Raw genomic sequence first — 57671 nt, forward strand, 5'->3', positions numbered from 1 at the left:
ATCCGCTTGTGGCTGATGGCATCCTCGGTCCTGCAACGGACAGGGCGATCCGCGCCTTCCAATTGGCGAACGGACTCAATGTGGATGGGTATGCAGGAGAAGCGACACAGAAACGGATCACTGAACTACTCAATGAATTGAACAAGCCAAAACCACAGGAGGTGGCGCATGTGGCGAAACCAAAAGATGAAGGAATCAGGGAAGATCTCCAAGCAGACGTTGAAGGCGCGATTCGGATGGGTGTCACCAATGGTGTCCGCCCGAATGACTACACGAAACGTCAGGAAACAGCCGCAATGATCTATCGCGCCACTGACGGTCGTAAGTATTCTGACGAGGTGCGCGATGACTTTGTGGCTGACATGGAGTATGCAAAAAACCAAGGCATCTCAACCGGAGTTCGTCCGAATGCCCCGATGACTAGAGCAGAGGGGATTGTCATAGCCGCCAGATCCCATCACAAACTTTCAAAAGAAATTCAAGAATTGCGATTGGAAATTGAAGATTTAAAACGAAAAGCTGATAAGTATTAAGACAAGCGGCCTTCCCATTATCGGGTTGGCTGCTTTTTTATTGGAATACTTTTCTTGGGAATTACAGTATGGTAAACTGTTCAGAGCAGAACTTCAAATATGTGGACGTTCTGCCAACAGCCGGCTGACAAGGCCCCGTCAAGAGCCTGACATCTCCGGCTATAGTTATGCGATAGCAAATGCGGTCATCCTACTATAGGTTGACCGTCTTTTTTCTATTTCTACGATGTACATATTTTTTCTAGGACATATGCTCTACCATTTACAAAAAACTAATAGACACCCCCAAATATATCCATTATCATATAATCGAATCAGTTTACAAGGGGGAGAAGTATTGAACAAGTTTTTCAAGATGATGCTGGCCGTCGTTCTGCTTGTGGCTCTCGTACCACTTCAGAGCGTATCAGCCGCAACAAAATTCAAAGATGTCACGGGCTACCAGGATGAAATCAACTTCCTGACAAACAAGGAGATCATCAATGGTTATCCGGATGGAACGTTTAAGCCAACCAAGAACCTTAATCGCTTGAACGCTGTCCAAATGATCCTACGCGAGAAGGGGGTCACAGACTTTAACGCGCCGGATCCTGGTTTTACCGACATGAAGCCAGGCTCATACGGCTACAAGGAAGTCGCAAAAGCGGTCCAACTGGGCTTTATCTCCGGTAAGACCGCAAAGAACGGTTCCAAGTACTTCGAGCCAAACGGCACATTGACCCGTGCCCAGATGGCCAAGATCCTCGTTGAAGGTTATGGACAGAAGGAGACAGACCAAAAGTACAGCTTCACAGATGTCTCTGACAAGCACTGGGCGAAGGACTACGTTGAAACGCTTGCTTCAAACAACATCACGACAGGTTATCCAAACGGAACATTCGATCCTCAAGGCTTCCTTTCCCGCCAGCACTTCGCAGTTTTCATGGCCCGTCTGCTGGATGATCGCTTCAAGCCGGTAGTTCTTCCGCAGGCCCAGGTTCACTTCATCGACGTTGGCCAGGGAGACTCCATTCTCCTTCAAGCTGCAAACGGCAAGACTATGCTCGTCGATGGAGGAACAAAGTCCGCTGGAAACAAGGTAGTCCAGTTCCTACAATCTAAAGGTGTGAAGAAGCTCGACTATGTCGTAGCGACTCACCCAGACGCTGATCACATTGGCGGATTGATTCCGGTCCTTCAAAACTTCCCTGTTGGCACATTCATCGACAGTGGGAAAGCACATACTACACAGACATACATCGAACTGCTTGAACTCATCGATGCCAAGGACATTCCATTTGTGGTTCCTACAATTGGTCAAAACTTCGCCGTGGATCAATTTAACGTCAAAGTTCTGTATGCTGATGAAACTGCCTCTGATAATAACGATGCTTCAATCGTTCTGCGAGCCGAGTATGGCAATGTCAGCTTCCTGCTCGCCGGAGATGCTGATAAGAACATTGAAAGCCAGCTGATCAGCCGTGGTGGAGTAAAGTCTACAGTTTTGAAAGCCGGCCACCATGGTTCTAACACCAGCACTTCCGCAGCGTTCGCTAAAGCGGTAAGCCCACAAGCAACTGTTCTTTCTTATGGAAAAGACAACTCGTATGGCCATCCACATGCAGAAGTCGTCGACGCACTGCGCGCTAACGGTTCGAAGATTTATTCGACTGCTGTGTCCGGCAACATTACGTTCACAACGAATGGCAATAGCTTCAATGTAAACACAGCAGCGTGGACTGGTGGAGGCACACCGAAACCAGCTCCAGCTCCGGCTCCTAAGCCGACACCGGCGCCAGCACCTGCACCTAAGCCGACGCCTGCACCGGCTCCGCAGCCTACACCTGATCCAGGCAGCGGAACATACGTTATTCCTGGGGCGCCAACTACGTTCCAGAACTGTACTGCAATGCGTGAATACTACCCGAACGGCGTGAAGAGCAGCCACCCGGCGTATGCATCCAAACACGACCGCGATAAAGACGGATGGGCGTGTGAGTAATGACCAAATACACCATTGATCGGTTCGATGATGGGTTTGCGGTACTGCTGAAAGTCGACGAGGAAGAGACGCAGTTGCTCGTTCCCAAAGCTGAGCTGAAAGGCAAAGCTAAAGAAGGGGACAGGGTTCAAGTCGAAACATTTGAGAGCGGAAAGAGGATGTTTGAAGTCCTCGAGCAGGAGACGCTCACCCAAAAGCAGAAGGCAGAAGCCTTGCTGGAGAAGCTGAAGAACAAGAATAAGAAATGAGGAAAGCGGCCGCCCGTGTGGGTTGGCCGCTTGTTTGTGGGACCTAAACTAGCGCAGTAATAATATCAATGTCAAAGTTTGTGTTCCTGAAATCCCTATCATGTGTAACAACCTTTAGATTGTAGCGGTTTGCAAGAAATGCATAGTACTCATCATTAAAATCTTTCGTGGAATTATTTACAAAAAAGTCATCCTCATTAAATTCATTAAACGCGTCATGAATTTGTTTGCTGTTATTGACTATTTTTTGTTCTGTGATACTTCCAATGTGAGTTAACACAGGTGCATAACTACTGTTGTTCCTAAAATCTCTTTTGTAGTCAGACAGTTTGTCTGTCTTCTTAACCAAATTAAACTCTAGTCTACTGTATGAATTGATAAATTCTGAGATCAGAAGTGTATTAACAACTATTTCATTTCCGGATTCTCTAATTTCTTGGTAAAAATCACTATAAGCTTGTACTACACTAGAATTGTAGTTTCCGATACTACAATACATATACATCCATATATTAGTATCAAAAAAGAAGGTGTCATCAGGAAGGATTTTATATGAATTTAGTTCATGAATTGTTGCCATCTTCAAACACCTCATCGAAAACTGCGGAATTGTTATAATTTAAGTTAACACGTTCTATTACTTGTTTAACTAAATAATGATCTATGGCATCTAAATTGAGATATTTTAACTTTGACTCAACTTCGGTTTTATCAAATCTATCGTACAAATGCCCAATCCCCACATTTAAAAAAGCTGTGGTAAGATCTGTTATACCTTCGAAATCAATAGAAATTTCCGAATGGCTTCCGAAGAACTTAATAATTTCATCTCTTAGCAATTCTCCCTTTTGTGAAGAAATTGCAACTGTGGAGCCAATGGCATCCTGAACAAGAATTTTCAAGTTTGGATCTCTCCTTAATTAAAAATTGCTACCAAAGTTCGAAACTATATTTACTATTGTGCCTTGAAAATTATGCATTGAACTTCGTTTAAAGGGTTCTCCAAAGTCTTGTTCCCAAAATCCATTGCCAGAAACAATTTGCAATGAACCGCTTTGTTTTAAATGGCCTTTCAATAAATGCAAACCAATGCCGCCATCATTAGCTTGTTTTGTGGTGTTTCCAAATCCAGTTGCCCACTCAATTGCGTCTTGATCAATTACATGGCCAATCTTATTTCTTACATTATGCCCAATGGTGACTCCGATATCCACAATGGTAAACCCTACTTTCTCATTCTTGTGGAAGTACTGTCCGCAAGTGTATACGAAGTCGCTTTGAGCATGTTGGCCCGCGTTAATGAATGTTTCCTGCAAGCAAGTCTTAAAAACCTTCTTTTGAGAAGCACTCAAGGGAAGTTGGATTTTAGGGATTACCTCAGAATCGAGGTATTCCGTGAACTCTTCAGATTCATCTATGTGAAACCTTCTAAATGGAATTGTGCTGTTGTAATAATCATTTATGCTGCCAAGATTATAGTGCTCATAAAAACCATTCTTCATAAAAATGGCTTTAATTTCATCGTTTACACCCACAAGTGAGACATTACAATTATTCTCGTGTAGTACTTCAATTATAGAACCCAATATAGCTGTTAAATTTGCCTCAAACCAAAAGGTCGAAGAAAAATCAAAGTTGACGTCTGTGTTTTTGCATTCGTTACTTACATGGCAAGCTTTAGTGAAAAAGTTTAATCCACTATAATCATTTTTCACTCTATTAGGAACAGAGATATCTACAGCCAACTTTTTTCCCCTTTTCATTCTATATTCATCGGCTATCTGATTTTATGTACATTTAAAAATGTCGTAAATCATCATTCCTTACCTCGAGGTCAATTATATCAATATCTTGCATCCATCTACCATTTTATGCGTAAGTGATTTAAGAAAATGGTGAGTGACTTCTTAAAGCTTCCATTCTTAGGAGTAAAGGAATTTATTTTAAATAGAAGTTCCAATCCATTGGCTCATTTCCAAGCTCCCACTCTGGATTAACATACACAGTCCGTCTTTCCGAATCGCTCGTGATAACTCCCTTCAAATACAGTGGGCCACCTTCAACGCGCTTTGCCTTCCGGATGGTATCAGCTGCTGTCGTCGGATCCTCAGTTGCTTCTCCATAATTATGCAAGCGCCCATTTTGATCAAGGGTTAATACTTGAAATGTCAGGTTCATGTCGAATCCTCCTTCACCTGATTGTAGCGCATACATAAAACCGCCGCACCGAAGTACGACGGTCGTCATCTGCCCACTGATTTTTTAACGTCCCTCAAGAGCTCCCCCACAATGTCCCCCAAATGGTCGGTGCAGAACAAGTTCTTTTGGAAGGCCGGCCGGCAGTCCAATCATTAAAACCCTTGGTATCTCAACGTCTCACTAAACACAAAACCTCACTTCAAATTCCGGCATTACTATATACCATATTGCGACAGGGGGAGAAATCTGTATTGACATCGTTCCCGTTTCCGATAAAATGAGGATTATTATCATATTGAAACCGAGTGAGGATGGGGCCGGAGTAGCGCCGTCCGCCGAGCAATCAGAGAGGCAGCGGATGGTGGAAGCTGCCCGGCGGACGATCCGTGAATTACAGCCCCGGAGCAAGGCGCCGGCATGCGTTAACATGCATAAGCGGGGAAGCGGATTGCGCTTCCCAAGCCGGGTGGTACCGCGTTGATGGAATCAGCGCCCCTGCAGGATCCATGGATCCGCAGGGGCTTTTATTATTTTCTGGAGGGATGAACAATGACGAATGAACTGATCGATGACCTGAAATGGAGAGGCCTCCTCTACCAGACGACCGACGAAGAGGCGCTGGCCGAACTGCTGAACAAAGAAAGCATCTCCCTCTACTGCGGAGTCGACCCGACTGCAGACAGCCTGCATATCGGGCATATCGTTCCTTTTCTGACGCTGCGCCGGTTCCAGAAACATGGACACAGGCCGATCGTGCTGGTCGGCGGAGCGACTGGCATGATCGGGGACCCGTCGTTTAAGGCAGATGAGCGGCAATTGCTGTCTGAGGAGCAGTTGGCCCACAACGTGGCGGGTATCCGCAGTCAGCTCGAACAGATTTTCGACTTCAGTGACGAGAATGCCGCGGTCATGGTGAACAACAAAGACTGGTTCGGCAAAATGACGGCAATCGATTTCCTGCGCGATTACGGGAAGCTCCTGAGCGTGAACTACATGCTGGCAAAAGAGAACGTAGCAACGCGTCTTGAGACCGGCATCTCGTTCACCGAGTTTTCCTACATGCTTATCCAAGGCTCGGACTTTAACCATCTGTACGACCATTACAACTGCCGCGTGCAGGTCGGCGGATCCGATCAGTGGGGCAATATCACCACTGGCCTTGAGATCATCCGCAAAACCCATGATGAGCATGCAAAAGCTTTCGGGCTGACCATCCCGCTCGTTACGAAAGCCGACGGAACAAAATTCGGCAAGACAGCCGGCGGCAGTGTCTGGCTCGATCCCGAGAAAACTTCACCATATGAGTTCTACCAGTTCTGGATCAATACGGCCGATGCGGATGTCATCAAGTACCTGAAGATCTTCACGTTCCTCGCCAAAGAGGAGATTGCGGAACTGGAAAAGGCGGTTGAAGAAGAACCGCATCTACGCAAAGCCCAAAAGACATTGGCGGAAGAAATGACGCGCCTGATCCATGGAGACGAGGCGCTGGCGCAGGCAGAGCGCATTACCGCGGCGCTGTTCAGCGGCGATCTGAAGGCCTTGTCCGTGTCCGAGATGAAGGATGCATTCAAGGACGTGCCAAGCTTCGAGATGGCGAAGGAAGACCGGAACATAGTCGACCTGCTCGTCGGGGCCGGCATTTCCTCCTCGAAGCGCCAGGCACGTGAAGACGTGACCAATGGTGCCATCTCCATCAACGGTGAGCGGATCAAGGAGCTCGACTACACGATTGGATCAGCTGACCGTCTGGACGACGCGTTCACCATCATCCGGCGCGGCAAGAAGAAATATACGATGATCAAATTCAACTGACCGGAAAAAATGATGATTTGGTTCCGGCATACAGGGAGGGAATGGCGATGCTAAAAGACCGGCTGTACTATCAGGATCCATATCGGACCAGCTTTAAAGTAAATGTTGTCCGTGAGGGGGAGGAAGACGGGAGGCCGTACGCCGTTCTCGAGAATACCGTGTTTTATCCGACGGGGGGCGGCCAGCCGCATGACACCGGCAGGCTGAACGGCATCCGCGTGACGGATGTAGAAGAGATTGACGGCGAAATCCGGCATTATGTGGAGGAGCCGCTGAATGCACTCGTTGCCTCCGGTAAGATCGACTGGATGCGCCGTCATGACCATATGCAGCAGCATACCGGACAGCATATCCTGACGGCTGCATTCGTCGAGACGGCAGGCTGCCCGACAGTCAGCTTCCACCTGGGCAAAGAGGTCAGTTCGATCGACCTGGACACTGAGCTGGTGATTGATGAACAGCTGGATGCTGCCGAGCAGCGGGCGAATGAGATCATTATGCAAAACCGGGCGATCGAGACCCGCTGGGTGACGAGAGAGGAGCTGGACCGCTATCGCCTCAGAAAAGAAGTGGCGGTGGAAGGGGAGATCCGTCTCGTCATTATCCCGGACTTTGACTACAACGGCTGCGGCGGTACCCATCCATACTCCACCGGCGAGGTCGGCCAGCTGAAAATTCTGGGTATGGAGCGGATGAAGAAAAAAACACGAATCCACTTTGTCTGCGGTAACCGTGTCTTGGAACAGCTCGGGAAAAAGAACAGCTTCCTCAAAGAAGCGATCGGACTCCTGAGTGTGCCCGAAGAAGAAACGGCATCGGCGATCAGGCGGCTTCTGGATACCAACCGCTCTTTGGAGAAGCAACTTGCAGAAGCAGCCGACCGGCTGCTGGAAGTTGAGGCACAATCTTTGGCAGCCGGGGGACGGCTGATAAAGGCTTCCTTCAGGGACCGCCCCATCGCGGAGCTCCAGAAACTCGCAAGGGCCGCCGCCGCTCTCAGAGAGGACGCCATTGTTCTGCTCACGGTAAGGAACGGCGAAAAGCTCCAGTTTGTCGGTGCACGCGGCAACGCTGCAGACGCATCCATGAAGCGGGTGGCCGCCGCGGCCCTTGAGGCGACAGGAGGCAAAGGCGGCGGAAGTGAAGCATTTGTTCAGGGCGGCGGCGACATTTCTCTTGGAGAAGACGAACTGCTCGCCATCATGGCAGAATCTATCGGAGAATAAGCAAGGCCCCTTCGGATCCGGCAGATCCGAGGGGGCCGTTTCTGTTTTATGAGGTCACCGGGTTGACCCAATCGGGAAGTTCGAGGTCACTGTACAACTCCGGGTGCAGCATCCCGCCGAGTTTCAGCGCGCCTTCCAGCAGACGCGGAGACGGCCGGCAGTAAAGCCATTCCTCCATGACGTCAATCTGTCCATTCCGCATCGCGCGGAGTTCCGGCCATCCGGGACGCTTGAGGAGCAGCTCTGGCCTGATTTTCTCGGTCCGGACGCCGACCCATGCAAGCAGGATCCGGTCCGGGTCACGGGAGGCGACATCTTCCCAGTCCGTCTGGATGCTGGCAAGCTCAACATCTTCGTATAAATTGCGCCCGCCTGCGATTTGGCTGATTTCGGTGAGCCAGTTTACGCTTCCCGGTGTGAACACCGGTTTCGGCCACCATTCCCAATATAAAGACGGCCTGTCCGAAACGCGGTCCGAACGCCTCTTAAGCTCACTGATGAAGTCCATATATTCCCGGGCGGTGTGCCGGCCCCGATCTTCGATTCCGCATGCCCGGCCGACAGTGACAAGGTCTTCAGCGATATCCTGCAGGCTCTGCGGATTCGTGACGAGATGGGGAATGCCCCGTTTCTCCAGCTCCTCCACATTCCGCTCCATCCCCGGGACGCTTAGCGAAGCAAGGACCAGGTCCGGCCCGAGTGCTTCCAGCCGGTCCATGTCGATCGACAAATCCGGGCCAAGCTTTGGCAGATCCGAAACGGATGCCGGCCAGTCGGAAAAGTCATCCACTCCAACAAGCTGTACGTCTAAGCCAAGGTAGGCGAGCAGTTCCGTGTTGCTCGGGCAAATGGAAACAAGTTTCAATGCTATCCCTCCGTTCAGATAAACCGATTGTAACAGACAATTGGAATCAGCCATCAGACGAGTCGCTACCAATGGGGTGCTGAATTCCCACCAAGCCCCTGTTGAGTCGCAACCATTAGGTTCTGAATCCCTACCAAGCGGCGCCGAATCACTACTAACAGCCTCAGCATCGACGCCGACGGCAATCCCCGTATGAACACAAAAAAGCTGCAGACAAGGAGGAGAACCTCACTTTGTCTGCAGCCTGTAAAAGCTGATTAGCGGTTGTAGAATTCAACGATCAGCGCTTCGTTGATCTCTGCTGCCAGTTCGCTGCGCTCAGGAAGGCGGACGAATGTGCCTTTCTTCGCTTCTGCATCGAATGTCACGTAGTCAGGAACGAAGTTTGTCGCTTCGATCGCTTCTGTAACAGCCGACAGGTTCTGGGAACGCTCGCGAAGCGAGATTTCCTGACCAGGCGCTACGCGGTACGACGGGATGTCGACGCGCTTGCCGTCAACGAGGACGTGGCCGTGGTTGACGAGCTGACGTGCCTGGCGGCGTGTGCGGGCAAGGCCCATGCGGTACACGACGTTGTCGAGGCGCGTTTCAAGCAGGATCATGAAGTTTTCGCCGTGCTTACCAGGCATTTTGCCTGCACGGAGGAAGAGTGTGTGGAATTGGCGTTCGTTGACTCCGTACATGTGACGGAGTTTCTGCTTCTCTTGAAGCTGCATGCCGTATTCCGAAAGTTTTTTACGCTGGTTCGGGCCGTGCGGGCCTGGAGCGTAAGGACGTTTTTCGATTTCTTTGCCCGTACCGCTCAGGGAAATACCGAGGCGGCGGGAGATTTTCCAAGATGGACCTGTGTAGCGAGCCATGGATGACTCCTCCTCTTAAGTTGGTTTTATTTTGAGTAAAATAAAAACCAGATGTGTTCAAACACGGAGCCATTTCATCATCTTGCACCTTCGCCCAGCAGCCAAGGGTTACGCGATGCACCGTTTATCCGGACACTGTCCGGCGTAAAGGGATAAAATGGGCAGCCTTGCTCACACAACTGCTGCGTTTATTTTACACAACGAATATCATACCGCGTGCGTGCGCGGAAGTCAAGAAAGTAGGGAAGTTCCCTTTTTGATGCAAGCAAGATATAATAGTAGAAAATGATAGCGCTTTCAAAATGGGAGGGGCAAAAATGAACAAGAAGGTACACCGGGATACACTCATCATCCACGAAGGCCATGATCCCCGTGATCATCAGGACAGCCTGGCCGTCCCGCTTTACCAGACATCGACTTACGTATTTCCTGACGCGGAGTCGGGAGCGGCCCGCTTTGCAGGCGAGCAGACGGGCAACATCTACTCCAGGTTGACCAACCCGACAGTGAAGGTGTTGGAAGAACGGATCACCGCATTGGAGAAAGGGGCTGGCGCGCTTGCATTCGGATCGGGCATGGCTGCGGTCAGTGCCATCCTTGTCCATGCGACGAAGGCGGGCGACCATGTGCTTTGCACAAGGGGCATTTACGGCTGCACATTCGGTCTGCTGAACATCCTCGAGGACAAGTACGGCATCACGCATGACCTGATCCCGATGAGAAACGAGGATGAGATCGAGAAACATGTCCGTCCGGAAACAAGTGTCATCTATGTGGAAACACCCGTCAATCCGACAATGGAAGTGGCGGATATTCGCGCTGCAGTCAACGTCGCCCGCAGACATGGTCTTAAAGTGATCGTAGATAACACCTTCTGCTCGCCTTATATCCAAAATCCGATTGAACTCGGCGCAGATTTCGTACTCCATAGTGCGACCAAATATATCAATGGTCACGGTGATGTGATTGCAGGCCTCCTGATCGGCGCAGACAGGGAAGAGATCGAGCAGATCAGAATGACGGTGCAAAAAGACTACGGCGGAATCATTTCCCCGTTTGATGCCTGGCTGATGATCAGGGGCCTGAAGACACTGGCCGTGAGGATGGATCGCCATACTTCCAATGCCGAAGCGGTCCTTGCCTACCTGAAGACCGTGCCGGCCGTCCGGGAGGTCCATTATCCGCTGGATGCGGACAATCCGGATGTGGTAATCGCCAAGAGGCAGATGAATGCCGGAGGAGGCATTTTCTCATTCACGCTTGATGGAGGCCTGGAAGAAGCCCAAGCCTTTCTTGACGAGCTCAAGCTCATCAAGCTGGCGGTGAGTCTGGGGGATGCGGAATCGCTTATCCAGCACCCGGCTACGATGACCCATTCTCCAATTCCGGAGGAAGAACGGTTAGCTATGGGCATTACAGACTCGATGATCCGCTTTTCGGCAGGGCTGGAGCATCCGGACGACATCATCGCCGATTTGGAAGCGGCCTTCGCCGCCCTGAAAAAGAAAACGGCAGCGGCCACAACCGAATAATCCCCAACAAAAAAGGACAGCACGGCAATAAGGCCGGCTGTCCTTTTTTTGTCCGGAAACCGGACATTATTTGAGATGCTTCTCGAGTACGCTGACGAACTTTTCCAGTCCCCGTGCGTCCTCTTCCGTGAAGCGGGCCAGTTCAGGTGAATCGATATCCAGCACGCCAAAGACACGGCCGTCGACGATAATCGGAACGACAACCTCGGATTGTGAGGCCGCGTCACACGCGATATGGCCGGGGAATGCATGCACATCCTCGACCAGTTGAGTCTGCCTGTCTCGGGCTGCGGTGCCGCATACGCCTTTTCCAAGCGCGATGCGCACACATGCCGGAAGTCCCTGGAACGGCCCGAGCACAAGCTCATCCTCACCTTCCATCACGTAGAAGCCGACCCAGTTGGTCCGGTCAAGGAACTGATTCAGCAAAGCGGAGGCATTGGCGAGATTTGCGGTGACATTCTGCTCGCCTTCGAGCAGCGCGTCCAGCTGCCTGCTGAGAAGATCATATTTTTCCTGGAGGGTGCCTTCATAATGCTCTTGGGTGAACATATTCGATCTCTCCTTTCAGGGACGGATCCCTGCGTGTTTGATGAATGATGGCGAATCTTGCAAATTCCTGCGAAAAAACAACGGCATAAAATCGTGAAACATGATACTATTAAGGATAATACAGCGTTTACAGTGATTTTGGAACAGGGGGACTATGATGAAGTACGTCATCATTGGGATTATTATTCTCATTGCTCTGATCATCGTCGCCTTCATTATGAGGCGAAAGCATACAGCCGTCATCAACAAGCTTGAAGTGGAGAAGCTTCAGATTCAGCATAAGCCGATTCTTGAACAACTGACAAAAGTAAAGCAGCTGAATATGAACGGCGAGACGGAGGAGAAGTTCGAGCGCTGGCGCGGCAGCTGGACAGAAGTCATGGATGATCACATGCCGGCTATCGATGAACTCCTTTTCGATGCAGAAGAAGCCATCGACCGCCTCCGCTTCCGAAAAGCGACAGAGATCGAAAAAGAGATTGAATCGAAAATCGCTTATGCTGACGGTGAGATGAACCGGATCCTGGAAGAGCTGGATGAACTCATCGGCAGTGAGGAATTGAACCGCGTAGAGATGGAAGATCTGAAAAAACGCCACAAGGCCGCGCGCAAGAGCCTTCTTGCGCACCAGCATTCATTCGGCAATGCCGCCGGACGGCTGGAAAAGCGTCTTGAGTCCATCAGGCCGAGATTTGAAGAGTATGATGAACTGACTGCATCCGGCAATTATCTGAAGGCGCGTGAAACGGTTCTCGGACTATCCGACGAAGCCAAAGAGACGTTTGCACTGATCGAGGACGTTCCTGTACTGCTCTCGGAAATCCAGACAAAGATTCCGCAATCCATCCGGGAACTTCGCGCAGGCCTCCGGGAGATGGAGGATGGCGGATATTTCATTGCCCATCTGAAGATGGAAGAACGTCTGTCTGAAATCGAACGGGAGCTTGACGACCTGAAACTCTCCCTCGAGTCCCTTGAGGTTGCAGAAGTCAAGGAGCGGACGATCCTCCTTGAAGAGGAGATCAACGGGTTCTACGACAAGCTCGAGAAGGAAGTCTACGCCCGCCACTACGTTGAGGAAAATCACGCCCATATTGCGGCGGACCTCGGCGAACTCAGCGCCTTTACGAGGAGCACTGCTGACGAAGCGCGCTTTGTCCAGCAAAATTACCGGCTAAGCGAACAGGAAGCGGCCATTCCGGAAGCTGCGCTTGAGCAGGTGGCCGGAATGGAAAAGCGGTTTAATCTGCTGACCGGCCGGATCAATGCCGGCCAGTCTGCGTCGTCTGTTCTTGAGGAGGAACTGAAGGCCATCGATGAAGAGTCGAAACAGCTTCTGGATGAGCAGGCCCGTTTCTCCGACAGGCTGAAGGAACTTCGCGTCAACGAAACCGACGCGCGTGCCCGTCTGTCCGAGCTTGGAAGAATCCTTCAGGAAACGGACCGCAAGCTCTACAAAGCAAATACTCCTGGAATACCGGAGGACATGGATGTGCGGCTGGAAGAAGCCGAAGAGCAACTGTTCATCGTCAGCAGAAACTTGCAGGAGATGCCGCTTAATATGGCGCTTGTGAATGAAAGCCTTGCAAAAGCGGAAGGCTACATTGACGAGGTGTCCAAGAAAGCGGATGAGATGCTGGAGAACGTCGACCTGATCGAACGCCTCATCCAATATGGGAACCGATACCGTTCCAATCCTGCAATCAACGAACAGCTGGCCGAAGCCGAAGAAGCTTTTCACCAGTGCCGTTACGGTAAAGCGTTGGAAGATGCGGCATCCGCAGTTGAAGCTGCAGAACCAGGCGCACTCAAAAAAATCGAAGTACTTGTCAAACAGGAAGTCTGACGTACATAATAAGTCAGGGAATCAGCCACCTCACAGTCTTGTGACGGTGGCTTTCGTTTGGAAAGGAAGTTTACATCATGATTTATTTTGACAACAGTGCCACGACGATGCCTGATGACCGGGTATTGGATACATTCATAAAATCCTCAAAAGCTTTTTTCGCGAACCCGTCTTCGCTGCACCGGCTCGGGATCGAGGCGGATCGCCTGTTGGCGCGTGCATCGGAGCAGGTGGCTGAGCTCGCCGGCATGTCCGGCGGAACTGTGGTGTTCACGTCAGGAGGCACTGAAGCGGATAACCTGGCCCTTTTTGGCCTGGCGCGAGGCAACCGGGCCCATGGGAAGAAGATTCTTGTCTCTGCCATCGAGCATCCCGCCATCCTCCGGTCGATTCCTCAGCTGGAAAAAGAGGGATTTGAAGTGGGGACCATCCGGGTCGGCAGAGACGGGGTCATTGATCTGGCCGATCTGGCCGATCAGCTAACGTCTGAAACATCGGTCGTCTCCATCATGCATGTCAATAATGAAACAGGCGCAATCCAGCCGCTTGAGGAAGCCGGCAGCCTGATCCGCGCAAAATCACGCGCGGTCTTTCATTCGGATACGGTGCAGAGCTTTGGAAAAGTCGCCATCCCGGTTTCGGAAAATGGGCCGGACGCCATATCAGTTTCCGCGCATAAGATCCACGGCATCGAAGGTTCAGGCGCACTTATCCTGAAAAAACGGCATGGCTTGGAGGCGATCCTGTTCGGAGGCAACCAACAGGAAGGACTTCGGAGCGGTACCGTTCCGGTTGCCCATGCGGCGGCGCTCGCCAAGGCGATGCGGCTGGCCGCGGAAGAGATTGGCCGCGCACCTTATGGAGAGTGGAGAAACGGACTGGTCAGCTATTTCGGGGGCTTTGACAAAGTAATGGTTCTGGGTGCGGAAGAAAATGCCCCGCACATCCTGTCTGTGGCGATCAGGGGCATCAAAGGAGAAATCGCCGTCAATGCCCTTCAGGAACAGGATATCTATGTATCGACATCCAGCGCATGTTCTTCCAGGAGCCGGAAGGAAAGCCATGTGCTTCAGGCCATGGGGGTTCCTGATGACTATCGCCACGGCGTTATCCGGATCAGCTTCGGCCGGATGAATTCGGAAAAGGATATCACAAGATTCAAGGAAGTATTTACGACATTCATGGAAACGATAGAAAGGGTTTGATCCGAAAATGATGTACCACGAAATCATGATCCGTTATGGTGAGCTCTCATTAAAAGGGAAAAACCGGAATGTGTTCATAAGAAAACTGAGAGATAATATCCGACGCATCACAAAAGACCTTCCATCGGTCAAGGTAAAGTCGGAACATGACCGGATGTATCTGATCGCCGATGAAGGCCGGGAAATCCAGGAGGCTCTGGAGCGCCTGCAGGACGTTTTCGGTATCCAGTCATTCAGCCCGGCGGTCCGCTGCAGGGCTGACCTTGAGACCATCAAGGAGACGGCGGAACGTATCCTTTCCGGAATGGATACGGAAGGGAAGACGTTCAAGGTCGAGGTGAGGCGCGCAGACAAGACATTCCCGCTAAAAACTATTGAGCTCCAACAAGAAATGGGCGCTCATCTGCTTCCGCTCTTCCCGAATCTGATCGTCAAAATGAAAAACCCGGAAATCCGGCTGCTGATTGATATCCGGGAAGACGGTGCCTACCTCTCCACAAAAACTATCCAGGGAGCAGGAGGGCTTCCTGCAGGATCCAACGGACACGCACTGCTCATGCTCTCGGGCGGGATTGACAGCCCCGTGGCCGGCTACCTGATGATGAAGAGGGGACTCAAGCTGGATGTGATCCATTTCCACAGCCCTCCGTTCACGAGTGAGCAATCCAAGGAGAAAGTCGTGGAACTTGCGGAACGGCTGAGCGCGTTCGGCACCAGGATCCGGATGCACACCATCCACTTCACAGAAATCCAACAGGCAGTCCAGGATGCGGTTCCATCTGCACTGACTATGACCACCACCAGGCGAATGATGATGAAAATCGCTGACCGGGTCCGTGAAGAAATCGGTGCCAAGGCGATTGTCACAGGCGAAAGCCTGGGGCAGGTTGCCAGCCAGACCCTTTCCAGCCTGAGCGCCATCAATGAAGTGACAGCAACACCGGTGCTCCGTCCGCTCATCGCGATGGACAAACTGGATATCATCAGCATCGCTGAAAAAATCGGGACGTACGAAACGTCGATCCGGCCGTTTGAAGATTGCTGCACGATTTTCACCCCATCCAATCCGGCAACCAAACCGAGAACCGATAAAGTCATTTATTATGAAGGCAATGCGGATTTCGGACCGATGATTGAAAAAGCGGTCGCGGAGCGGGAAGTCATCGTTTTGCCGCTTAAAAAAGACGATGATCCGTTTTCGGAGCTGCTGTAACCTGCCATAAATTCCCGTTGTTTTTCGCTGTATGATTGTCCGTCTCCGGCACATTCTATGTGCACAAGGAGGTGATACATCATGGCAAACAACAACAGCAACAATTCCAACCAGCTTCTCGTACCTGGTGTCCGCCAAGCGCTTGACCAGATGAAGTACGAAATCGCTCAGGAATTCGGAGTTCAGCTGGGTGCCGACGCAACATCGCGTGCCAACGGTTCCGTTGGCGGAGAAATCACCAAGCGTTTGGTTTCGATGGCACAGCAGCAAATGAAGGGCCAACAATAATGTAAGCGAAGGCCGCCCGTCAAAGACGGGCGGTTTTTGAATTGTGCAGTTATTCCCCTGCTTTTATCAAGTGTGCGGTATCCCGGCCGATACATACTAAATTCCGAATACAATTTCTATTTTGAAACGCTCAAATGTTAGGCGTATAATCGGATATGAACATGGAAAAGGGGTGACTGGGCATGAAAAGAGAAGACCTGCTTGCTCCGGAGCGGTACAACCTGGCTTCGGAATTTGAAAAATACGCCGATGATCCGGCGCACAAGGCGCTGATCTGGACAGACGGCCAGGAAACACGGGAGCTGACTTACCGGGAATTGATGGCCCGTGCAAACCGCTGCGCGAATGTGCTTGTCTCACATGGGCTCGGAAAAGGCGATGTTGTCATCGTCATGATGCCCCGGCTGATCGAAGCTTATGTGGCCTATGTGGCTGCCCTAAAAGCCGGCATCGTTGTCATTCCGAGTTCTGAAATGCTTCGTGCGACAGATATCGATTACCGGCTCGTGCATAGCGATGCCAAGGCGATTATCGCCTATGCCCCATTCGCCGATCAGTTTAAGGAAGCCCGGCATATGGACGGCGTTGAGCTGTTCATCGTCGGCGAGTCGGAACAGGGTATCCAGCTTCTCGACGAAATGGAAAAGGCATCCGACCAATTCGCCGCCGCAGAGACGTCAAGCAGTGATATGGCGTTCCTGTCTTATACATCAGGCACTACAGGCAAGCCGAAGGGCGTTGTCCATACCCATGGCTGGGGCTACGCTCACCTGCGGACCACCGCTGCCAACTGGCTCGGCATCGAAGACGGAGACACTGTCTGGGCGACTGCAAGCCCCGGCTGGCAGAAGTGGATATGGTCGCCGTTCCTTGCTGTGCTCGGCAGCGGATCAACAGGATTTGTCTACAATGGGCGCTTTGAGCCGAAAAAATACCTGGAACTCATCGGACAGTACGGGGTCAATGTCCTTTGCTGCACACCGACCGAGTATCGGCTGATGGCAAAAACGGACCAATTGGGCGACTATGATCTCTCTTCGCTCCATAGCGCCGTATCAGCCGGGGAGCCTCTCAATATTGAAGTGATTGAAACCTTCCGCCGAGAGTTCTCGCTCGAAGTCCGTGACGGATACGGGCAGACCGAGAATACTTTATTGGTCGGTACGATGAAAGGCATGGAAGCGCGCCCGGGTTCGATGGGCAAGCCAACACCGGGTAACCGTGTGGAAATCATCGATGATGAAGGAAAGCCATGCGCCGCCGGTGAGGCGGGAGACATTGCGGTACATGTCGATACGCCGGCGCTGTTCAAGGAGTACCTGAATGATCCGGAGCGGACAAGCCGTCAGTTCCGTGGGGATTATTATGTAACGGGCGACCGGGCCAAGAGGGATGAGGACGGCTATTTCTGGTTTGAGGGACGTGCCGATGACATCATCATCTCGTCGGGTTATACAATCGGTCCGTTTGAAGTGGAAGATGCGCTGACCAAGCATCCTTCAGTCAAGGAATGTGCCGTTGTGGCAAGTCCTGATCCGGACCGGGGAAGCATCGTCAAAGCATTCATCGTTCTCAGGAATCCGGAAGAAGCTTCCGAGGAACTCGTAAAAAACCTGCAGGAGCACGTGAAAACAGTCACGGCACCGTACAAGTATCCGCGTGCGGTCGAGTTCCTTGATGAGTTGCCGAAGACCGCTTCAGGCAAGATCATGAGAGTCGAACTGCGTAAGCAGGAAGCCATGAGCTGACTCTCGTCCTCACTATCCTCTCCGTCCGGCGCAATCGGATGGGCATAGGTCAAACCTTCCCCGGGTTGCATCGGGGAGGTTTTTTAGTTTGGTGCGTACGCAGCGCAAGAAAGGAGGGACCGTCCTTGGAAAACAAGGAGAAAGCAGGCATCATCTGGGCGGCCTCCGCTTACCTTATATGGGGAGTGCTGCCGATTTATTGGAAAGCCCTCGGTCATGTGCCGAGCGGGGAAGTTCTTGCCCAGCGGATATTCTGGGCGTCCATCACCACGGGGGTTGTAGTCCTGCTATTGGGACAGGGTAAGCAGCTGGCCATAGATCTGAAAGCTCTCTGGAAAAACAAGCGGGCATTCTGGAGCCTATTCGGGGCTTCCGTCATCATTTCGGGCAATTGGTTCCTGTTTATCTGGGCGGTCAATAACGGCCATATTGTCCAGACCAGTCTGGGATATTACATCAATCCGCTTTTGTCGATCCTGCTCGGGATCGTCTTCCTGAAGGAGCGTCTTTCTGCGCCGGAGAAGGCTGCCGTCGGACTTGCTCTGATCGGAGTCCTGATCATCACATTGTCATACGGCACATTCCCGTGGCTGGCATTCGGCCTTGCGGGGACATTCGCCATCTACGGTTTTGCGAAAAAGACGATTCATCTTGATTCCCTGAGGGGACTGACGATCGAGACGGCATTTATCGCGCCGGCAGCGATCATCTATCTGATCTGGGCGGAGACATCCGGCAGGCTCGTGTTTTTCGAGGCAGACACAAGTACTGTCGTGCTCATCGTATTATCCGGAGCGGCGACGGCTATCCCGCTTGTCCTTTTCGCAAAAGGGGCACAGAGCATGCCGCTGTATCTGCTCGGCTTCCTTCAGTATATCGCGCCTACGATGATGCTGTTTCTGGGAGTCGTGGTCTATGGTGAGGCATTCGGGGCAATTGAACTGATCGCCTTTTCCTTCATCTGGGCCGGGCTGGTCCTGGTGACGGTATCTAAGTTCCGGATGATGAAAAAGATGAGGCCAGCCCAAGAAAAATGAAACGCACCGGGGTTATTGCCCGTATAGAGAGTTGGAAAGGGAGGTAGAAATCACATGAACATGAAACGATGGATCGCTCTCGGTGGGGCCGTGCTTCTGTTCGTCTTCGCGGCTGGCATCAATACTGTATCCTCCATCATGTCGATGAACTGGCAGACGATGATGGAGGACAGTCTTGCGCCTGCCGGCGGACAAATGGAGCAGGTCGTCGAAGAAGGGGACGCGAGGAACCGAATCGCATTGCTCCGGGTAGACGGAATTATCCAGGACACTGGCGCAGCCTCTCCGTTGTTTGCGGCAACAGGATACAACCATCAGGCATTCATGGAGCAGCTTGAGATGATCCGGGAGGACAATTCCGTCAAAGGTGTGGTCCTGTATGTGAACTCTCCGGGCGGCGGTGTTGTGGAATCGTCGGATATCCATGACAAGCTTGTCGAAATCAAGGAAGAAAAGGACATTCCTGTCTATGTGAGCATGGGCGGCATGGCTGCATCGGGCGGCTACTACATTTCTGCACCGGCAGACAAGATCTTCGTACATAAGGAGACACTGACCGGTTCGATCGGCGTCATCATGGAAAGCGTCAACTATGGCGGATTCGCGGAAGAGCACGGCATCGACTTTGTCACGATCAAATCGGGCGAGTACAAGGACATCATGAGCCCGACAAGAGACATGACGGAAGAAGAGCGGAACATGCTTCAGACGATGCTGAACGACTCGTATGAGCGATTTGTCGATGTCATCGAGGCCGGCCGCGGAATGAGCGAAGCTGAAGTAAAGAAATGGGCGGACGGACGGATCATGAACGGCGGGCAGGCAGTCGAGGCCAAACTGGCTGATGAAACCGGTCGGCTGGAAGATGCAATTGCCGGGCTCCGGGAAGACCATGGCCTGGATAAAGCCCAAGTTTTCGAATACGGCATGGATGCGGGCTTCGGCTCACTGTTCGGGGTAAAGATGCAGTCGCTCTTCCAGGGTGATCTGGAAAGCCGCATCATCGGACAGGTGCTGTCCGACTATAACTCGCCGCGCATGATGTACCTGTACGGTGAAAAGTGAGGAGGGATTCAAATGACAGAACCAATTCAAGGAACCGGTCATCTGTCCGGATCCTTTCCTGAACCGGAGGAATTCCGGCATGCCTATGCAGGGTTCTGGATCCGCTTCTGGGCGTATCTGATCGACCTGATCGTCCTCGGATCATTCAGCATGCTGGCAGTGCGTCCGCTGTTCAGGCTGGCAGGTCTGGAAATTGCACCTGAAGCCTGGTATGCGCCGTACAATCTGCTGACTGCCGCTGTCTTTTTCCTTTATTTCATCCTCATGACGAAATACTTCGGCCAGACAGTCGGCAAGATGGTTACCGGCATTCGGGTTATCCGCAGGGATGGCGGGCCGCTGGACTGGAAGACGATCCTGTTCCGCGAATGGATCGGCAGGTATTTCTCCAAGACATTGGCGGTTCTCTACCTCGTGGTCGGCTTCACCCCGAAAAAGGAAGCGTTGCACGACTATATCGCAGATACACTCGTCATCCATGAAGAACGTTACCGGAAGGCTGAGCGGCCACGCGGTTATGCGAACCGTTTGCAAGACGGTCACGCACTCTAGTACACTGAGTGAAAAGGAGGCGTTGCAATATGGCTCAAGTTACATTCAAACAACAACCGGTTACACTCCTCGGCACAGAAATCAATGTGGGTGACGAGGCACCGGACTTTACAGTTCTCCAAAATGATCTGACTCCCTTCACGCTAAAAGACACGGAAGGGAAGATCCGTCTCATCAGCGTCATTCCGTCGATCGATACGGGCGTCTGCTCGACACAGACAAAACGCTTCAACGAAGCGGTCACCGATCTCGGCGATGACGTGACGGTTCTGACGATTTCCGCAGACCTGCCATTCGCGCAGGCGCGCTGGAAAGCATCGGAAGGCCTGGACAATGCCCATACACTTTCCGACCACCGCGACCTGTCGTTCGGCACGGCGTACGGCACTGTCATGAAGGAGCTGCGCCTCCTGGCACGGAGCGTCTTCGTAATCGACAAGGACGGTAAAGTGGCCTATGTCGAATATGTTCCGGAAGGCACAGACCACCCGGACTACGACAAAGCCATCGACGCAGTCAAGAAACTGGCGGAATAAACAAAACGAAACCCACTCCGGCGAGTGGGTTTCTCATTTGCGGAGGATGACCATGGAAACCAATACAGAACAGATCTTCAACTTTCTCGACGGGCACGCCGAGAGGATATCAAAAAAAGAGGGGACGCTTTATCTGGAAGCCGTGCTTGAGACAGTAAGGGCATGGGCTGACGGGAAAATTTCCCCCGAAGCGGACCAGGCAGAAAAGGAAGAAGTGCGAAAGGGCCTACAGCTTGCCATGCTGAAGGGCATGAAAGAAAGTGCCCAGCCGAACCATCAGATGACCCCGGATTCCATCGGTCTCATTGCCGGTTACCTCGCAGACCGGCTTTCAGGCGGCAAGCCGTATATCACCCTGTTCGACCCGGCAATCGGCACAGGCAACTTGCTGTATACTGTCATGAACTTCATGGACGGACGTACTGCGGCGAGCGGATCTGAGATCGATGATCTGCTGATTCAGCTCGCGGCTGCTTCTGCCGACCTGCTGGCGCAGCCGGTGACCCTGTATCACCAGGATTCACTTCGTCCGCTCATGGTCGACCCGGCAGATCTTGTTATCACGGACTTGCCGGTCGGTTATTACCCCGACGATGAAAACGCGATGAATTACAATCTTAGGGCGGAGGAAGGCCATTCCTACGCTCACCATCTGTTTATCGAGCAGTCGATGCGTCACCTAAAAAAAGGCGGTCACGGGATCTTTGTCGTGCCCGCGAACTTGTTTGAATCGGAATTTGCGACTCAGCTCCACACATTCCTTAAAGACGAGGCGGAGATCCTCGGTGTCATTGCGCTGCCGGAAGGTCTCTTCAAGAACCGCGCAAATGCCAAGACCCTGCTGCTTCTAAGAAAACCGGACGGCCGGACGGGACCGAAACCGGAAGTATTGCTGGCGCAGGCGCCAGATCTGAAAAATGCCAATGCAGTCACTGCCTTTTTCGGAAAAGTGGATGCTTGGGCTGAAGAAAACGGTTATCAAAAGAAATAACAAAAGGGATGTGCAGCGCGTATGCTGCACATCCCTTTTTGGGTTATTCGGCAACCGGCCCTTCACCGGGCAGTTCCTCTGTCCGGACTACGAGCACGTCACACTTGGCACTGCGGACAATCGTCTCCGAAATTGAGCCGATCAGGAAGCGTTCGACGGCATTTAGGCCAGTTGCACCGCAAATAATCAGATCAGCGTGTACCTTTTTGGAGATGTCACGAGGAATCATCGTCTTAGGGGAACCATATTCAACAACGATGTTGACATCTTTTACACCGGCTGCTTCAGCTTCCTTCTTGTAGTCGGTGAGGAGTTCATCAGCAAATTTCTGGGCACGATCTGCAATGGAGCGGTCATATGCCTCGACCGCGGCAAACGAACGCGTGTCGATGATGTTCACGAGGTTAAGTGTGGCGTTGTTCCGCTTTGCAATGCCGACCGACTTCTTGAAAGCCCATTCGGCTTCCTTCGAACCATCTACTGCAACAAGCAGATTTTTGTAATTTAATGTCATATCGTTCCCTCCCTACTTTTTACTATAGTACTTTTTCGGGGTAAGCATTGGCGAATCCTGCATAGCCTTGGAGGGAACAGTGGCAAAATTGTGGCGGTTCAAATAAAAAGCGCTTCCGCCCCAAAAAAAGAGTGGTATGATGGAACTGCAGAAACAGGGGACAAGCGGTCCTTCTGCCCAACAACCAAGGATAGACATACGGGAGGGTTTAGGAAATGCGTATCGGTATACCAAAAGAAATCAAAAACAATGAAAACCGCGTGGCGATGACACCTGCAGGAGTGGTAACGCTGAAATTGGCGGGCCACGAAGTCCTGATTGAAACGGGAGCGGGAGAAGGTTCCGGCTTCACAGATACAGACTATCGCGACGCGGGGGCGGCCATCGTCGAATCAGCGCGTGAAGCCTGGGATGCGGAAATGGTGATGAAAGTTAAAGAGCCGGTCGCATCCGAATACCAATACTTCCGTGAAGGGCTCATCCTTTTCACTTATCTCCACCTGGCGCCGGAAGAAGAGCTCACTGCGGCGCTGCTCGAAAACAAAGTCGTCGGCATCGCCTATGAGACTGTTCAGCTGCCGAACCGCTCACTGCCTCTTCTCTCGCCAATGAGTGAAGTGGCTGGCCGCATGGCGACACAGATCGGTGCCCAGTTCCTCGAACGCATCCACGGCGGTAAGGGGATTCTCCTGTCCGGTGTACCGGGCGTGCAGCGCGGAAAGGTTGCCGTCATCGGCGGCGGCATGGCGGGCGCGAACGCTGCCCGCGTTGCGGTCGGAATGGGAGCGGAAGTTACCGTTATCGACTTGAGCCCCGAGCGTCTCCGTCAGCTTGATGACCAGTTCGGCAACGACATTCAAACACTTATGTCGAATCCGTTCAATATCGCAGAAGCGGTGAAGGACGCGGACCTCGTTGTCGGAGCGGTCCTGATCCCGGGCGCGAAAGCTCCGAAGCTCGTTACGGAAGATATGGTCAAGTCGATGCAGCCGGGTTCCGTGCTTGTCGACATCGCAATCGACCAGGGCGGGATTTTCGAGACAAGCGACCGTGTGACGACACACGACGATCCAACTTATGAAAAACATGGCGTTGTCCATTATGCAGTTGCCAACATGCCCGGCGCGGTGCCGCGGACGTCTACAATGGCACTTACGAACGTCACCGTTCCATACGCGCTCCAAATAGCCAACAAAGGCTGGAAGCAGGCAGCGCTTGACAATGAAGCGCTCCGCAAAGGATTCAATACGCTAGAAGGCCATGTAACTTACAAAGCTGTTGCAGAAGACCAGGGCCGTGAATACGTCCCGGTCGATTCGCTGCTTCAATAATAGGAATGCAAAACCGCCGAAGGAATTTTCCTTCGGCGGTTTTGCTGTATTCGTATTGCAGGCTGCCGACGTGATCAGCCGATGATCTGGAGTTCTTTCGGGAATTGCGTCAGAACTTCTACACCGTCGGCCGTGACAACAACGTCATCCTCGATCCTGACGCCGGTGATCTCCGGATGATAGATGCCCGGTTCGATTGTAAAGACCGTGCCTTCCTCCAGTTCCATCTCGTTGGAACCATGAAGGGAAGGGAATTCATGAACTGAGATTCCGAGACCGTGCCCGAGACGGTGGGTGAAGTACTCGCCGTAACCCGCTTCTGTGATCACATCACGTGCAATCTTGTCGAGGTCCATGGCGCGGATGCCCGGTTGGACTGCTTCCACGGCAGCCTGCTCGGCACGCCGGACAGTTTCATAGATTTCCCGCATTTCGGCCGTCGGTTCTCCGAATGCCACCGTCCTGGTGATGTCTGAGCAGTAACCTTCCCAGACCACTCCGAGGTCGAACAGGATAAAGTCCCCTTTTTGGATTTTCCGGCTGCCTGGCTTGCCGTGCGGGGAAGCCGTTTTTTTACCGCTCAGCACCATCGTGTCAAAGGACATATGAGATACGCCTTTTTTCTTCATTTCGAATTCGATGGCCGTCAAAATTTCCAATTCCGTCTTGCCCTCCGCGATTTCACGGCAGCCGACTTCAACCGCGTAATCGGCCAGGCGTGCGGCCTCGCGGAGTTTTTCGAGTTCGGCTTCATCCTTGATGTTCCGCATTGCATTCAGCTTGCTGTCGAGCCCTGTGAATGCAGCTTCCGGATAAAGCTCTCTCAGGCGTTCGTAACGTTCGACATTCATATGGGACTTCTCGATCGCGATGAGGGAGGGAGCGATGCCCCGTTCTTTGACGGAACGGGCGACAATCTCCCATGCGTCATCAGTATCTTCATGGCCCACTGCATCGCCTGTCCAACCGGCCGCCTGGACGTCCGGCAGTTCCATCTTCGGCGCGATGACGAAAGGCTCGGCATCACGGAATACCGCGACTGCCAGAAGCCGTTCATGAGGGTTGCTCTTGAAGCCCGAAAGATAAAATACATTGTCCGGGGTTGTGATCAACGCAGTGTCAATACCGTTTTCGTCCATGTAACTTCTGATTTCCTTCAACTTTTCCAAAGCGAACACCAGCCTTTCTGCTTGAATCCATCATAGCAAAAAGAAGGATTCGCCGCACACCCTGTCGAAACATGCCGGGAGCGAACAGTGAAAGGGGAATGCGTTCATGAAAGTATCCTACCACGGTCATTCCGTCGTTAAGATCAAGACGGAAAGCCATACAATCCTGATTGATCCATTTATTACAGGCAATGAGTTAACCGACCTGAAGGCCGACGAGGAAAATCCGGATGCCATCCTTCTGACGCATGGGCACGGGGACCACGTGGGTGACACGATTGATATCGCCAAGCGTTCCGGTGCTCTTGTCGTCGCGCCAAACGAGCTGGCTGTCTGGCTTGGCTGGCAAGGAGTAAATGTTCACCCGATGCATATCGGCGGCGCGAACCAATTTGACTTCGGAAAAGTGAAGTTTACCCAGGCCTTCCACGGTTCTTCCTTCATCAAGGAGGACAGCCAGGAAATCATCTATACCGGTATGCCTGCGGGGATCCTGTTCACGGCGGAAGGTAAGACGGTCCACCACCTCGGTGACACGGGCCTCTTCTCTGATTTGGAGCTGATCGGAAAGCGTCACCCGGCGGACATCGCCTTTGTCCCGATCGGGGATAATTTCACGATGGGACCGGAGGATGCCGCTTATGCGGTCGGTCTCATCAAGCCGAAACTCGCCGTGCCGATCCATTTCGACACCTTCCCGCCGATCAGGCAGGATCCTGAATCATTCAAGGAGCTAGTGGACGGTACCGAAGTCCGGATCATGAATGCAGGCGACTCAATCGAACTTTGAGCCAATCAATTGAAGCGCAGGACTTTTGAGGATTTTTCGATCACGGACCTTGTCCCAATGTCCCGTCCGAGATTTCAGCGGCCAAAGCGGAACCCCGTTCTTCAGGGGTTCTTTTTACTTTTCAGCCACCGCCACTATGGTAAGATGGAATCATCAGAAGTTGGGAAAAGGTGACGACGTGGCGACAAAACATGAGAAAATTCTGCAATACATCGAGAGCCTGCCGGTCGGCGACAAGATTTCCGTCCGCCAGGTCGCCAAAGAGATGTCTGTCTCAGAAGGGACAGCCTACCGCGCCATAAAGGAAGCGGAGAACCGGAAACTCGTTAATACGATCGAACGGGTCGGGACGATCCGGATCGAACAGAAAAAGAAGGAAAACATCGAACGGCTGACTTTCGCCGAAGTGGTGAATATCGTTGATGGACAGGTGCTTGGCGGCCGCAACGGCCTTCATAAGACACTGACGAAATTCGTTATCGGTGCGATGCAGATGGAAGACATGATGCGCTACACCGATCCGGGCAGTTTGCTGATTGTCGGGAACCGCCTGAAAGTACACGGCAATGCGATCCGTGCAGGTGCGGCAGTGCTGATCACCGGAGGGTTTGATGCATCGGATGAAGTGAAAAAGCTTGCCGATGAGATGGAACTGCCGATCATTTCAACCAGTTACGACACGTTCACCGTGGCGACGATGATCAATCGTGCGATCTACGACCAACTGATCGAAAAGGACATCCTGCTCATAGAGGATATTATTGTGCCGATCAGCCAGACGGCGACATTGGATGCTGACGACCTGGTGTCCGATTTTCATGCGCGCAATAAAACAACATCGCACGGCGCTTTCCCGGTGACAAGCGGCAACGGCCGGCTTGTCGGGATTGTTACGGCGAAGGATGTGATCGGGATGGACGGCGAAGTCCCGATTGAGCGTGTCATGACCCCGAAGCCGATTTCTGCGGGGATGAAGATGAGTGTCGCATCGGCCGCCCACCGTATGATTTGGGAAGGAATCGACCTGATGCCGGTCGTCTCGACAGGGGACAGGCTAGTAGGGGTAATCAGCCGCCAGGATGTCCTGAAGGCGCTCCAGGTCGCACAGCGTCAGCCCCATCAGGGCGATACCTTCGAGGATCTTGTGCGCTCGCAGATGGAGGAAGACCAAGAAGCTGAGTCGACTCTTCTCTTTACTGTGACACCACGGATGACAAACCCGCTTGGGTCACTGTCACACGGTGCACTGACGATCATGCTTTCCGAGGCGGCCGATCAATTCCTGAAAAAGCGGAAGCGCGGAGAAAGCGTCATTGAAAGTATGTCGGTCTATTTCATGAAACATGTCCAACTCGGCTCTACAGTCCGGATCAGACCGGAACTGCTTGATATGAGCCGGCACTTTGCCAAGATGGAGTTTACTGTGCATAGCGGTGACGTGATCGTCGGCAAGGCGATGATGATGCTCCAAGTATTTGAACGATAAAAAAAGTGATGCACAGATGTGCATCACTTTTCATTCAGACGTCTTTCCTCTTCAAGGAAGCCGGCATAGTGCTTTCTCGCCTTGAAGTTATGGACAAAGACATAAAGCCCGAGCAGGACGAATACTGCGGAGACCAGGTAAACGGCCAATCCGCCGAACAGGAACAGCTGGCTCACGCCGAACAGCATGATAAACGCCCCAAGTGCGGCTGAAGCGCTGCTCCGATGGTACTGCCGCTCCGCCTGAAGAGTCGTGCGGAACTGTTTCGTCTTGAAATACAAGTAGGCAACCGCCGCGAAAATAATGAGTGCGGTTAAAATCAGATTAAGCATCGAATCCCTCCGGTCAAGCAAAACTGTTCTCATTGTATCTCGATTTTTGCCGGATTGCGAAGGGAAAAGACCGGTGGATGGGGGGAACAAGCTTGAAACGACAAATCATTGACACAATTGAACGCTACGATAGGGTCATCATCCATCGGCATGTACGGCCGGATCCCGATGCTTACGGATCCCAGCTCGGGCTGAAAACGCTGATTCGTGACAATTATCCGGGCAAAGAGGTTTTGGCGGCCGGAGACCATGATTTCTCGCTGGACTACCTCGGCAGTCCGGATGAAGTGACAGAGGCCGACTATGAAGGCGCTCTGGTCATTGTGACCGATACGGCGAATACCGCAAGGATCGATGGCGGCCATTATGGCAAAGGGGCCGAGCTCATCAAGATAGACCACCATCCAGATGATGATCGGTACGGCACCTTGCGTTGGGTGGAGCCCGAGACAAGTGCAACAAGCGAGCTGATTTACAGGCTGTTCAAGGAAGGGGAACAATCGCACGGCTGGAAGATGAGTGAGGAAGCCGCCCGCCTGCTTTACGCGGGCATCATCGGTGATACCGGCCGCTTCCTGCATCCATCGTCCGGACCGGAGACATTCCTTGCAGCGGCTGAGCTTGTGTCACACGGCTTTGACCGGCCATCTCTCCACAATGCCATGTACGAGATGGATGCGCCGCTTCTGAGGCTGAACGGTTATATCCTTCAGAATCTCGAAGTGGACAACGGTGTGGGTGTGGTCAAGATCACGTCAGAGACGATGGACGAGTTTGGCGTCACTGCTTCGGACACGGCAAAACTGGTGGGAGTGCCAGGCGGTGTCAAGGGGCTGATCGCCTGGGTCTTCCTCGTCGAAGAGGAAGACCAGATCCGGCTGCGGTTCCGGTCCAAGGGTCCTGTCGTCAACGATCTGGCACGGCGGTTCGGAGGAGGCGGCCATGCGCTCGCTGCCGGCGCATCAGCGAAGGATTGGGCGGAAGCCGAGCTTGCCGCAGAAGCCCTGAGGGAACTTTTCAGATCATAACAAGGGAGGGATCGGGATGGACATCGCATATGCACAGATCATGACATCGGATGATCCGCTGCAGAGCATCATCCGGACCGTTATGCTCCCGGCAGCGCTGAAGGAGCGGAGAGCTGGTGCGGCGGCAATCGTCAATACGAAGCTGTACGGCGTCCTGCCATTTGCCCGGGCGGTGAAAGCCGCGGGCATCCGGCCCGTCATCGGACTCAGTGTACAGATCGAGACGGAAGCCGGCGTTCTGCCGGCTTTTATTTATGCGAAAGATGACGGGGGATACCAGAATCTCCTAAAGATGAGCAGTGCCCTTTCGGTCAGGGAACGGGAGACGCTGCCGTTGGCCTGGATGAGGGCTTACGGCCGTGGGTGTCTGGTCGTCTTTGACCCTGGCGCAATGGCTGAAGGCGATCCGCAAAGCGCCATGCAGCAGGCCCTGGAATCAGGCGGCCCGGATCGCGTATGGGTCGGAATTTCCAGGCCTGCTAACAGGCAGAATCCCGATGAGGACCTTTGGACGGAATTTGCGGATTCATCCGGGCTTGCAGTTTGTGCGGTGGCAGTCGCCCGCTACCTGCGGCCGGCCGATGCATTCGCCTACCGGGTCGCGCGGCTGATCGACGAGGGAGGAAAGCTGTCGGAAAACAGTCTTGCCGATCTGCCTGATGCCCAATTACCGATGCCGGATGAGCTCTTGGAACGGTTTGGCGATCATCCGGAATGGCTGGAAGCGACATATGCGCTTTTGATGTCCTGCAGTGATACGGTTCCGGAGGCGGAGCGCCTCATGCCCAAGTACCCGCTTGGAGAGGGGGAGACGGCGGACGGAAGGCTCCGCCGTGACTGTCTGGACGGGTTGCAGGAGCGCCTAGGATCCGTGCCGGACATTTATGGGAAACGGCTTGAGCATGAACTGAATGTCATTTTTTCGATGGGCTACTCGGACTATTTTCTGATCACGGCTGATTTCATCTCCCATGCAGTTTCCAAAGGTATTCTTACGGGTCCGGGACGCGGTTCCTCGGCAGGCTCCCTTGTCGCCTATGCACTCCGGATCACCGATGTCGACCCTATTGCCTATGGACTGATCTTTGAGCGATTCCTCAATCCGGAGAGGGTCAGCATGCCCGATATCGACGTGGATTTCGCGGACCACCGCCGCCACGAAGTCATTGAGTATGTCGCAGAAAAATACGGACGCGACCACGTGGCGCAGATTATCACGTTCGGGACTCTTTCCGCGCGTGCAGCTGCGAGGAGTACAGCGCGGGTATTCGGTTTTCCTGAAGCGGAGCAGCGGGAAATTTCCAAGATGATACCGGGGCGACCGGGCATGACACTGGAACAGGCGGCCGCTCCGGGATCTCCGTTGGCACGGTGGGCTGAAAGTGCAGAGCTCAGACAAAAGTGGCTGGAAGCCGCACTCGCGCTTGAAGGCATCCCGAGAAATGCATCAACCCATGCCGCAGGTGTTGTTCTTTCTCCTGTACCGCTGGTGGAGGCGGTTCCTCTGACGGGCGGATCTGAAGGTATCTATCTCACACAGTGGCCGATGAAGGAAGTGGAGGAGCGCGGACTTCTCAAGATGGACTTTCTCGGTCTCAGGAACCTCACGCTGCTCGACCGGATCCGCTCCATGATCCGTTATGACCGCAATCTCGAACTGGATTTTGGCAAGATCCCCTTGGATGACCCGGCGACGATCCAACTGTTCCAGTCGGGTGACATGACGGGCATTTTCCAATTTGAGTCCGCCGGAATGCGGGATACACTGAGAAAGCTGAAACCTGAACGTTTTAGTGACATATACGCTATCAATGCGCTCTACCGCCCCGGACCTATGGATAATATCCCGGTGTTCGAGCGCAGGATGCACGGTAAAGAGCGCGTCCCGTCCATCCACCCGGATATCGATCCTATTCTGGAGGAAACATATGGCATCATCGTCTACCAGGAACAGATCATGCAGATTGCCGTAAGGATGGCAGGATTTACAATGGGCGAAGCGGACATTCTCCGCCGTGCCGTCAGCAAGAAAAAGCGGGAGATTCTGGAGCGGGAACGGGAGCACTTTGTCCGGGGGGCGGAATCCCGCGGATACGACCGTCGCTCCGCCACGATGGTCTACGACTACATCGTCAGATTTGCAGATTACGGCTTTCCGAAAAGCCACGCGGTGGCCTATTCGCTGATCTCATTCCGCCTGGCCTACCTGAAAGCGCATGAGCCGGCATACTTCTACGCGGCCCTGCTTTCACAGGCGGCGGGGGACGCGGATCGGGTCTCAAAGCTCGTCGGCGAAATCCGGTCGAAAGGAATCCGCATCTTGCCTCCATCCGTCCTGAAAAGCGGATATGCGTGCCGGGTGGAAGACGGAGCGATCCGATATGGGCTCTCAGGCATCAAGGGCGTACCTGCACCGTTCATCAGGAAACTCTTGGACGCAAGAAAGCGGACGGGCCAATGGGAGGATCTGTTCGACATGGCGGTGGCCCTATCGGGTGCCCATTTCACCCGTGGTGCGGCCGAACCGCTCGCACGTTCCGGTGCGCTTGATGACTTCCATCCCGACCGGGCAGTCCTGCTTGCTTCGATTGCGGCCGCTGAAACCTATGCGAATCTCGTCAGGCCTTCAGAAGAGGATGACCTGTTCGGAGGAGACACTGCATCATTCGGACGGCAGAAGTACTCTGAAGCCGGGACGCTCCCGGAAGCACTGAAGCTCCAATACGAGCGAGATACACTCGGATTCTATGTATCGCAGCACCCTGCTGCCAGGCTGAAGTCGCAGAGCCCGGGACAATATGCAGATATTGCGGCCCTTGGAGGGGGCAGCGGCCGGGTGCGCGTCGCAGGGATCATCGATGACATCAAACGGATCCGTACGAAAAAAGGGGAGGCGATGGCGTTCTTCAGGCTCCAGGACGACACCGGAGAAGTTGAATGCACCGTGTTTCCAAAGGAGTACGCCACTTTTAACCGGCTGCTCAATGAAGAGGCAGGCATCCGGCTTTCCGGCCAGGCGGAAATGCGCAACGGCCGTTTGCAGGTGATTGTTAAAAATATCGAAGGCTGAGGCCACTTTGACTGTACAGGGTTCTGTACAGTTTTTTCTTTACTCGTTTTTCGGTTTCCGTTATGCTGTAGACGAGTGGTCAGACCACTTTGAATTAAATGGTAAACAAGGAGCGCGACAATGACCGAAACGAAACCGTCCCGCAAAATGTTTCTTGAAGTGGTGCAGGAATTACGCACCCTTATCAGGAATGAAAATATTCTGGCAGGAGATAAGCTGCCTTCCGAGCGGGTTCTGGCCGAGCGGCTCGGTACCGGGCGTTCTACGATCAGGGAAGCTCTGAGGAGTCTGGAGCTGCTCGGGCTGATCGAGTCGAGGCAGGGAGAAGGAACATTTCTGTCCGACTTCCGCAAACATCAGCTTGTCGAAGTGCTGGCCGCCTTCATCATGCAGGAGCCGAAATCTCTCGAAGATGTGAGGGCGACGATGCAGATTCATGAAAAAGAAGCGGTCCGCTCGGCTTCGGCAGATGAGGAGACCCGGAACCTGCCACTATGGACGGGGCTGATCGCAGCAGCGGAATCGGAGGCCCCTTATTTGAGGGAGGACATTGTACGTGAAGTGCTGATCGCATCCGGCAACCGGCTGTCCCTGAAAATCTGGCATCTGCTCTACCAATATGCAGGGAAGCCATATACGGGCGAGGCAGGGTCTGACGAACGGACCGAGATCGCATGTATGCTCAGGAAAATCAGGAGCGGCGAAACAGAAGAGGCGGTGGCGGCCTATGACCGCTGGACCGCAATTGTACACGCTCAAAGGGGGAATACCGATGGCAATCATCCGAGAGATGTTCAAAAAAAATAAAAAGCGATACATGACAGTCCCGTCTGACGCATCGAAGGATGTACCGGAAGGACTCATGACAAAGTGTCCGGAATGCAAGTCCATTGTTCTGACGAAGGATCTGATGAAATGTGATAAAGTCTGTCCGGACTGCGGACATCATTATAAAATGAAGGCATACGAGAGGGTGGAATGCCTGTTCGATGTAGAATCCTTTGTTCCGATGGACGAAGGGATGAAAACAGTCAATCCTCTCGGCTTCCCTTCATACGAAGAAAAGGTGAATGCCGATGCAGAGAAGACAGGCCTGAATGAAGCGGTGCTCACGGGCATCGGTGAAATCAACGGCCAACGGACTGCAGTCGCGATCATGGACTCCCATTTCCGCATGGGCTCCATGGGTTCTGTCGTCGGTGAGAAAATCACCCGCGCCATTGAAAAAGCGACGGACGAAGGCATTCCGTTTATCATCTTCACGGCAAGCGGAGGTGCCAGGATGCAGGAAGGCGTCCTTTCGCTGATGCAGATGGCGAAGACGAGTGTTGCACTTTCCCGCCATGCCGATCGGGGCCTTCTTTTCATCTCGGTCATGACCCATCCGACAACGGGCGGAGTATCTGCAAGTTTCGCGTCGGTCGGCGATATTAACTTAGCTGAACCCAAGGCGCTGATCGGGTTTGCTGGCCGGCGGGTCATCGAGCAGACGGTACGGGAAAAGCTTCCGGAAGACTTCCAGACGGCTGAATTTCTTCTGGAGCACGGACAGCTGGATGCCGTCGTCCACCGTTCGGAGATGAAGAAGACACTTTCCACATTGATCGGATTTCATACGAAGGAGGCACGCTGAAATGGTGAAGCCGCTGCCTTTTGAAGAGCCGGTTGTACGGCTTAGAGAGAAAATTGAAGAACTGAAGAATATTACGGATGATGCCCATGTAGATATGGGCGATGAAATCAAGAGCCTGGAAGATCGTCTGCAGAAGCTTGAATCGGATGTCTACGGGAATATGAGTGCATGGGATCGTGTCCAAGTTGCACGCCATCCCGAGCGTCCGACAACGCTGGATTATATCGATTATCTTTTTGAGGACTTCATTGAGCTGCATGGCGACCGTTCATATGGAGATGACGCCGCCATTGTCGGAGGTGTTGCATCGTTCGACGGGACGCCGGTGACCGTCATCGGCCATCAGCGCGGCAAAGATACAAAGGAAAATATTCGGCGAAACTTCGGAATGCCGCACCCTGAAGGCTACCGGAAAGCGCTCCGCCTCATGAAGCAGGCAGAAAAGTTCGGACGCCCCATCATCTGCTTCATCGACACGAAAGGCGCATATCCGGGCAAGGCAGCCGAAGAGCGCGGACAGAGCGAAGCAATCGCGAGAAATCTGGTTGAGATGGCGGGGCTCCGTATCCCGGTGATCAGCGTCGTGATCGGCGAAGGCGGAAGCGGAGGCGCGCTCGGCCTCGGCGTGGCCAACCATATCCACATGCTCGAGAACTCGACCTATTCCGTTATTTCTCCGGAAGGGGCAGCATCGATTCTTTGGAAAGACGCCGCCCTTGCACAACAGGCAGCAGAAGCGATGAAAATCACCGCAGCCGACCTGAAAGAAATGGGCATCATCGATGAGGTCATTCCAGAGGTCATGGGTGGCGCTCACCGAGACGCTGCGGGACAGGCAAATGCGATCGGGGAGGCACTCCGATCATCAATGGAACAGCTTTGCCCGATGGACAGGGACCAGGTGATCGAGGACAGATACCGTAAATTCCGCGATATCGGGGTATATGAAGAAGGCGAAAAATAAGATTTGATCGGGAGGTGCCCGAATGAACAAGATTGCAATTCTGACTAGCGGCGGTGACGCCCCCGGCATGAATGCCGCCATTCGTGCCGCAGTCCGCAAAGGGATCCATGAGGGACTTGAGGTATATGGAATCTATAACGGGTATCAGGGGCTGATTGAAGGAAAGATCGAGCAGCTGGATGCCGGCTCCGTCGGAGATATTATTCAGCGGGGCGGAACGATGCTGCATTCATCCCGATGCCCTGAATTCAAGACAGCGGAGGGCCAGGCGGAAGGACTCCGCCAGCTCCGTGAACGCGGAATCGAAGGGCTTATCGTCATCGGCGGGGACGGCTCATTCAGGGGTGCACAGGCACTCGCGGAATTGGGTTTTGCTTGTGTCGGTGTACCGGGTACGATCGACAATGACATCAGGGGCACGGACTATACGCTAGGTTTCGATACGGCGCTCAACACTGTGATCGATGCCATCGACAAAATCCGGGACACCGCCACTTCACATGAGCGGACGTTCATCGTCGAAGTGATGGGCCGCGATGCGGGAGACCTGGCGCTTTGGGCCGGTGTAGCCGGCGGTGCGGAATCTATTCTGATTCCTGAACGGCCCCATGACATCAAAGAGATCATATCCAGGCTCCGGCAAGGGACAGGCCGCGGCAAAAAGCACAGCATCCTGATTGTTGCAGAAGGTGTCATGACAGGCCATGCCCTCGCCGACCAACTCAAGGAAGCTGCGGATATCGAGACCCGAGTCTCGGTACTGGGCCATATTCAGCGCGGAGGAAGCCCGACCGGGCGCGACCGGGTACTTGCATCGAAGTTCGGTGCGAGGGCTGTCGAAGTGCTGATCGAGGGCAAGACGGGTGTCGCCGTTGGCATGCGAAACCACGCAGTGATAGACTATCCTTTAACGGAAGTATTCAGCAGAAGGGAAGGCATGGAAGACGGCCTGTATGAACTTTCGAAAGAACTATCGATCTAAAGGATTGGGGCGAGCGATGTGAGGAAGACAAAAATCGTATGTACAATCGGACCGGCAAGTGAATCGCCGGAGATGCTCGAGCAGCTGATCGGCGCAGGCATGAACGTGGCGCGCCTCAACTTCTCGCATGGTGATCATGAAGAACACTTGGCCAGGATTGAAAACATCCGCAAGGCGGCCAGGAAGATGAACCGTGTAGTCGGAATTCTCCTGGACACGAAGGGCCCTGAGATCCGTACCCACAAGATGGAAGGCGGAGCCATAGAGCTGGAGAACGGGCAGGAAATCGATATCATGATGACGGAAGTGGTCGGGAACACCAACCGTTTCTCGGTCACTTATGACAAACTGGCTGAAGATGTGCATGCCGGTTCCACCATTTTGCTTGACGACGGACTGATCGAGCTGGAAGTCAGGGAGTCAGATCCTGAAGCCGGCCGCATCCGGACGATCATCAGGAATGCCGGCACCCTGAAAGACAAAAAAGGGGTGAATGTCCCTGGCGTGTCGGTCCAGCTTCCCGGCATCACGGATAAAGATGCATCTGATATCCTGTTCGGGATCAGGAACGGGGTCGACTTTATCGCGGCTTCCTTTGTACGCAGGGTTTCCGATGTCATGGAAATCAGAAAGCTGCTGGAGGAAAACGACGCCGGCCATGTCCAGATCATCCCGAAGATCGAGAATAGGGAAGGGGTCGATAACCTCGACTCCATCCTCGAAGTCTCGGATGGACTGATGGTCGCGCGAGGCGATCTGGGAGTGGAGATTCCGGCGGAGGAAGTTCCGATTGTGCAGAAGCGCATGATCGAAAAGTGCAACCAGGCGGGCAAACCGGTTATCACCGCCACGCAAATGCTGGATTCGATGCAGCGCAACCCCCGCCCGACACGTGCGGAGGCGAGCGACGTGGCGAACGCCATTCTTGACGGCTCGGATGCGATCATGCTTTCCGGGGAAACTGCAGCGGGACAATATCCGGCAGAGTCCGTCCGGACGATGGACAGGATTGCAAAGACAGCGGAAGCTGCTGTTGATTACCGTTCGGTCATTTCAACACGTCGCCGCGAAAAACAGGGCAATATGACCGACTCGATCGGACAGGCCGCAGCCTATACGGCGGTCAACCTGAATGTCAAAGCCGTCATCGCACCAACCGAGAGCGGGCAGACAGCCAAGATGATCGCGAAATACCGTCCGGGCTGCCCGATCATTGCAGTGACGGCTTCAGACGAATGCTCACGCAGGCTCACGCTTGTCTGGGGTGTTTATCCGATTGTCGGCGAGCGTGTGAAATCCATTGATGCCATCCTGGAGACGTCTGTCGAGGAAAGCATCAAGCATAAATACGTCACTCATGGAGATGTCGTGATCATTACAGCCGGTGTGCCTGTCGGTGAAGCGGGCACGACCAACCTGATGAAGATACATGTTATCGGTGATCTTCTGGCGAAAGGCCAGGGTATCGGGAAGGCGGTCGCATTTGGCGAAGCCGTCGTTGTCCGGAATGCGGAAGAAGCGCTTGCCCGCGATACGAAAGGCAAGATTCTCGTGACATATGGAACAGACCGTGACATGATGCCGGCCATCGAACAGTGTGCAGGCATGGTCGTACAGGAAGGCGGACTGACCAGCCATGCTGCCGTCGTCGGCCTGAATGTGGGCATTCCGGTCATCATCGGCGTGAAAAACGCGATGACCGATATTGAAGACGGACAGGATCTTACAATCGATGCCGAAGCCGGCGTAGTCTACAACGGTCATGCTTCCGTGCTATAATCAGAACAAGAAAACTAGACGCCCTGGCCGGAATGGCAGGGCGTCTTTCGAAAGGATTTTGCATTTTGAAATGGCTGTTCCTTTTGTTTATCGCGGTTCCGACGGCCGAGCTGGCGGTCCTTCTTTACGCGGGAAGCCAGATCGGTGTATTTGAAACGATTCTATTGATACTGCTTACTGCGGCTGCCGGGAGTTTTCTTGCAAAGCGTGAAGGGCTGCGTGCATGGCAGGAGATCCGCAAAAAGGCAGAGGAAGGACTTCCGCCGGGAGATGCGGCATTGGATGGTTTGTTTATCCTGGCTGCAGGACTCATGCTTTTGTTTCCCGGTTTTATTTCCGATCTGATCGGTCTTGTGTTCCTTTTACCGGCAGCCAGAAAAGCATTGAAACCGCTTCTCTACCGCCAGATCAGGAAAAAGATGAAAAAAGGCAATGTGGTCATCATCCGCTAAAAGCCGGCATTTTTTTGATGCGGGCCGCCACAAACAGCAGGATCGGGCTCAATACGATCCCGGCCAGTCCGAAAAGCAGGATGGACGCTGCCGTGATGAAAAAGGTTTGGGACGGTCGCAGCTGGAACGTGGCTGCCCACATCCGTGATTCTGCGATCTGCCGGGTCAGCATCACAAAAACATAGAGTATGATCAGCGCTGTACCGAGAAGCGGGCTTCCGCTCAGCAGGTAGTAGGCAGCCATTGGGATCAGGAAGATGCCGACGCCAAGAAACGGCAAGCTGTCTGCGAGGGCGATGAGAAACGCCCTTCCGACCGGAGATCCGAAACCGAGTGCAGCAAGTCCGATGCTCAGTATGGCAAATGTCAGCAAGATCAGCCTGAGCTCCACGAAGAGGAATGTTCCAAAGAGGCTCCCGCCTTCACGGAACATTCCTTTCGCTTTTTTTCTGGCCTCTGCAGGAAGAGCGGCAAGGAACCAGTAGCGGTCCCTGGCTGATTCGTAAAGAGAGAAGTAGAAGGCGAGCAGGAAAAGGATAAAAGAGAATACACGGCTGAATGCGGTTTGTACCATGCCCGCAGACGAGTCGATGAGCCGGTCACCGGCTGCAGTCAAAGCTGTTTCTGCGTAAATGAGCCACTCAGAAGCGACCGGGTGCTCGAAGTGCATAGAAGAAAGGGCAGCACGGATTGCCGGCAAAGCGATGATGATCTGCTGAAGCGCGAACAGCAGGGCAAATGCTGCAGACACCAATATCAGGAGTTCTGCCACAATGGCGGCAACCGGAAGAGGGATTCGGAGACGCTCTTTCATAAAGGAAACTGCGGGAGCTGCAATGTAGCCTGCAAGTATGGCGAGCGACAGCTGCGGCAACAGAAAGCAGAGGGCTGCTCCGGCAGCGACCGGACCATATGTTTTGAGCCCGTTTTGGAATTTGATTCCGCTTTTCACCTTTTCACCCTCCTGTTCTCAGCCTCTTTTTTTGATGCTTTAGCCTTCTTTTTGCTGATTCTGGCCTGCAGTAAAAGAAAATCAGGCATATCCATTCACAAAAATGTTAGAAATGATTATAATGTTCTTGTAAGCGTTTAATCAGATAGTACAAGCTGAATATTGGCCAGACTCCGGTTTTTTTTATGTCCGGATGACGGCATTACAGGGAAAAAAGGAGAGATTGCTATGACTGCAACACGCGGACTAGAAGGGGTAGTAGCTACCCAGTCTTCCATCAGCTCCATCATCGACGATACACTTACATATGTCGGTTATGACATCGATGATCTGGCAAATCATGCAAGTTTCGAAGAAGTTGTTTATCTTCTTTGGCACAAACGCCTGCCAAAAGCGGACGAGCTATCCGAGCTAAAACAGCAACTTGCGGATAATATGGCTGTGCCTCAGGAAGTGCTCGACCACTTCAAGACTTATCCGATCAACAATGTGCACCCGATGACAGCACTTCGCACGGCGATTTCGCTCTTGGGATTGTATGATGAAAAAGCGGAAGACATGTCCGACGAGGCGAACTACCAGAAGGCCATCGAGCTGCAGGCCAAAGTCGCAACAATCGTCACTGCATTTTCACGCATCCGAAAAGGCGAGGAGCCGGTAGCTCCAAAGAAGGAACTCAGCTACGCTGCGAACTTCCTCTATATGCTGAACGGCAAGGAGCCTGAAGCGATCGAAGAAGAAGCATTCAACAAAGCTCTTGTCCTCCATGCAGACCACGAGCTGAATGCTTCCACATTCACCGCACGTGTATGTGTCGCGACGCTTTCCGACATCTATTCCGGCGTGACTGCAGCAATCGGCGCGCTTAAAGGACCTCTGCATGGCGGCGCGAACGAACAGGTTATGAAGATGCTCACCGAGATCGGATCCCCGGACAAGGTTGAATCTTATATCCAGGAAAAACTGGACAATAAAGAGAAGATCATGGGCTTTGGCCACCGTGTCTATCGCAAGGGCGACCCGCGTGCGAAGCACCTGCGTGAAATGTCCGAGAAGCTAACCGGCCTCACAGGGCAGGAAGACCTCTACAAGATGTCCACTCAAATTGAAGAACTCGTGACGGGCCAGAAGAACCTGCCTCCAAACGTCGACTTCTACTCGGCATCGGTCTACCACTCGCTCGGCATTGACCACGACCTGTTCACTCCGATTTTCGCAGTGTCCCGCATGTCGGGCTGGATCGCGCACATCCTCGAACAATATTCGAATAACCGCCTGATCCGTCCGCGTGCGGAGTATGTAGGTCCGGGAATGCAATCCTATGTTCCGGTAAACGAACGCTAATTGTATGTGAAATAGTGTACAATGATAGGGACGGCATCCGCCGTCCCCTACTTGTGAAGAAGATAGAATCAGGAGGAATGCTACAATGGCAAACGGTGAAAAAATCACAGTATCCAACGGTAAACTGAACGTACCTGATGCACCTGTCATCCCGTTCATCATCGGTGACGGCACAGGCCCTGACATCTGGAATGCAGCTTCCCGCGTCCTCGAGGCAGCGGTTGAGAAGGCATACGACGGCAAGAAGCAGATCGTCTGGAAAGAAGTGCTTGCAGGCGAGAAGGCTTTCAACGAAACAGGAAACTGGCTCCCTGAAGAAACGCTGAAAACGATCGACGAGTACCTCATCGCAATCAAAGGTCCTCTGACGACTCCAATCGGCGGCGGCTTCCGTTCCCTGAACGTCGCACTTCGCCAGGAACTCGACCTGTTCGCATGCGTGCGTCCAGTGCGCTACTTTGACGGCGTTCCTTCGCCGGTCAAGCACCCTGAACATACAGACATGGTCATCTTCCGTGAAAACACTGAAGACATCTATGCCGGCATCGAGTACAAGCAGGGTACAGATGAAGTAAACAAAGTTGTGGAATTCCTCCAAAACGAAATGGGCGTCAAGAACATCCGCTTCCCTGAAACATCCGGTATCGGCATCAAGCCGGTTTCCGAAGAAGGCACGAAGCGCCTCGTCCGCTCTGCGATCGAGTACGCACTCAAAGAAGGCCGCAAGTCTGTCACACTCGTACACAAGGGCAACATCATGAAGTTCACGGAAGGCGCGTTCAAGAACTGGGGCTACGAAGTGGCTGAGCAAGAGTTCGGCGACAAGGTCTTCACTTGGAACGAGTACGACAAGATCAAGGAAGAGCAAGACACGGATGCTGCGAACAAAGCACAATCCGATGCTGAAGCTGCCGGCAAACTGATCATCAAAGACGCTATTGCCGACATCTTCCTTCAGCAGATCCTGACACGCCCGAAAGAGTTCGACGTCGTTGCGACAATGAACCTGAACGGCGACTACATCTCCGACGCGCTTGCTGCGCAGGTCGGCGGCATCGGTATCGCACCTGGTGCGAACATCAACTACGAGACCGGCCATGCGATCTTCGAAGCGACACACGGTACAGCACCGAAATACGCGGGCCTCGACAAAGTCAACCCGTCTTCGGTTCTCCTGTCCGGCGTCATGATGCTCGAGCACCTCGGCTGGAACGAAGCGGCAAACCTCATCACAACTTCCATCGAGAAGACGATCGAATCGAAAGTCGTCACTTACGACTTCGCGCGTCTGATGGATGGTGCGACAGAAGTTAAAGCTTCCGAGTTTGCTGATGAACTGATCAAAAACCTTTGATCTGTTCAGGCATTTTCGGCTGAATAACGGGAAATGGTAAGAGAGGAGCCCCGGCTCCTCTCTTTTTTCATGCTGAAATTTCGCCGAAAGCAGACCTGTTTCAAAAGGAGGAAGATACAATGACCATCAGACGCAGAAAAATCTCAGTAATAGGATCAGGATTCACCGGAGCGACAACAGCATTTCTTCTTGCCCAGAAAGAGTTGGGGGATGTGGTTCTTGTCGACATCCCAGACATGGAAAACCCGACTAAGGGAAAGGCGCTCGATATGGCCGAAGCTGCTCCTGTCCTGGGTTTTGATGCCAGGATCACAGGAACTTCAGACTATGGCAAGACAAAAGGATCGGACTTGGTCATTATCACGGCGGGCATGGCAAGGAAGCCCGGGATGAGCCGGGACGATCTCGTCAAGACTAACCGGAAAATCATGAAGGCGGTTACCTCAGAAGTGATCGCGCATTCTCCCGACACCATCATCCTCGTGCTGACAAACCCGGTGGATGCAATGACCTATACGGTTTTCAAGGAGAGCGGTCTCCCGAAAGAACGTGTCATCGGCCAGTCTGGCGTGCTCGACACGGCACGTTTCCGGGCGTTTGTCGCAGAAGAATTGAATCTTTCGGTCAAGGATGTCACCGGATTCGTCCTGGGAGGACATGGTGACGACATGGTTCCGCTGGTCCGTTATTCTTACGCTGGAGGCATTCCTCTTGAAACGCTCCTGCCTGCTGAACGGATCGGAGAGATCGTCGAGCGGACCCGCAAAGGGGGAGCCGAGATTGTTAACCTGCTGGGGAACGGATCCGCATACTATGCTCCCGCAGCCTCTCTTGCCGAAATGGCGGAAGCGATCCTGAAAGACCAAAAGCGGGTACTTCCTTCGATTGCTTATCTGGAGGGCGAGTACGGAATGGAAGGGATCTACATGGGAGTGCCGACTGTGATCGGAGCGGCCGGCATCGAAAGAGTCGTCGAATTGGAACTGGCCGAAGATGAAAAAGAATTGCTCCAAAAATCAGCAGCATCAGTAAAAAACGTCATGAAGGCGATGGAATAATCGGAGGTGCAGGGCATGTGCCCGAAACTCCGGAATGCAGCGGCCTTCCAAAGGCTGCCGGAAACCAATCATTAATAATAGAGCCGTCGCTATTCCAATATGGATATAGCGGCGGCTCTTTTCGGCATATGAGACTTTTTCGAAGGTCTCTGCAAGCTCTTTTGCCGCCTGTGTACGACACCGTCAGAGTCCATGCTATAATAGGAATATTGAAAGTTAACAGAGAGGCGGATTATTTCTGTCAACCGCCGACTACACCGCCAAAGGGGAGATTCGATTGTTATTCAACCGGCGCCGTGTCCGGATCCGTCCGGCCGAAGAGCTGACCGAAGGGGAATCACTGAAAATCATCGAGAAGATGGAGGACAGGGACCTCCTCTTGTATCTCGGTCTTACCAATGACAGCAATCCGCTTTACATCCAGCATGATTTCACAGCGGCAGCAGGCTATGACAGGCCGGTCGTCCCGGCAACGATGCTGACAGGCATTGTCACTGCTGCCGTTTCCAGGCATCTTCCCGGTCCGGGATCACGAGTGCTGGAACAGCAGTTCAAGTTTCCGGAACCTGCCTGGCACGGGTCAACGGTGACTTTTGATCTCGTCCTCGCCGAAGTGGACCTTTTTTCCCGGACTGCACGGGTCCGTGTAGAGGCGGAAGACGAGAATCTGCGTAAAGTGATGGCCGGCGAGCTGCTGGCTGAGATCCCTTCGATGGCGGAAGAAAATACGGAAATTACAGCGCTCGATGCAGCTGATGGAGGCATGGTTGAACATGAAACGAATTCTCGTCGTAGATGATGAGCGTCCGATCCTGACGCTTTTGGAATATAACCTGAAACAGGCAGGCTATGAAGTGATCACTGCGGCAGACGGTGAAGAAGGTCTGCAAAAGGCGGAAGCGGAAAACCCGGATCTGATTGTACTGGACCTGATGTTGCCGAAGATGGATGGTATGGATGTGTGCCGTACATTGCGGCAGAGAGGTGTAGAGACTCCGATCATCATGCTCACCGCAAAATCGGATGAACTGGAAAAGATCCTGGGCCTGGAACTTGGCGCCGATGACTATATGACCAAGCCATTTAGCCCCAGGGAAGTTGTGGCGAGGATCAAGGCAGTCCTTCGCAGGTCTGAACAACGCGGACCTGCAGCGGACACAGATGGCGAAACTACAGAATCGATCTATGAATCGGGTCCGCTAAAAGTATTTCCTGAGCGATTTGAGGCCTACAAAGGTTCCACACCGCTTGAATTTACACCTAAGGAATTCGAGCTTCTTGTCCATCTGATGTCAAACCGGAATCGTGTCATGTCCAGGGACCAGTTGCTGAGTGCGGTCTGGAACTATGATTTCGCTGGAGATACGAGAATCGTCGACGTACATATCAGCCACCTGCGCGATAAGATCGAAGAAAACACCAGACGTCCCGTTTTCATCAAGACCATCCGGGGAACGGGTTATAAATTCGAGGGTCCACAGGAAGGATGAAATCGCTCCAGAGGCAGCTGTTCCTGGCATTCACCCTCATTATGGCCCTTACACTTGGCGGCTTGGCAATTGTACTCGGTCAGACATTCCCTATCCTGCAGCTCCAGGAAAGCAGTTCAGAATCTGAGTCGATTGTACGGCACTTGGATGAGATGGGAATTGCGATGGAAAACAGTGAGCGGGAAGAGCTCCGTCAGAGAATAGAGGGTGAAGATCCGGGAGTGGCACCGGTACAGTTTCTCCGGCTTATTGTCATCGTCTTCACAGTGGCATTCATCGTGACCGTCATTGTTTTCCATCGGCTTACTGACCGGTATATCCGTCCGATCGACCTGGTGACGGCTACTACAATGGAACTCGCAAAGGGGAATTATTCGGCCAGGGCCGGATGGACGGCACCCGGCACACAGCTTGGCATGGTTACCGCGGTAAATGCGCTCGCACGGAATCTTCAGGAGATGGAGTCGATGCGGGAGACGGAGGCGGAACGTCTGGAGACCCTGATCGCAAACATGGGGAGCGGGCTGCTTATGATCGGGAGAAATTCTGAAATTTCCATGGCCAATTCTTTTTTCCTCAACCAAATCGGCAAGGATGATGACCGCTTAATCGGCCTCCCCTACAAAGCGGCAGCGCTTCCGGAAGCCCTCGTCATCCTTATTGATACGGTATCCATCAGGGAAAAGCCGGTTACCGAACAGATTGATATCATTGCGGAAACGGGTATCCGCACGATGGCGGTGTATTCTGCACCTGTCATCGACAAGCATGGGGGATGGCTCGGCATTGTGGTCGTCATGCACGATATTTCGGAACTTATCCGGCTGGAGAAGATCCGAAAAGATTTCGTCGCCAACGTCTCCCATGAGTTGCGGACACCGGTCACCTCGATCAAAGGTTTTTCGGAGACGCTGATGGATGGAGCCATTCAAGATGAATCGGCAGCGATGCAGTTCCTGGAGATTATCCATGGCGAAAGCGGCCGTCTGGAAATGCTGATCGAAGATCTTTTGGACCTATCCAAGATTGAGAAAGAAGGATATGTACTCCGGCTGCAGCCCGTTAATGTGAATGAAGTCATCGAACGTTCAGTGAGATCCATTTCCGGCAGGCTGAAAAACCGGGAAATGACAGTTGAGGTCGATTATCCCCATGAACTTCTGATCAAAGCGGATCCGGAGCGGCTCGTACAGGTGCTTGTCAACCTACTGACCAATGCCGTCAGCTACTCGAAGCCCGGAACACTCATTAAGGTTACGGCGGCCGAGACAGCGAGTATGGTATCCATCTCCGTTACCGATCAGGGCATCGGCATTCCTGCTGAGGAGCTTCCCAGATTATTTGAACGTTTTTACAGGGTGGATAAGGCAAGGAGCCGGGATTCCGGGGGAACCGGGCTCGGACTCTCCATTGTAAAGCACCTGGTGGATCTGCATGGCGGGACGATTACGGTCGAAAGCGAGCCGGGCAAGGGCTCGACATTCACCGTGAGCATTCCGTTGGCAGACAAATGACAGATAAAGAAATCTCCCCGTCCCGTTCCGCATGGTAACGAGCAGATGGGGGGTTTTTATATCCGCTTTTTGCCGGACTCTGAAAAATGTTGAAACCGGATGGCATATTTAACCGTATAGAAACTATACATAAACCCAAAAAGGAGAATCGGACATGAGCGTAAAGCGAATATTGACAATCGCCGGCATGGCGGTCGCCGGTCTTGTCCTCCTCATCCTCGCGTTTACCACCTGGTATACCGTTGATGAGGGTGAGCAGGCTGTCATCATCACGTTCGGCAAGGCGGATGAAACGATCACTGAGTCCGGCCTGAAGTTCAAGCTTCCGTGGCCGGTCCAGAAAGTGGAGAAGTTGTCCAAAGAGACGTTCAGTACGACATTCGGATACAACCAGGACGCCGACGGCAATCTTATCTCCTACGACAAGGAGACAAAAATGATCACGGGTGACGAGTATATCGTCCTTGCCGATCTCGTTGTTCAGTGGAAGATTACAGAACCCGTAAAGTATCTGTTCAATGCGGAAGACCCAAGGGAACTGCTTCATGATGCCACGGCGGCTTCAATCCGCTCGATCATCGGATCTTCACCGATTGATGATGCACTAACGGATGGCAAAGCGGAGATCGAAGCGGAAACGCGTGACCTCCTTAGCAACCTTATAGATAAGTATGACATCGGCATATCCATCCAGGGGATCAAGCTTCAGGACGTCGAACTCCCGAACGAAGAGGTACGGTCCGCGTTCACGGCGGTCACCGATGCCCGGGAGACGAAGAGCACAAAGATCAACCAGGCGAACAAATATGAAAACCAGAAAAAGAACGAAGCCCAAGGGGAACTGGATGCCATCCTTTCGAGGGCACAGGGAGACCGGACCTCACGCATTGAGCAGGCGCACGGGGATGTCGCGGTATTCGACAAGCTTTATGAGGAGTACCGGAACAACCAGGACATCACCCGCCAGCGCCTGATACTTGAAACATTGGAGCAGGTACTGCCGGGCGCCAAAATCTATATCATGAACGATAATGAAGGAACTGTGAAATACCTGCCGATCCAGCCGCCTCAGCAGCCTGCGCCTCCGGCGGCAGGAGAAGGCAACCAAGAGGAAGGAGGCGCCGGCGATGGACAATAAAAACAATCCGTTCAAGAGCATCGAAGAGAAATTTCAGGAGCGCCAGCGTCAGGAGCAGGCCCGGAGAAATGCGGCCGGCAGCGATCCGAAGAATCTCTTCGGACAAAAACGCCCGAAAAAACCGAAGGGGCCCAAAGAACCGAAGCAGCCTGTTGAACTCCGGAAGTTCATCAAACCTGCCATTGCGTTCACCATCGTATTTGCACTCCTGCTTATTGTCATCGCCAATGTGTACGTCGTGAAAGAAAACGAGTACCGGGTTGTCCGCCAGTTCGGTGAAATCGTCCGGATCGACTCGGACCCAGGCGTCAAGTTCAAAGTGCCTTTCCTCCAAAGCGTGACGATGCTGCCGAAGAATCAGATGGCCTACAATGTGTCCGAGGCTGAGATCACGACAAAGGATAAAAAGCGCATGATCATCGATAACTACGCGGTGTGGCGCATCACCGACCCTAAAAAGATGATCAACAATGCCCGTAATATTGTCAATGCGGAAGCACGCATGGAAGAATACATTTACTCCGTCGTGCGTTCGGAGCTTGGCCAACTTGATTACACCAGCATCGTCAATGATGAAGACTCTTCCCGGGGCAATCTGAACGACAAAGTGACCGACCGGGTAAATGAACTGCTTGAATCGGGGAACTTCGGGATCGCGGTGACCGATGTGCGGATGAAGCGGATCGACCTTCCGCCGGAAAACGAACAGTCCATCTACACCCGGATGATTTCGGAGCGCGAATCCACTGCACAGACCTATCTCTCGGAAGGGGATGCGGAAAAGCGCCGGATTGAAGCCGAGACCGATCGTGAAGTCCAGGAGCTTCTTGCCGGTGCCAAAAAGGAAGCGGAAGTGATCCGGGCAGAAGGAGAAGCTGAAGCTGCCCGCATCTACAACACATCCTTCTCTAAGGACCCGGAATTCTATGAACTTTACCGCACGCTGGAATCGTACAAAAAGACGATCGGGGATGAAACAATGATCGTCATTCCGTCGGATTCGCCTTACGCCAGAGTCCTTTCGGGATTCACTGAATAAGCCTCATCACGTCGTTTCAGCTCCGTCCTGCCCCTGTGGTAAGATGGAGAGAGACGACGTTTTTTATTTGCGGATGGAGGGACCGGAATGACCAAGCAGAAAATGCTGCTCCTTGACGGGAACAGCCTGGCCTATCGGGCGTTTTTCGCATTGCCGCTTCTGACAAATGATCAGGGTGTGCATACAAACGCGGTATACGGTTTTGCGATGATGCTGGAGAAAATCCTGAAAGAAGAGAAACCGACCCATATGCTGGTCGCGTGGGACGCCGGAAAGACCACGTTCCGCCACAGCACATATAAAGAGTACAAAGGCGGCCGGCAGAAGACACCGCCCGAGCTGTCCGAGCAGTTCCCATATATCAGGAAAATGCTGGATGCCTACAATATAAGACAATATGAGCTGGAGTCCTATGAAGCCGACGACATTATCGGCACGCTGAGCCGCGAAGCTGCCCAGACCGGCGTGGAAACAGTCGTCATCACCGGAGACAAGGACCTGACGCAGCTGGCAGACGATGCAGTGACCATCTTCATCACCCGTAAGGGGATGACCGATATTGAAGCATACACGCCGGACCATGTCATGGAGAAGTATGGCCTGCAACCTGAGCAGATCATTGATATGAAAGGGCTTATGGGTGATGCTTCCGATAATATTCCGGGTGTTCCGGGTGTAGGTGAAAAAACGGCGATCAAGCTGCTGAAGCAGTTCGGCACGGTTGAAGCTGTCTACGAGGGCATTGACGAAGTAAGCGGAAAAAAGCTGAAGAAAAAGCTCACGGAAAACGAAGAACTTGCGAAGATCAGCAAGCAGCTCGCCACCATCAACACCGAGTCGCCGATCGAGATCGGTATCGGCGATCTCAACTACCCGGGTCCGGACATGGAGCAGGTCATCCCGGTGTTCCGCGAACTGAATTTCAGGACGCTGATCGAGAAGGCGGACGGGGCCCAAACGGCACCGGAACCCGAAGAAGCAGAAGAAATCCGCTTCGAGATTTTGGAACAAGTTCCTGATGCTCTCCTTAAAAGCGGAATCGCTTTCCACGTGGAGCTGTCCGACGAACATTACCACACAGCGGATATTCTTGGGGTGTCGCTTTCCGACGGGGAAGAGATCGTATTTATTCCTATGGAAAACCTGGCAGGGGACAGGCGTTTTGCCGGATGGCTCTCGGATGAATCGATGGAAAAACTGACTGTGGACGCGAAGGCCTCCCTGGCGGCCCTCGCCCGTCTGGGGATGAAGGCGGACGGGATCGTCTTTGACCTCCTGCTTGCGGCTTATATCGCCAATCCTTCTGTTTCGCTGACCGATGCTTCTTCAGCTGCAAGAGAATTCGGTTTCACGGGAATTTCAGAGGACCAGGCCATCTACGGAAAAGGCGCAAAGCGGGCGGTCCCGGCCCGGGAAGCTGTAGCGGAACATGCGAGCAGAAAGGCACTGGCCGTTTACCGTCTTCGGAGCACCGTTGAGGGTCGCCTCAAGGAAAACAAACAGTACGAACTGTACCGGGATCTTGAGATTCCGCTCGCGACTATTCTAGGCCGAATGGAAGCCACCGGGGTCAGGACCGAACGGGGCATCCTGGAGGAGATCGGGGCAGATCTTGCAGGCAAACTGGAAGCCATCGAAGAACAGATCTACGGAATGGCCGGACAGAAGTTCAACATCAACTCTCCCAAACAGCTTGGCGTGATCCTGTTTGAAGAAATGGGGCTGCCGGCGATCAAGAAGACAAAAACCGGTTATTCCACTGCGGCGGATGTGCTGGAAAAACTACGCGGCCGGCATGAGATCATTGACCAGATTCTAGAGTATCGCCAGCTGGGCAAACTTCAGTCGACTTATATCGAAGGGCTTCTGAAAGAAATCCATGCGGACGGTAAAATCCATACGTATTATCAGCAGGCTCTTACCCAGACAGGCCGTCTCAGCTCCACCAATCCCAATCTGCAGAACATCCCGGTGCGAATCGAAGAAGGCAGGAAGATCCGGAAAGCGTTTGTGCCTTCGGAACCGGGATGGGTGATGCTCGCAGCAGACTATTCCCAGATCGAATTGCGTGTACTTGCCCATATGTCTGGAGACGAGCGGCTGATTGCTGCATTCCGGGAGGGAGAGGATATCCACACCCGTACAGCGGGTGATGTGTTCCACGTGGAAGCGCAGGATGTGACACCGGATATGCGCCGCGCGGCGAAAGCTGTCAACTTTGGGATTGTCTACGGCATCAGTGATTACGGCCTTTCACAGAACCTGAACATCACGAGGAAAGAAGCCGCAGAATTCATCGACCGTTATTTGGCCAGCTTTCCCGGCGTCAAACAGTACATGGATGCCTCGGTGGCAGAAGCAAAGGAAAAAGGCTTTGTCACTACGCTGCTAAACCGCCGGCGCTACCTGCCTGATATCAACAGCCGGAACTTCAATCTGCGCAGTTTTGCCGAACGGACAGCGATGAACACACCGATCCAGGGCACAGCTGCTGATATTATCAAGAAGGCGATGGTCGAGATGGACAAGCGGCTCGAGCAGGAAGGCCTGCAGGCGCGCATGCTGCTCCAGGTGCATGACGAACTGATTTTTGAATGTCCAAAAGAAGAGCTCGACAAGCTTGGGCAAATCGTACCCGAAGTGATGGAATCGGCACTGGAACTGGATGTTCCGCTTTTAGTGGAATCAGAATCAGGCTCATCCTGGTACGATACTAAATAATGACAAACACAATTGTCACTCCAATAAAGAAAGAAGCTGAAAAATATGCCGGAATTGCCGGAGGTAGAAGGGGTCGTGCGGTCGCTCGCACCGGCCGCAACCGGTCGGACAATCCGGGACATTAAGGTTTCCGACACGATAATCAGATCCAAATCTGAGGCGAAAGAAGCCATCCTGAAAAATAGTTCACCGGAAGAATTTGCCGGACAGTTGCGCGGGATGACGATAACGAATGTCACCCGGAGAAGCAAATATATTTATTTCCATCTTGAGAAAGACGGGGAACCGCATCTGCTTGTCAGCCACCTCGGGATGTCGGGGGCCTGGTTCGCGGTTCGTGAAACCGGTGAAGTGGCGGAAGACAAATTTCGCCGCCATATCCATGTCATATTCGCGATGGAGGATGGTGGCCTGCTTGTTTACGCGGACATTCGCAGGTTCGGCGAGCTCCGCCTGATCCGTGAAGAAGCCGACCATCCTCCGCTCCTCACAATGGCACCCGAGCCGTTTGATGAAACGGCCGCGGGACATTTTTTGAGTATGTGCAAGACGCCGAAATATGCCGGCAAGCCGATCAAGGAAACGATCATGGATGGGAAAGTGATTTCGGGCTGCGGGAACATTTATGCAACAGAAGCGCTGTTCCGCACCGGGATCCATCCTGGCCGTAAAACGGGCAGGATCAGCATGCTCCGTCTGGAGAGCTTGTTCCATGAAATACAAAAGGTGCTTGCGGAGGCCATCGAGGCAGGTGGCAGTTCCATCTCCGATTACCGGAATATCAACGGCGAAGCGGGAAACATGCAAGAAAGGCTGCGCATGTACGGGAGGAAAAACTGTCCCGGCTGCGGTGCCGAAACCAAGCGGATGACAATCGGGGGACGGACATCGGTTTATTGCCCGAAATGCCAGCATTGAAAGAGGTGTAACGATGATTATCGGATTGACCGGAAGTATCGCAAGCGGCAAAAGCACAGTCTCCAAAATGCTCCGGGAGAGGGGATTCCCAATTGTGGATGCGGACCTGGTCGCAAGGTTTGTCGTCGAGCCGGGACAGCCGGCACTTGAAGAGATCCGTCAGGCGTTCGGAGACGGGGTGATCCTCGAAGACGGGACGATGGACAGAGCTGCGGTGGGAGAACGGATTTTCAACGATCCTTCAGAACGGAAAAAGTTGAATGATATCGTGCATCCCGCGATCCGGCAGGAAATGCTCCGGCAGCGCGACAGACACTTCGAGAATGGAGCCCGCACTGTGGTGATGGACATTCCACTCCTTTTTGAAAGCAGGCTCCAGCATTATGCGGACAAGATACTCGTTGTGTCGGTCAGTGAAGAAACACAGCTGAAACGGCTGATGGAGCGTGACGGGTTCACTGAGAAAGATGCCAGGGCACGGATTTCTTCCCAGCTCCCGATATCCGAAAAAGAGCGCGGAGCGGACGCAGTCATCTACAACAATGGGACAATCGGGGAGTCGGAAAAGCAACTTGAACAGATTCTGGATTCATGGAACGCTGCTCCATGAGCGAGAATCTTCCTGAATTATGAAACTTCTCGAATCATGACAATTGTGGGTGCTTTTTTCTTCGAATGTGATATACTAATTACGAATTAAAGAAAAAGAGTATAACACAGTTACAGGAGGCCCACCCATGAACCCTTCAATCGCGATCAATGGTTTCGGCCGGATCGGCCGTATGGTATTCCGTCAGGCAATACAGGAGGACGGACTGAATATTGTGGCGGTCAATGCCAGCTACCCACCTGAAACCCTTGCACACCTTTTGAAATATGACACCATCCACGGGAAGTTCGAAGGAAATGTCCTGACCGAGGAAGATGCTCTTGTCGTCAACGGCAAGAGGGTTCAGCTCATTGCTGAGCGCGACCCTGCAAAACTTCCGTGGAAAGAGCTCGGTGTCGACATTGTCATCGAAGCGACAGGTAAGTTTAACTCCCGGGATAAAGCGGCCCTCCATCTGGAAGCGGGCGCCAAGAAAGTCATCCTGACAGCTCCCGGCAAGAATGAGGATGTCACAATCGTCATGGGTGTAAACGACGAGCTGCTTGACCTTGACCGGCATGATGTCATTTCCAACGCGAGCTGCACGACAAACTGTCTCGCACCGGTCGCCAAAGTATTGAATGACGAATTCGGTATTGACAGCGGTCTGATGACTACTGTGCATGCCTACACAAATGACCAGAACAATATCGACAACCCGCACAAAGATCTCCGCCGCGCGCGTGCTGCTGCGGAATCAATCATCCCGACGTCCACAGGCGCCGCAAAAGCGCTCTCGCTCGTTTTGCCTGAGCTGAAGGGCAAGCTGCACGGCATGGCGCTCCGGGTCCCGACTCCGAATGTTTCGCTTGTCGATCTAGTTGTCGATCTTAACCGTGACGTGTCTGTGGAAGAAATCAATGATGCGTTCATCCGTGCTGCAGAAGGTCCGATGAAGGGGATCCTCGGCTTTACGACAGAGCCGCTCGTCTCCAGTGATTTCAAGACAGATGCACACTCCGCTACAATCGACGGCCTTACAACAATGGTCATGGGAGACCGGAAAGTCAAAGTCCTCGCATGGTATGATAACGAGTGGGGCTACTCTGCCCGAGTCGTTGACCTGACTAGGAAAGTTGCGGTCGGAATCGGCGCGAAAGTTAAGGCATAATAAACGAACCCGGGCCAACGCCCGGGTTTTTTCATCCGTCATCCAGAGACCAACAATGTATGAACGGGCAGCATTTACAAATGAATTAATAGTTGCGTTCGTGGTGTTGCCATCATATAATTATCCCGTGAACCTCAAAGTTCACGCTGGGCAGCTTAAAGGGTTAGGACCTCATCGGACTAACTTTCCCCCGTGGTTGCCCGTTGCCGGCAAACCGGCAATCATTTATTGGAGAAGGGGGGACGAACCATGGAAACAATGGGTCGTCATGTAATTGCTGAACTTTGGGAGTGCGAATTCGACAAGTTGAATGACATGCCTTATATCGAGCAGACATTTGTAGAAGCCGCATTGCGTTCGGGTGCGGAAGTGCGTGAAGTCGCGTTCCACAAATTTGCGCCACAGGGTGTCAGCGGTGTCGTCATTATTTCGGAATCACATCTCACGATCCACAGCTTTCCTGAGCATGGCTACGCCAGCATCGACGTTTACACGTGCGGAGATCTTGATCCGACAGTTGCGGCAGGGTATATTGCAGATGCGCTCGGGGCAAAGAACCGTCAGATGGCCGAATTGCCGAGAGGCATGGGGCCTGTCACAGCAGGCAAGACAGCTGTCACGGTCACAGCGTGATCTCTTAACTACCGAAACATTCAAAGCAGAGGCAAAGGCTTCTGCTTTTTTATATTGTGCTGAGGCATCATCATGGCTTGCACAAACCCGTTCAGCGGATAGCAGAACTCTGCTATAATATAATGAACTGATCATGTCCGGCCGCCAGAGGGGACTGGACAATACGAATTAACTAAGAAAGCGGGGATGCCGATGAAGTGCCCGGCCTGTCAGCATAACGGGACGCGAGTCGTCGATTCCCGGCCGGTGGACGAGAGCAAGGCGATCCGGCGACGCAGGGAATGCGAGGATTGCAGTTTCCGGTTCACCACATTTGAAAAAGTTGAAGAGATGCCTTTGATCGTCGTGAAAAAAGACGGATCCAGAGAAGAGTTCAGCCGTGAAAAAGTATTGAGGGGATTGATACGGGCCTGTGAAAAAAGGCCGGTCCCGCTGGACGTTCTGGAAGATCTCGTCTTTTCCATCGAGAAGGAATTGCGGCACCACGGGAATGCCGAAGTGAAATCGGAGGATGTCGGTGAGAGGGTGATGGAGCGCCTCGTTAAGATCGATGATGTCGCCTATGTGCGCTTTGCCTCCGTTTACCGGCAGTTTAAGGACATCAATGTCTTTATCGACGAATTAAAGGATCTCCTTAAGAAAGAAGAAGACTGATCCGCCCATGGAAAGAAAGGATGGGAATATGACCCCGCTTTATAAAGAACTGCAGCCGTCGGATGTTTATTGTGTCCGGCTTCCTTATCCATTTTCCGATTTTGACCGCCAGATCCTCACCGCCCTCTACCAGCCGCTGATCGGGCACGGAGCGATGGCGGTCTTCTTTGCCCTGTGGGGAGAAGCAGAGCGTGAAGGGACTGTCGAGTCCACCCACTACCACCTCCTGAACCTATTGGATATGCCGATCGGATCTGTATTCGAAGCGAGGCTTTCATTGGAAGGGATCGGGCTGCTGAAGACCTATCGGAAACAGGAGGGGGAAGGACGTGCCTTCATCTATGAACTGACACCTCCTCTGGATCCCGACACCTTCTTCCATGACCCGATTCTGTCGATGTTCCTATTCGGCAAAGTCGGGGCACAGACATATAAGCGCCTTCGCAGCCGTTTCCTGAACCCGGCCGTACCCGATGGGTATGAAGAGGTGTCAAGATCATTTCCTGAGGTGTACAAATCCGTCAAAGCAGGTGCCATGGAGGAAGACAATGATACATACGATTCGGACCAAAGGGCACGAAAGCTCGCTTTCAGCGGATATCCGTTTGACTTTGCCCTCATGATGGAGGGATTGTCAGCCCAGCTGGTGCCGAGGAAGGCTTTCACGCCGGCAATCAAGGAGATGATTGTCCGCATTGCCTTTTTGTATGGCCTGTCACCGCTCGATATGCAACAGGTTGTGCTGCTCGCCATTGATGCGGACGGAAACCTGACGGAAGACCGGATGAAGCGGGCAGCCGCCGATTTCTATAAGCTCTCGCGGTCGAGCTCAGCACCGAAGATCACAAAAATCATCCCGTCATCCGTAAAGCAGGGGAGTCCAACTGAGCCCGCGACGAAAGAAGATGAACTGATCCAATACCTGGAAACCTGCCCGCCGGTCGAGATGCTGAAAGATATCAACGGGGGACGGGAGCCGATGCAGGTCGATGTAAAACTCGCACAAAAACTTGTGCTGGAGCATAACCTGCCGGCAGGCGTCGTTAATGTCCTTCTTCAGTATGTCCTTTTGCGCAACGACGGAAAACTGACCAACAATTATGTCGAACGGATCGCCTCGCACTGGATGGCGAAGAAAGTCGATAATGTCAGAGACGCATTGGTACTCGCCCGGACCGAACATGACAAGTATATGAAATGGCAGCAGGAAGGCTCAGGAACACAGCGGACGAGAAAGCCCGGTGCGAAAACCGAAGCGGTGCCGGACTGGTTCTACCGGAAAGACCAAAAACCGGAAGAACAAAAAGCTCCGGAAAAAAGCAAGGCGGATCCTGATGTGGAAGCAAGAAGGCTCCGGCTTATGGAGAAATTCGGCATGACGAAAGGCGGTGTCAACTGAAATGGAACCAATCCGCAACACACTTAAGCGAATAGTCAATGCACCGACATTCGCCGAACGATATTCGGAGTTGCGATCTGAAGTCCTGGATCATCCCGGCGTCCAGTCTTTTTTGGAGCAGCATGCAGGGGAAGTGGACAGGGATATGGTCAACCGCGGAATGGGTAAGCTTTACGAATACACTTCCCAATCCCACGACTGCGGCAAATGCGAAAGCCTGGAATCCTGTGTCAATATGATGAAAGGCTATGAGCCGAAGCTTGTTATCGAACGCGGATCCATCGGCGTCGATTACGTGATGTGTAAAAGGAAAACTGCAGATATGGAACGTCGCCGCGTATCTTCCATGATCCGGAGCATGCATATGCCGAAGGACATGCTTAACCTTGATATACGCGATTTTGACATCGCCAAAGGGGAGAGCCGGCTGGGTGCGGTGGAGCTGGTTTCTGAATTCCTGGACAAGCTCGACCGGACAGGGGAATTGCCGGCGCAGGGCCTCTATATCCACGGCCCGTTCGGAACGGGCAAATCATATCTGCTTGGAGCGGTCGCGGGTGAATTGGCAAAGCGCCATGTTGCGTCGGTCCTCGTGTTTGTACCGGAGTTCCTGCGCGAGCTGAAACAGTCGATCCAGGATCAGTCGCTGAACGAGAAGATCGACTTCGTCAAACGGGCACCGGTCCTCATGCTCGATGATCTCGGTGCGGAGACACTCACTGCCTGGACACGGGATGAGGTGCTGGCGACAATCCTGCATCACCGGATGGCTGAAAAGCTCCCTACTTTCTTTACGTCCAATTTTGACTACAAAGAGATGGAGACCCACCTGTCGTACACACAGCGGGGGGACAAAGAAGTCGTCAAGGCGGGCCGCATCATGGAGCGGATCCGCGCGATGACCGTACCTGTCCGCCTGGACGGAGAAAACCGGCGCGACCGCAGTTGAGCGGCTTATTTTTCCGCTTAAACGGATACGTGAGAATCACTGTTGCAAAGTCCGCAAGTATTGCGTATGATGAATTCAATACTTCTTCCAAATGCAATGACGGGGACAACGAACGGTTGTCCGGCCAGACAGAGAACGGGGCCTTAGGCTGAGAGCCCCCGATGGCGCGGCATCGGATCGACCACCCCAAAGCAGCGAAGGTGAACCCGGCAAACCGGGCTAGCCCGAGCCGGCCTCCGGTCCGTTATCCGATGCAGAGCTTCTCCGGCATGGTCGTCATTGCCGGCAGGAAGAAGGGTGGAACCGCGAGCAGGCCTCGTCCCTTTTTGGGACGGGGCTTTTTTGCGTACTTTTTGAAGAATGAAGGGAGACTACCGACATGGCAGAACAGATTAAATTGACATTCCCGGACGGTGCGGTGAAGGAATTCGTATCCGGCAGTACAACAGAGGACGTGGCCCAGTCGATCAGCCCCGGGCTGCGCAAAAAAGCGCTGGCCGGCAAACTGAGCGGTCGGCTGATCGACTTCCGCACACCCATCACGGAAGACGGCGACATCGAAATTATCACGCAGGATTCACCGGAAGCACTGGAGATTCTCCGCCACAGTTCTGCACACTTGCTCGCCCAGGCGGTAAAACGTCTGTTCAAAGATGTAAAACTCGGCATTGGGCCGGTCATCGAAAGCGGATTCTACTATGACTTCGATTCGCCTGAACCGCTCCGCGCGGAAGACTTTGCCGCCATCGAGAAAGAAATGAAGAAAATCATCAATGAAAACCTTGAAATTATCCGGAAAGAGGTCACTCGTGACGAAGCCCGGAAAATCTATGAGGAAATCGGCGATGAATATAAGCTGGAACTGCTCGACGCGATTCCTGAAGATGAAAAAGTGACGATTTATCATCAAGGTGAATTCTTCGACC

Annotated in this window: 55 protein-coding genes (2 of these 55 cut by a window edge); 44 read left to right on the forward strand and 11 right to left on the reverse strand. The window is 53.0% G+C overall.

The genetic code is table 11. From position 1 onward, the window contains the following. The 3 genes from AC6CHQ_RS07760 to AC6CHQ_RS07770 form a co-directional block, all read left to right on the forward strand. On the forward strand, positions 1 to 533 hold the 3' end of the coding sequence (locus tag AC6CHQ_RS07760) for a peptidoglycan recognition protein family protein (protein WP_498081271.1). The gene continues 604 nt to the left of window position 1, outside the view; 533 of the gene's 1137 nt are visible here — the last part of the coding sequence; its start codon lies beyond the left edge, outside the window; its stop codon occupies positions 531 to 533. A 337-nt stretch (positions 534 to 870) separates the two neighbouring features. Beyond that, entirely contained in the window at positions 871 to 2514 is a 1644-nt protein-coding gene (locus AC6CHQ_RS07765) for an S-layer homology domain-containing protein (RefSeq protein WP_498081272.1), read from the forward strand. Beyond that, a complete protein-coding gene (locus tag AC6CHQ_RS07770; RefSeq protein WP_498081273.1) occupies positions 2514 to 2762 on the forward strand; it encodes a DUF3006 domain-containing protein in 249 nt (82 codons plus the stop codon). The genes AC6CHQ_RS07765 and AC6CHQ_RS07770 overlap by 1 nt, the downstream gene beginning before the upstream one ends. Before the next feature lie 43 nt (positions 2763 to 2805). On the opposite strand, the gene AC6CHQ_RS07775 is transcribed toward AC6CHQ_RS07770, so the two are convergent. The 4 genes from AC6CHQ_RS07775 to AC6CHQ_RS07790 form a co-directional block, all read right to left on the reverse strand. Beyond that, positions 2806 to 3342 carry a PIN domain-containing protein gene (locus AC6CHQ_RS07775; RefSeq protein ID WP_498081274.1) on the reverse strand — a complete coding sequence of 179 codons (537 nt, stop codon included), beginning with the start codon at positions 3340 to 3342 and terminating at the stop codon, positions 2806 to 2808. Beyond that, positions 3326 to 3664, reverse strand: coding sequence for an STAS-like domain-containing protein (locus tag AC6CHQ_RS07780; protein WP_498081275.1), 339 nt, complete (start codon positions 3662 to 3664; stop codon positions 3326 to 3328). Before AC6CHQ_RS07780 ends, AC6CHQ_RS07775 begins: the two co-directional genes overlap by 17 nt. A gap of 18 nt (positions 3665 to 3682) precedes the next feature. Then, positions 3683 to 4507: a hypothetical protein gene (locus AC6CHQ_RS07785; RefSeq protein WP_498081276.1), complete on the reverse strand. Its 825-nt coding sequence runs from the start codon at positions 4505 to 4507 to the stop codon at positions 3683 to 3685. A 193-nt stretch (positions 4508 to 4700) separates the two neighbouring features. After that, a complete protein-coding gene (locus tag AC6CHQ_RS07790) occupies positions 4701 to 4940 on the reverse strand; it encodes a hypothetical protein (RefSeq protein WP_498081277.1) in 240 nt (79 codons plus the stop codon). Positions 4941 to 5510: 570 nt separating this feature from the next. Between AC6CHQ_RS07790 and tyrS the strand changes: the two genes are divergently transcribed. Together tyrS and AC6CHQ_RS07800 are read left to right on the forward strand one after the other, a co-directional pair. Then, positions 5511 to 6776, forward strand: a complete 1266-nt coding sequence (tyrS, locus tag AC6CHQ_RS07795; protein WP_251238404.1) for a tyrosine--tRNA ligase — start codon at positions 5511 to 5513, stop codon at positions 6774 to 6776. A gap of 47 nt (positions 6777 to 6823) precedes the next feature. Next, positions 6824 to 8002: an alanyl-tRNA editing protein gene (locus AC6CHQ_RS07800; protein WP_498081278.1), complete on the forward strand. Its 1179-nt coding sequence runs from the start codon at positions 6824 to 6826 to the stop codon at positions 8000 to 8002. 46 nt (positions 8003 to 8048) lie between these two features. On the opposite strand, the gene AC6CHQ_RS07805 is transcribed toward AC6CHQ_RS07800, so the two are convergent. Beyond that, positions 8049 to 8867, reverse strand: a complete 819-nt coding sequence (locus AC6CHQ_RS07805) for a cobalamin-binding protein (RefSeq protein WP_251238405.1) — start codon at positions 8865 to 8867, stop codon at positions 8049 to 8051. A 257-nt stretch (positions 8868 to 9124) separates the two neighbouring features. Continuing rightward, positions 9125 to 9727, reverse strand: coding sequence for a 30S ribosomal protein S4 (rpsD, locus tag AC6CHQ_RS07810; RefSeq protein ID WP_092051937.1), 603 nt, complete (start codon positions 9725 to 9727; stop codon positions 9125 to 9127). Between the two features lie 317 nt (positions 9728 to 10044). On the opposite strand from rpsD, the gene megL reads away from it, so the two are divergent. Continuing rightward, entirely contained in the window at positions 10045 to 11259 is a 1215-nt protein-coding gene (megL, locus tag AC6CHQ_RS07815) for a methionine gamma-lyase (protein WP_251238406.1), read from the forward strand. A 66-nt stretch (positions 11260 to 11325) separates the two neighbouring features. On the opposite strand, the gene AC6CHQ_RS07820 is transcribed toward megL, so the two are convergent. Further along, complete coding sequence (locus AC6CHQ_RS07820) at positions 11326 to 11811, reverse strand: free L-methionine (R)-S-oxide reductase MsrC (RefSeq protein WP_251238407.1); 486 nt, start codon at positions 11809 to 11811, stop codon at positions 11326 to 11328. A gap of 157 nt (positions 11812 to 11968) precedes the next feature. Between AC6CHQ_RS07820 and ezrA the strand changes: the two genes are divergently transcribed. The 10 genes from ezrA to AC6CHQ_RS07870 all read left to right on the forward strand — a co-directional run bounded on the left by ezrA (position 11969) and on the right by AC6CHQ_RS07870 (position 22292). Further along, positions 11969 to 13657 (forward strand): septation ring formation regulator EzrA, encoded by a 1689-nt coding sequence (ezrA, locus tag AC6CHQ_RS07825; RefSeq protein WP_177168320.1) that lies wholly within the window; start codon positions 11969 to 11971, stop codon positions 13655 to 13657. Between the two features lie 77 nt (positions 13658 to 13734). Then, on the forward strand, positions 13735 to 14862 hold the full coding sequence (locus tag AC6CHQ_RS07830; RefSeq protein WP_251238408.1) for a cysteine desulfurase family protein: 1128 nt from the start codon (positions 13735 to 13737) through the stop codon (positions 14860 to 14862). A gap of 7 nt (positions 14863 to 14869) precedes the next feature. Beyond that, positions 14870 to 16075 carry a tRNA uracil 4-sulfurtransferase ThiI gene (gene thiI, locus AC6CHQ_RS07835; protein WP_424237313.1) on the forward strand — a complete coding sequence of 402 codons (1206 nt, stop codon included), beginning with the start codon at positions 14870 to 14872 and terminating at the stop codon, positions 16073 to 16075. Between the two features lie 81 nt (positions 16076 to 16156). Next, complete coding sequence (locus tag AC6CHQ_RS07840; RefSeq protein ID WP_008300213.1) at positions 16157 to 16363, forward strand: alpha/beta-type small acid-soluble spore protein; 207 nt, start codon at positions 16157 to 16159, stop codon at positions 16361 to 16363. 182 nt (positions 16364 to 16545) lie between these two features. Next, the gene (gene mbcS / locus AC6CHQ_RS07845) at positions 16546 to 18111 is read left to right on the forward strand and encodes an acyl-CoA synthetase MbcS (protein ID WP_251238410.1); all 1566 of its coding nucleotides are present in this window, start codon (positions 16546 to 16548) and stop codon (positions 18109 to 18111) included. A 125-nt stretch (positions 18112 to 18236) separates the two neighbouring features. Beyond that, on the forward strand, positions 18237 to 19148 hold the full coding sequence (gene rarD, locus AC6CHQ_RS07850) for an EamA family transporter RarD (protein WP_498081279.1): 912 nt from the start codon (positions 18237 to 18239) through the stop codon (positions 19146 to 19148). A 54-nt stretch (positions 19149 to 19202) separates the two neighbouring features. Beyond that, complete coding sequence (sppA, locus tag AC6CHQ_RS07855) at positions 19203 to 20213, forward strand: signal peptide peptidase SppA (RefSeq protein ID WP_498081280.1); 1011 nt, start codon at positions 19203 to 19205, stop codon at positions 20211 to 20213. A 12-nt stretch (positions 20214 to 20225) separates the two neighbouring features. After that, complete coding sequence (locus AC6CHQ_RS07860; RefSeq protein ID WP_498081281.1) at positions 20226 to 20765, forward strand: RDD family protein; 540 nt, start codon at positions 20226 to 20228, stop codon at positions 20763 to 20765. A gap of 29 nt (positions 20766 to 20794) precedes the next feature. After that, positions 20795 to 21301: a thiol peroxidase gene (gene tpx / locus AC6CHQ_RS07865; protein ID WP_092051910.1), complete on the forward strand. Its 507-nt coding sequence runs from the start codon at positions 20795 to 20797 to the stop codon at positions 21299 to 21301. 52 nt (positions 21302 to 21353) lie between these two features. Further along, positions 21354 to 22292 carry a class I SAM-dependent methyltransferase gene (locus AC6CHQ_RS07870; RefSeq protein ID WP_092051907.1) on the forward strand — a complete coding sequence of 313 codons (939 nt, stop codon included), beginning with the start codon at positions 21354 to 21356 and terminating at the stop codon, positions 22290 to 22292. Between the two features lie 43 nt (positions 22293 to 22335). Here AC6CHQ_RS07870 and AC6CHQ_RS07875 read toward each other — a convergent pair whose 3' ends face one another. Then, a complete protein-coding gene (locus AC6CHQ_RS07875) occupies positions 22336 to 22806 on the reverse strand; it encodes a universal stress protein (RefSeq protein ID WP_251238413.1) in 471 nt (156 codons plus the stop codon). 215 nt (positions 22807 to 23021) lie between these two features. Between AC6CHQ_RS07875 and ald the strand changes: the two genes are divergently transcribed. After that, positions 23022 to 24137 (forward strand): alanine dehydrogenase, encoded by a 1116-nt coding sequence (gene ald, locus AC6CHQ_RS07880; RefSeq protein WP_498081282.1) that lies wholly within the window; start codon positions 23022 to 23024, stop codon positions 24135 to 24137. Positions 24138 to 24211: 74 nt separating this feature from the next. Here ald and AC6CHQ_RS07885 read toward each other — a convergent pair whose 3' ends face one another. Then, the gene (locus tag AC6CHQ_RS07885; protein ID WP_251238415.1) at positions 24212 to 25306 is read right to left on the reverse strand and encodes a M24 family metallopeptidase; all 1095 of its coding nucleotides are present in this window, start codon (positions 25304 to 25306) and stop codon (positions 24212 to 24214) included. Positions 25307 to 25412: 106 nt separating this feature from the next. Here AC6CHQ_RS07885 and AC6CHQ_RS07890 point away from each other — a divergent pair, with 106 nt between their 5' ends. After that, positions 25413 to 26096 (forward strand): metal-dependent hydrolase, encoded by a 684-nt coding sequence (locus AC6CHQ_RS07890; RefSeq protein ID WP_092051896.1) that lies wholly within the window; start codon positions 25413 to 25415, stop codon positions 26094 to 26096. Between the two features lie 178 nt (positions 26097 to 26274). Continuing rightward, positions 26275 to 27582 (forward strand): DRTGG domain-containing protein, encoded by a 1308-nt coding sequence (locus AC6CHQ_RS07895; protein WP_092051893.1) that lies wholly within the window; start codon positions 26275 to 26277, stop codon positions 27580 to 27582. Between the two features lie 23 nt (positions 27583 to 27605). Here the strand turns inward: AC6CHQ_RS07895 and AC6CHQ_RS07900 are convergent, their stop codons facing one another. Next, positions 27606 to 27914 carry a YtpI family protein gene (locus AC6CHQ_RS07900; RefSeq protein WP_092051890.1) on the reverse strand — a complete coding sequence of 103 codons (309 nt, stop codon included), beginning with the start codon at positions 27912 to 27914 and terminating at the stop codon, positions 27606 to 27608. Between the two features lie 92 nt (positions 27915 to 28006). Here AC6CHQ_RS07900 and AC6CHQ_RS07905 point away from each other — a divergent pair, with 92 nt between their 5' ends. The 8 genes from AC6CHQ_RS07905 (at position 28007) to AC6CHQ_RS07940 (ending at position 37822) form a co-directional block, all read left to right on the forward strand. Then, positions 28007 to 28942 carry a DHH family phosphoesterase gene (locus AC6CHQ_RS07905; RefSeq protein WP_251238416.1) on the forward strand — a complete coding sequence of 312 codons (936 nt, stop codon included), beginning with the start codon at positions 28007 to 28009 and terminating at the stop codon, positions 28940 to 28942. A 16-nt stretch (positions 28943 to 28958) separates the two neighbouring features. Further along, the gene (locus AC6CHQ_RS07910; RefSeq protein WP_498081283.1) at positions 28959 to 32012 is read left to right on the forward strand and encodes a DNA polymerase III subunit alpha; all 3054 of its coding nucleotides are present in this window, start codon (positions 28959 to 28961) and stop codon (positions 32010 to 32012) included. Positions 32013 to 32132: 120 nt separating this feature from the next. After that, entirely contained in the window at positions 32133 to 32819 is a 687-nt protein-coding gene (locus AC6CHQ_RS07915; protein WP_092051884.1) for a FadR/GntR family transcriptional regulator, read from the forward strand. Next, positions 32785 to 33645: an acetyl-CoA carboxylase, carboxyltransferase subunit beta gene (accD, locus tag AC6CHQ_RS07920; RefSeq protein ID WP_498081284.1), complete on the forward strand. Its 861-nt coding sequence runs from the start codon at positions 32785 to 32787 to the stop codon at positions 33643 to 33645. The genes AC6CHQ_RS07915 and accD overlap by 35 nt, the downstream gene beginning before the upstream one ends. A 1-nt stretch (position 33646) precedes the next feature. Next, positions 33647 to 34609: an acetyl-CoA carboxylase carboxyltransferase subunit alpha gene (locus tag AC6CHQ_RS07925; protein WP_498081285.1), complete on the forward strand. Its 963-nt coding sequence runs from the start codon at positions 33647 to 33649 to the stop codon at positions 34607 to 34609. Between the two features lie 22 nt (positions 34610 to 34631). Next, positions 34632 to 35591, forward strand: a complete 960-nt coding sequence (gene pfkA, locus AC6CHQ_RS07930) for a 6-phosphofructokinase (RefSeq protein ID WP_498081286.1) — start codon at positions 34632 to 34634, stop codon at positions 35589 to 35591. Positions 35592 to 35609: 18 nt separating this feature from the next. Then, positions 35610 to 37370, forward strand: a complete 1761-nt coding sequence (pyk, locus tag AC6CHQ_RS07935) for a pyruvate kinase (protein ID WP_498081287.1) — start codon at positions 35610 to 35612, stop codon at positions 37368 to 37370. A 65-nt stretch (positions 37371 to 37435) separates the two neighbouring features. Next, a complete protein-coding gene (locus tag AC6CHQ_RS07940) occupies positions 37436 to 37822 on the forward strand; it encodes an FxsA family protein (protein ID WP_092051872.1) in 387 nt (128 codons plus the stop codon). Here AC6CHQ_RS07940 and AC6CHQ_RS07945 read toward each other — a convergent pair. Further along, a complete protein-coding gene (locus AC6CHQ_RS07945; RefSeq protein WP_424237303.1) occupies positions 37812 to 38774 on the reverse strand; it encodes an AI-2E family transporter in 963 nt (320 codons plus the stop codon). The two genes, AC6CHQ_RS07940 and AC6CHQ_RS07945, sit on opposite strands and share 11 nt — an antisense overlap. Positions 38775 to 39002: 228 nt before the next feature. On the opposite strand from AC6CHQ_RS07945, the gene citZ reads away from it, so the two are divergent. From citZ to thrS, 17 genes are all read left to right on the forward strand, one after another. After that, entirely contained in the window at positions 39003 to 40118 is a 1116-nt protein-coding gene (gene citZ / locus AC6CHQ_RS07950) for a citrate synthase (protein ID WP_092051866.1), read from the forward strand. A gap of 85 nt (positions 40119 to 40203) precedes the next feature. After that, on the forward strand, positions 40204 to 41472 hold the full coding sequence (gene icd / locus AC6CHQ_RS07955) for an NADP-dependent isocitrate dehydrogenase (RefSeq protein WP_092051863.1): 1269 nt from the start codon (positions 40204 to 40206) through the stop codon (positions 41470 to 41472). Positions 41473 to 41591: 119 nt separating this feature from the next. Further along, the gene (gene mdh, locus AC6CHQ_RS07960) at positions 41592 to 42530 is read left to right on the forward strand and encodes a malate dehydrogenase (protein WP_092051860.1); all 939 of its coding nucleotides are present in this window, start codon (positions 41592 to 41594) and stop codon (positions 42528 to 42530) included. 277 nt (positions 42531 to 42807) lie between these two features. Continuing rightward, positions 42808 to 43329: a MaoC/PaaZ C-terminal domain-containing protein gene (locus AC6CHQ_RS07965; RefSeq protein ID WP_177168319.1), complete on the forward strand. Its 522-nt coding sequence runs from the start codon at positions 42808 to 42810 to the stop codon at positions 43327 to 43329. Further along, positions 43304 to 44020, forward strand: a complete 717-nt coding sequence (locus AC6CHQ_RS07970; RefSeq protein ID WP_092051857.1) for a response regulator transcription factor — start codon at positions 43304 to 43306, stop codon at positions 44018 to 44020. The genes AC6CHQ_RS07965 and AC6CHQ_RS07970 overlap by 26 nt, the downstream gene beginning before the upstream one ends. Positions 44021 to 44370: 350 nt before the next feature. Then, positions 44371 to 45534, forward strand: a complete 1164-nt coding sequence (pnpS, locus tag AC6CHQ_RS07975; RefSeq protein ID WP_432803562.1) for a two-component system histidine kinase PnpS — start codon at positions 44371 to 44373, stop codon at positions 45532 to 45534. A 154-nt stretch (positions 45535 to 45688) separates the two neighbouring features. Continuing rightward, positions 45689 to 46672, forward strand: coding sequence for an FtsH protease activity modulator HflK (gene hflK / locus AC6CHQ_RS07980; protein WP_498081288.1), 984 nt, complete (start codon positions 45689 to 45691; stop codon positions 46670 to 46672). Next, entirely contained in the window at positions 46662 to 47711 is a 1050-nt protein-coding gene (gene hflC / locus AC6CHQ_RS07985; protein ID WP_092051848.1) for a protease modulator HflC, read from the forward strand. The genes hflK and hflC overlap by 11 nt, the downstream gene beginning before the upstream one ends. Positions 47712 to 47798: 87 nt before the next feature. Next, on the forward strand, positions 47799 to 50432 hold the full coding sequence (polA, locus tag AC6CHQ_RS07990; RefSeq protein ID WP_498081289.1) for a DNA polymerase I: 2634 nt from the start codon (positions 47799 to 47801) through the stop codon (positions 50430 to 50432). Positions 50433 to 50477: 45 nt separating this feature from the next. Next, complete coding sequence (gene mutM / locus AC6CHQ_RS07995) at positions 50478 to 51350, forward strand: bifunctional DNA-formamidopyrimidine glycosylase/DNA-(apurinic or apyrimidinic site) lyase (protein ID WP_251238423.1); 873 nt, start codon at positions 50478 to 50480, stop codon at positions 51348 to 51350. Positions 51351 to 51363: 13 nt separating this feature from the next. Beyond that, entirely contained in the window at positions 51364 to 51960 is a 597-nt protein-coding gene (coaE, locus tag AC6CHQ_RS08000) for a dephospho-CoA kinase (protein ID WP_092051841.1), read from the forward strand. 127 nt (positions 51961 to 52087) lie between these two features. Next, positions 52088 to 53110, forward strand: coding sequence for a glyceraldehyde-3-phosphate dehydrogenase (locus AC6CHQ_RS08005; protein WP_251238424.1), 1023 nt, complete (start codon positions 52088 to 52090; stop codon positions 53108 to 53110). A gap of 249 nt (positions 53111 to 53359) precedes the next feature. Next, complete coding sequence (speD, locus tag AC6CHQ_RS08010; protein ID WP_251238425.1) at positions 53360 to 53743, forward strand: adenosylmethionine decarboxylase; 384 nt, start codon at positions 53360 to 53362, stop codon at positions 53741 to 53743. Positions 53744 to 53935: 192 nt separating this feature from the next. Next, entirely contained in the window at positions 53936 to 54397 is a 462-nt protein-coding gene (gene nrdR / locus AC6CHQ_RS08015) for a transcriptional regulator NrdR (RefSeq protein WP_092052226.1), read from the forward strand. 7 nt (positions 54398 to 54404) lie between these two features. Next, the gene (locus AC6CHQ_RS08020) at positions 54405 to 55796 is read left to right on the forward strand and encodes a replication initiation and membrane attachment family protein (protein ID WP_251238426.1); all 1392 of its coding nucleotides are present in this window, start codon (positions 54405 to 54407) and stop codon (positions 55794 to 55796) included. 1 nt (position 55797) lies between these two features. Beyond that, positions 55798 to 56745: a primosomal protein DnaI gene (gene dnaI / locus AC6CHQ_RS08025; RefSeq protein WP_498081290.1), complete on the forward strand. Its 948-nt coding sequence runs from the start codon at positions 55798 to 55800 to the stop codon at positions 56743 to 56745. Positions 56746 to 57124: 379 nt separating this feature from the next. Continuing rightward, positions 57125 to 57671, forward strand: the start of a protein-coding gene (gene thrS / locus AC6CHQ_RS08030; RefSeq protein WP_251238427.1) for a threonine--tRNA ligase. Its footprint extends 1391 nt past the window's final position; only the first 547 of its 1938 coding nucleotides appear in the window; its start codon is at positions 57125 to 57127; its stop codon lies beyond the right edge, outside the window.

Source organism: Bhargavaea sp. GQ12, assembly GCF_059758705.1.

Excerpts from the sequence above, each read along its gene's own strand:
- AC6CHQ_RS08005 (WP_251238424.1), top strand. The coding sequence starts at position 52,088 with ATGAACCCTTCAATCGCGATCAATGGTTTCGGCCGGATCGGCCGTATG.
- accD (WP_498081284.1), top strand. The coding sequence starts at position 32,785 with ATGGCAATCATCCGAGAGATGTTCAAAAAAAATAAAAAGCGATACATG.
- AC6CHQ_RS07890 (WP_092051896.1), top strand. The coding sequence starts at position 25,413 with ATGAAAGTATCCTACCACGGTCATTCCGTCGTTAAGATCAAGACGGAA.
- AC6CHQ_RS07820 (WP_251238407.1), bottom strand. The coding sequence starts at position 11,811 with ATGTTCACCCAAGAGCATTATGAAGGCACCCTCCAGGAAAAATATGAT.
- tpx (WP_092051910.1), top strand. The coding sequence starts at position 20,795 with ATGGCTCAAGTTACATTCAAACAACAACCGGTTACACTCCTCGGCACA.
- icd (WP_092051863.1), top strand. The coding sequence starts at position 40,204 with ATGGCAAACGGTGAAAAAATCACAGTATCCAACGGTAAACTGAACGTA.
- hflC (WP_092051848.1), top strand. The coding sequence starts at position 46,662 with ATGGACAATAAAAACAATCCGTTCAAGAGCATCGAAGAGAAATTTCAG.
- rpsD (WP_092051937.1), bottom strand. The coding sequence starts at position 9,727 with ATGGCTCGCTACACAGGTCCATCTTGGAAAATCTCCCGCCGCCTCGGT.
- AC6CHQ_RS07790 (WP_498081277.1), bottom strand. The coding sequence starts at position 4,940 with ATGAACCTGACATTTCAAGTATTAACCCTTGATCAAAATGGGCGCTTG.
- AC6CHQ_RS07970 (WP_092051857.1), top strand. The coding sequence starts at position 43,304 with ATGAAACGAATTCTCGTCGTAGATGATGAGCGTCCGATCCTGACGCTT.
- AC6CHQ_RS08020 (WP_251238426.1), top strand. The coding sequence starts at position 54,405 with ATGGAAAGAAAGGATGGGAATATGACCCCGCTTTATAAAGAACTGCAG.
- coaE (WP_092051841.1), top strand. The coding sequence starts at position 51,364 with ATGATTATCGGATTGACCGGAAGTATCGCAAGCGGCAAAAGCACAGTC.
- tyrS (WP_251238404.1), top strand. The coding sequence starts at position 5,511 with ATGACGAATGAACTGATCGATGACCTGAAATGGAGAGGCCTCCTCTAC.
- AC6CHQ_RS07800 (WP_498081278.1), top strand. The coding sequence starts at position 6,824 with ATGCTAAAAGACCGGCTGTACTATCAGGATCCATATCGGACCAGCTTT.
- AC6CHQ_RS07900 (WP_092051890.1), bottom strand. The coding sequence starts at position 27,914 with ATGCTTAATCTGATTTTAACCGCACTCATTATTTTCGCGGCGGTTGCC.
- AC6CHQ_RS07915 (WP_092051884.1), top strand. The coding sequence starts at position 32,133 with ATGACCGAAACGAAACCGTCCCGCAAAATGTTTCTTGAAGTGGTGCAG.
- AC6CHQ_RS07840 (WP_008300213.1), top strand. The coding sequence starts at position 16,157 with ATGGCAAACAACAACAGCAACAATTCCAACCAGCTTCTCGTACCTGGT.
- AC6CHQ_RS07860 (WP_498081281.1), top strand. The coding sequence starts at position 20,226 with ATGACAGAACCAATTCAAGGAACCGGTCATCTGTCCGGATCCTTTCCT.
- ezrA (WP_177168320.1), top strand. The coding sequence starts at position 11,969 with ATGAAGTACGTCATCATTGGGATTATTATTCTCATTGCTCTGATCATC.
- AC6CHQ_RS07870 (WP_092051907.1), top strand. The coding sequence starts at position 21,354 with ATGGAAACCAATACAGAACAGATCTTCAACTTTCTCGACGGGCACGCC.
- AC6CHQ_RS07910 (WP_498081283.1), top strand. The coding sequence starts at position 28,959 with ATGGACATCGCATATGCACAGATCATGACATCGGATGATCCGCTGCAG.
- thiI (WP_424237313.1), top strand. The coding sequence starts at position 14,870 with ATGATGTACCACGAAATCATGATCCGTTATGGTGAGCTCTCATTAAAA.
- speD (WP_251238425.1), top strand. The coding sequence starts at position 53,360 with ATGGAAACAATGGGTCGTCATGTAATTGCTGAACTTTGGGAGTGCGAA.
- polA (WP_498081289.1), top strand. The coding sequence starts at position 47,799 with ATGACCAAGCAGAAAATGCTGCTCCTTGACGGGAACAGCCTGGCCTAT.
- AC6CHQ_RS07925 (WP_498081285.1), top strand. The coding sequence starts at position 33,647 with ATGGTGAAGCCGCTGCCTTTTGAAGAGCCGGTTGTACGGCTTAGAGAG.
- nrdR (WP_092052226.1), top strand. The coding sequence starts at position 53,936 with ATGAAGTGCCCGGCCTGTCAGCATAACGGGACGCGAGTCGTCGATTCC.
- pnpS (WP_432803562.1), top strand. The coding sequence starts at position 44,371 with ATGGAACTCGCAAAGGGGAATTATTCGGCCAGGGCCGGATGGACGGCA.
- AC6CHQ_RS07875 (WP_251238413.1), bottom strand. The coding sequence starts at position 22,806 with ATGACATTAAATTACAAAAATCTGCTTGTTGCAGTAGATGGTTCGAAG.
- AC6CHQ_RS07775 (WP_498081274.1), bottom strand. The coding sequence starts at position 3,342 with ATGGCAACAATTCATGAACTAAATTCATATAAAATCCTTCCTGATGAC.
- mutM (WP_251238423.1), top strand. The coding sequence starts at position 50,478 with ATGCCGGAATTGCCGGAGGTAGAAGGGGTCGTGCGGTCGCTCGCACCG.
- dnaI (WP_498081290.1), top strand. The coding sequence starts at position 55,798 with ATGGAACCAATCCGCAACACACTTAAGCGAATAGTCAATGCACCGACA.
- ald (WP_498081282.1), top strand. The coding sequence starts at position 23,022 with ATGCGTATCGGTATACCAAAAGAAATCAAAAACAATGAAAACCGCGTG.
- hflK (WP_498081288.1), top strand. The coding sequence starts at position 45,689 with ATGAGCGTAAAGCGAATATTGACAATCGCCGGCATGGCGGTCGCCGGT.
- sppA (WP_498081280.1), top strand. The coding sequence starts at position 19,203 with ATGAACATGAAACGATGGATCGCTCTCGGTGGGGCCGTGCTTCTGTTC.
- AC6CHQ_RS07770 (WP_498081273.1), top strand. The coding sequence starts at position 2,514 with ATGACCAAATACACCATTGATCGGTTCGATGATGGGTTTGCGGTACTG.
- pfkA (WP_498081286.1), top strand. The coding sequence starts at position 34,632 with ATGAACAAGATTGCAATTCTGACTAGCGGCGGTGACGCCCCCGGCATG.
- mdh (WP_092051860.1), top strand. The coding sequence starts at position 41,592 with ATGACCATCAGACGCAGAAAAATCTCAGTAATAGGATCAGGATTCACC.
- megL (WP_251238406.1), top strand. The coding sequence starts at position 10,045 with ATGAACAAGAAGGTACACCGGGATACACTCATCATCCACGAAGGCCAT.
- AC6CHQ_RS07830 (WP_251238408.1), top strand. The coding sequence starts at position 13,735 with ATGATTTATTTTGACAACAGTGCCACGACGATGCCTGATGACCGGGTA.
- citZ (WP_092051866.1), top strand. The coding sequence starts at position 39,003 with ATGACTGCAACACGCGGACTAGAAGGGGTAGTAGCTACCCAGTCTTCC.
- mbcS (WP_251238410.1), top strand. The coding sequence starts at position 16,546 with ATGAAAAGAGAAGACCTGCTTGCTCCGGAGCGGTACAACCTGGCTTCG.